Source organism: Cuneatibacter sp. NSJ-177 (assembly GCF_022867805.1).
GTDB lineage: Bacteria > Bacillota > Clostridia > Lachnospirales > Lachnospiraceae > Pseudolachnospira.
This window is the reverse complement of sequence record NZ_JALIFO010000015.1, coordinates 57672-115342: the sequence shown is the minus strand read 5'-3', so window position 1 is coordinate 115342 and position 57671 is coordinate 57672. Positions and strand designations below refer to the sequence as shown.

Sequence of the window (57671 nt, the reverse complement as noted above, 5' to 3'; positions counted from 1 at the left end):
ACGGATACGGAATGAAGGATACCGGCGTGACGCAGATTATGAAGATCGGAATTGCCTTCTATAAAAAACAGGTGGAACTGGTTTATCGAATGGATTCCGAGTAAAAAAATCTTTTCCAAAAAAGCCTTGACTCTCACGTATCGTGATAGTGTACAGTAATATCAGAGACAAGGAAGGCTTTCGTTCCCAGCCGGCAGGGACGGTGGCGGGCCGAGTCTCAATCCAGAAAGAAGGTGAACAGACATGATGACCGTAAAACAAGTCTCCTCGCTGACCGGTATCAGCGTGCGGACGCTCCAATTCTATGATGAAATCGGCTTATTAAAGCCGTCTGAGCTGACGGACAAAGGATACCGGCTGTATGATGAGCATGCTCTGGAGACCTTGCAACAGATTCTATTTTTCAAAGAGCTCGATTTTACCTTGAAGGAAATCAAAGCAATTATGGGAAACCCGGAATTTGATCAGGCAGCCGCCTTTCAAAAGCAAAGAGAGCTGATCCAGATGAAGCGTGACCGGCTGAACTCTCTGCTGGGGCTCCTAGACCGGCTGATAAAAGGAGAAAAGTGTATGGAATTTCAACCTTTTGATATGAAAGAATATTTTCGCGTACTGGCACAGTTTAAAGAAACCCACACGGATGAAATCCTCAGGCAGATGGGGAGCATGGACCGAAGATTTCACCGTCCGAGGTAAGCGGCCTGATGGAAAAGACCGAGGCATTGACCAGGCGGCTGACCGAGGATCTGTCCAGAGACCCCGCTTCCCCCAACGTGCAGGAGATCGTGGGCGAGCTGATCGCATTTACCGGCGAATGCAATCGGGGAACCGATATGGGGGAGAATTACTGGGCTGTGATGGCGGAGCTTTATCTATCCAATCCGGCATATGTGGAAGGAAATGACAAGAAATATGGAGCCGGGGCTTCTAAATTTATAGGCCTTGCCATTCAGGCATTTCTCGAACGGTAGAGAGAGTTCCTGTAAAACGAGAAACACTCCGCTCAGGACCCCCTCGCCTCGTTGGGGAGGATCTTGCGCACGCAAAAAAGGAAGGGAGGGGGATCCATTGCCCTCCCTTCCTTTTTTTTAGCATATTAAAAGAATAATCTCAATTTAATTTGAAAAACGCTGAATTTATCTCACGATTTGAAAAATGACAATTTACAGCGCTTCAAAGAACACCATGTTATCTTTCCGGGAAGCGGGATAAGGATAAAAATCCATACCGATCCCACTCTTTTTGTCTGTCACCTTAAGATTTATAATAGTTCCTAAAAATTTGCTAATATAAAAATGAAAAGACACGAAATCAAAAATATTTCCACTGCCTTTTTGTTAAGACTGCGTTAAGATGATTTCAGAAGGAAAAAGCAATCTTTCTAAAAGGAGGAGGAATATCATGAAACTGAAAAAGTTACTGGCAACCGGATTGGCACTCTGCATGGCCGGCTCTATGCTGGCTGGCTGCGGAAGCGGAAGCGGCACTACAACGGCTGCGGCTACGACGGCAGCTCCCGCCGGGACCACCGCGGAAGCTACGACAGCTGCGGACGGCACGACGGCGGCAGGAACGACGGCTGCGGCATCCGCCGGTGAGACGGATTTCCCGACCAAGAACGTCAGCGGAATTATCCAGTGGGGAGCAGGCGGCGGCACCGATAACCTGATGCGTCCTCTGGCCACTCTGGCAGAGAAAGAGCTTGGAAAGAGCATCGTTGTGGAGAACAAGGCCGGAGCAACCGGCACCATCGCTACCCAGTATGTATATGACAAGGATGCGGACGGCTACACGCTGCTGATGGGCGCTGAGAATCCTCAGCTCTACACCGCTCTGGATCTGCTGAATCTGACTTACGCAGATTTTGAACCGGTATTCCTGATCGGCGACGAGACAGTAGGTATCGTGGTCAGCAAGGATTCCCCTTACAAGAGCTTTACCGAGCTGATCAATGCGGCTCTGGAGAAACCCGGCGAACTGACCATCTCCACCACCGGTAAGGGCGGACTGCCTTGGGAAGTTGGCTCCTTTATCACTGCTGTGACCGGCGCCACCTTCAACCAGGTTCCTTACGACAGCGACGCTGCTGCCAAGACGGCTGTTATCGGCGGCGAGTGTGATTTCACGGTCTGCAAGATTCAGTCCGGCATTGAAGATTACAAGGCTGGCACGCTGAACTTCCTGTGCATGTTCTCGAAAGAGCCCGCTCCGGCGATGCCTGAGGTTCCGCTGATCACCGCGGAATATCCGGATTTTGAGCAGTATATGCCTTGGGGCCCGTTCTACGGCGTATTCGTGAAGAAGGGAACCGACCAGGCGATCATCGACAAACTGGGCGAAGCTTTCAAGAAGGCTTATGAGGATCCCGCTTATCAGGAGCAGCTGGCGAACACGAACGTGAACGCTCTGGGCCTGACCGGCAGCGAAGCAAAAGAATACATGAAGAATTGGCAGCTGAATACCATCAACGCCCTGAATAAGAGCGGAGCGATTGACAAGACCGCAGCTGATCTGGGCTTAGAGTAACAAAAAGCAGAGTCGATTCTGCTGGAGATCAGGTATGCCACCTCACGGCAAGTTGCCGCCGGGTGGCATATCTTATCCTGGAAACGCGTCCATGGGGATATCTGGATGAAGGGGTGTCGCCTGAGGGATGTCTTTTAAAAAGCCGAGGCATATCTGCCCGGTAAGGTGAGGTTGATAAGATGGAGGAGAAAAAAGAAAACTTATATAAACCGGGAGAAAAGGGCTTTTCTGTATTTTTGCTTTTGTTTGGCTGCTATTTCCTTTATGAATCGTGGAAATTGTACCAGCAGGAGCCGGGAGCTTCTTCCTATGGAGCCGTGCCGCTGTTTGTCAGTGCCATGATTGTAATTTTCTCTCTGGCGATTTTGATATCAGACCGGAAAAAGAAGACCGAAAATACCGGACTGTCTTTCGGAGAAGCCGCGAAAAAAACGGTTGGTTATATGTTTCCGCTGGATGTTTTGGTGGTCTTTATCTTGATTGTTCTGTACTGTGTCGGGATGCAGATCGGTATCGGTTTCGTCTGGATGACCCCGGTGTTCCTCTGGATCAGCATGAGTTACCTGATGAGAAAAGGTTACATAAAAAATATTCTCTGGACAGCGCTCTGCATGGCGTTCATTTTGCTGGTGTTCAGTTACCTGTTCAGTGTAGTGCTGCCATAAGGAGGAGAGATTCATGGAAGTTTTACAGTATCTGTTGGTTCCGTTTACGAATCCGATTCTGCTGGTCTTTGTGGCGGTCGGATGCTTTGCCGGTATTTACATCGGCGCAATTCCGGGACTTTCGGCGACAATGGCCGTGTCCCTCTTGGTATCGTTTACTTTTGGCTGGGAAACCCAGTCTGCGATCGCTTTGATGATCGGTATCTTTGTCGGCGCCGTATACGGCGGCTCCCGTTCCGCCATCCTGCTCAACATTCCGGGTGCTCCGGCCGCAGTTGCAACGGCTCTGGACGGTTATCCGATGGCTCAGAAGGGCGAGGCCGGAAGGGCAATGGGAATTGCCACGACACAGTCCGTTATCGGAACGCTGATCGGTGTTGTGGCACTGGCTTGCTTTGCTCCGCTGGTATCGAAGCTGGCGTTAAAGTTTTCCTCTGTTGACTACCTGCTTTTGGGCCTCATGGGTATGATGATGGTCGGAAGCCTGGGTACGAAATCCATCTTCCGCGGTCTGATTGCAGCCGCCATCGGCGTGCTATTGGGCACGGTCGGGATGGATACGATGACCTCCACTCCCCGGTTTACCTATGGCATTACTTATCTTCTGCCCGGCGTAAACTACGTGGTGGCGATGATCGGCCTGTTCGGTGTATCAGAAGCGTTGATCCAGATTACGATGAAAGACGCAAAACCGGTGAAACAGGATGTGAAAAAGATTATTCCGTCTCTGGATACGATTAAAAAGTATATTCCTCTGACCCTCCGCTCTTCCCTGGTCGGCGTAGTGGTTGGGGCTCTGCCGGGAGCCGGCGGAGATATCGCAGCGCTTTTGACCTATGACCAGGCAAAACGTACCGTGAAAAATCCGGAAGTGCCTTTCGGACAAGGCGCAGTGGAAGGCCTGGTCGCCCCGGAATCCGCCAACAATGCGGCCATCGGCGGCGCTTTCATCCCGATGCTGACTCTTGGAATTCCCGGCGATGCGGTTACTGCGGTTATGATCGGCGCTCTGACGATTCACGGCCTGAAGCCCGGCCCGAATCTGATGACCACGACTCCGGATCTGTTCTATCTGATCGTCAGCTGCCTGACGATCGCCAGCATCTTCCTGGTGATCTTCGGATTGACCGGTGTCAAGATTTTCACCAAGATCGTGGAGATTCCCCGCGGAATCCTGCTGCCTCTGATCATTATCCTTTCGGTGGTGGGCGCTTATGCGATCCAGAACAGCCTGTATGATATTTTCTGGATGCTCGGCTTCGGTGTGTTGGGATATTTCCTGAAACGGTATGACTATCCGGTCGCACCCTGCGTGCTGGGCATCATCCTGACCAAACTGCTGGAGGAAAACTACCGCCGCGGCGTTATGCTGAAGAAGGGCGTGTTCGGAATGCTGGGAAGCATCTTTACCAGCCCGATTTCCTTGATTTTGTTTCTGCTGATCGTGTTTATGTTTACCACTCAGACCCAGACCTATAAGAGATGGAAAGCAAAACGGGAAGCAGCGAAGGCGGCAAAAGCCAAATAAGGAAAGACAATGGAAAAAGAAAATCCCCCTGATGTCCGGAGACGTATGCGCTTTGGGCGTCAGGGGAATTTTGAGCTTCTGGTTGGACTTTTGTCATCATCTTTGATATAATACCTAATATCATTTCTAAATATAGAGGAGAGGACCAGATGAAAAAAATTCGTTTCCTTCTGCTCTTGCTTCTGATTTTGCTGTTATCTGGCTGCCACCGGGACACGGAAGAGGCGGGGTTTACGATCGGTGTGTCCATCAACGGCATGCGTTCCCCGTTTATGATTGGCCTTGCCCAGGGAATCCGGGACCGGGCCGAGGAGCGGGGAGTCCGCCTGATCGTGTCCGAGTGCAATGGGGACGGGCAGGTGCAGGTCAATCAGATTATGGATTTTTTGATTCAGGATGTGGATGCGGTGTTGGTGGAGCCGCTGGATACGGAAGCCTTCGTGCCGATTATCGAAGAGATCGACGGGAAAGGAATTCCGGTTTTTTGTATTGACACCAGCGCGGATACAGATGCGGTGAAATGCTGGATCGGATCGGACAGCGTGGAGATGGGCCGCCTGGCCGCCCGCTATATTGCGGAAGCCCTCAAGGAGCGGTACGGAGAATACCGGGGAAAGGTCGTGGATCTGATGGCCTCCCTGACGACAACCTCCGGCACCAACCGGACCCGCGGATTTACGGAAGAATTGGAAAAATACCCGGATATTGAGATCGTGGCGAGGCAGAACGGAAATCTTCAGTTGGACAAGGCGCAGGACGTGATGATTGACATTCTCCAGGCCAATCCGCTGATCGACGCGGTCTGGTGCTCCGGCGATACCAACGCCCAAGGGGCGCTCCAGGCTATGCGCCGGTCGGACCGCCTGTTTGCAGCCGGTGAGGAGGGGCACATCATACTGGTGTCGGCGGACGGCGCGCCGGAATCCTTAAAAGCGATCCGGGACGGCTATCTGGACGCCTGCATCTCCCAAAACCCGATCGGGATGGGAAGGGTGGCCGTGGATATGATTATAGAATACTGGGAGGATGGGACGCTCCCGGAAGAAAAGTTTTATCCGTATCCGCTGTTTACCATCACGGCGGACAATATTGACAGCGAGGAATTTCGGGAATACGGGATATGGGCGGAGGAAATTCGATGAAGACCAGAGAAGGGAAAAATTGGATGGAAAAAGTGTGGGAGCGCTTCCGGCCCCATTTGCCGGCCGGGCTGATGCTCTGTCTTTTGGGTCTTTTCTTTTCTTTGCAGGCAGAGCAGTTTTTTTCTCTGCGGAATTTTATCAACATTATGACGCAGACCGCCGCCATGTCGATCCTGGCGGTGGGACTGACTTTTGTGCTGATCGGCGGCCACTTTGATATTTCAGGCGGGTCCGTGCTGGCTCTGGTTGGAGTCTGCTGCGGAAAACTTTTGATTGGCGGAGTGCCTGTGCCGGTTGTCATGCTGGCCGGCATCGGTCTCGGTGCGTTGGTGGGCCTTTTCAATGGATTTTGTGTGGCCAAGCTGCGGCTGTCGTCATTTATCCTGACGTTAACCACCTCCATCATGGTGAAGGGCATTGCGGCGGCGGTATCGGGGGGCAGGACCTTAAGCGGGCTGCCGGATACCTTTAATTTTCTCGGAGCAGGGAAACTGGGAAACCTGCCGGTACCAGTGATTTTGACGGTTCTTTTGTTTCTGATCTTTCATTTTGTTCTGTCTGGCACCATCTACGGCCACCGAGTTTATGCGGTGGGAGAGCAGGCGGAGCATGCCAGAAAGGCGGGCATCCCTGTGGAGCGGATTGTCATCATGAATTTTGTGCTGGCCGGATGCCTGTATGCGCTGTCCGCCATTGTCCTGACCGGACGTCTCGGAGCGGCGGTGTCCACCAATGGTTTGGATCTGGAGATGATGGCTCTCTCCGCTCTGGCAATCGGCGGGATCTCCATGACAGGGGGGCGCGGCAATTTGATCGGCGCATTTTTGGGCTGCCTGATCATCGGCGTGCTGTCCAATGGATTAAATCTATTGAATTTGTCGCCCTATTACGCGGATTTCATCCGGGGCGTTGTGATATTCGGCACATTGGCGCTGGAAAGCGTCCGTGTCATGTGGAAGAGAAGGAGCTGAAAGACAAAGGGGAGGGAATGGATGTACCGAGCGATCATTGTGGATGACGAAAGAAAAATATGTAATTTGATTCTGGAATTGGGAGATTGGGAGCGGTTTGGCATCGAGGTGGCCGCAGTCTGCGCAGACGGGGAGGAAGGGCTCAATCAGATCCAGGCGCTGCGGCCGGATATCGTGCTGACGGATGTGCGGATGCCGGTCTACGATGGTCTGGAGCTGATCCGCCGGACCGCGGAACTGGGAATCTCGGCGGCTTTTGTGATCATTAGCGGTTATAAATATTTTGAGTATGCTTACAGCGCCCTGAAATACGGCGTAATCGACTACCTGTTAAAACCCATCGACGGGGAGCAGCTCAACAGTGTTTTGGAGAAGATCGTAGGGATGCTGAACCGGAAGCACCGGCAGGACGACACGGAAAACGAGCTGCGTCAGTTGAACGAAAAGATTGAACTGGGCCACCGGGCAAGGATGTTTGAAAACTTGTTTGACCAGGGAACGGATTTTCCGGATACCGAAGAAAAATTGGAGGCGGCATACCAGAAAAGCTTTCTCTACCCTTGTTTTCAAGTTTTATTTCTGCGCACAGACCGGGATTTGCAGCAGGAGATCAACCTGCTGCTGGCCCAGAAGTTTCAAGAGGCGGTGAAGCGGATTTTTCCGGAGGAGGATTCGTTTCATCTCTGCGTTGAGTCGGTATGCCAGGGCATCGGTGTTATTTTGAATTTTCCGGGAAATGAGCCGGAAGCGATCCGGAACCGTCTGAGGACTCTCCTCTATGATATGAAGGAGGCGGCGGAGCTGTTTGGCTGCGCCTGGGTCAGCATCGGAGCCGGACCGGCTGCCGGGTCCCTTGCCGGTCTGCAGGCTTCCGCCAGGGAGGCTTTCCGGGCCGAACAGTCCCGCCTGGTCCTGGGGGCCAATCAAATCTTTGATGCGCAGCGCCTAAGTTTTTCCAGCGTGCGATCAGACATGGTCTTGACGCCGACAAAGCAGAAGGAGTTCATGGCATTGCTGGAGGCGATGGATCCGGAGGGGCTATCGGCTTGGTTTAAAAGCCTGGATGATATTTTTCACAGAAAACCGCCGATGTCCCCGGACGTCCTCATGGATACCGGAGATTTGCTGGCGGAGTGGATGAAAGAGTATGCGGCTTCCTGCGAAGCAGAGAAATTTTTGCAGGAGTTTCAGACGGAGAAGAAACGCATCTTAGACCAGGAAGCAGGAACGGACGCGGTTTGGACCGGATTTCAGGAGGCAGCTTGTCATTTCCTGGATCAGATCCGTCAGGAGATGAGCAACCGGGAGAAGCTGCCGATCCGTCTGGCCAAAGCCTATATCAATGAGCATTATGCGGAGCCGATCACCCTGGAAAAGACCGCGGAGGTGGTGGGGCTCAGTCCAGCCTATTTCAGCACCAACTTTAAAAAATTCGAGAAGCGGACGTTTACCGACTATTTGACGGCGGTGCGTCTTGCCGCGGCCAAGGAGCTTCTGGTAACGACTCAGAAGACGAATTACGAGATCGCGGTCAGCGTGGGCTATGCGGAGGACAAGTATTTTTGTAAAGTGTTCAAAAAAGAAGTTGGCATTCGCCCTGGAGAATACAGGAAGCTCTATTACAAAGGGGGAAGGGAAGCTTGAAGAAAAGGCCGGATGATTGGTTTGACTGGTGTTCCTACGGTCTGTTGACGCTGGTGCTGACAATCTTTATCCTGTTTTTTGTCCAGCGCCGGGAGGATCTGCTGGCTCTTTTGAATCTGTTTTTGTTTTTGCTCTGCCTGGTCCTGGTGATGCGCTATCTGGATTTTCGGAAACAGAAAAAAGTGTACGACGCGTTCTTTCGCTGGCTGGAGCACCCGGAGGACGGGAAGGATGTTCCGAAGGAATTGACGGAGAGCGTGGAGCGGATGAGGCATTCCCTGAAAAAAGAGAATTCATACGAGGCGCTGCAGGCGAATATGGAATTCGCAGTGCTGCAAAACCAGATCAATCCGCATTTTCTCTACAACACACTGGACGCGATCCGCAGCCAGGCTTTGGAAATCCATGCGGATGAGATTGCGGATATGACGGGAAAGCTGTCGCGCTTTTTCCGTTACAGTATCCGGAATCAAGGAGATCTGGTGCCGGTGGCCCAGGAAATCGGAAATGTGCAAGATTATTTCTCGATTCAGCATTACCGGTTTGAGGATCGATTTTCCCTGGCGATCCACTGTGAGGACGATAGCCTGATGGGTTACTACCTCCCCAAAATGACATTTCAGCCGTTGGTGGAAAACGCCCTGTATCATGGTCTGGAAAAGAAAAAGGGAAAGGGGACCATCCGGATCCGGATCGAAAAAAACGGCGCGCTGCTTCACGTTGTGATTTCCGATGACGGCGTCGGAATCGAGGAGAATCAGTTGGCGGAACTGAACCGCCGCTTTTACAATGAGGCACCTCCGCCAATGCAAAACGAAAAGAAAACCGGGATCGCCCTGTACAATGTGAATCAGCGGCTGCGCCTGCTGTTCGGGGAGCCCTGCGGCCTGCACATCACCAGCACGCCGGGGATGGGAACGGACGTTGAGGTTTTGATTCCGTTGGTGGATGAGGAGAGCCGGGGACAGTACCGGGTGTGACATGCGATGGAAGAATATTTGAGAATGACGAATGTCCGGGTCCGCCCGGATGATCCGACGATGGCGGCTTTGGAAGGGTTTCATTTTAATCTACGCCATGGAGAGATGGTTTTCATGCTGGGAGGAGTCTGGTCCGGCATGATGGTGCTAAAAGATCTTTTGACTGGCAGATGTGAGATTTCCGGGGGAAAACTTTTTGTCGAAGGAAGGCCGGTCCCAGAAAAAAACTTTGGGATGGAGTCTGTGGTCTGCATTGACAATGGGGCAGGGTTTTGTAAAAGTTTGACGGTGGAAGAAAATCTCCAAAGTATTTTGGGAAAAATCTCCGGAGGAAAAAGAGCGTTTCGCCGCCGCCTGGAAGAACAGATGGCCTGGATCGGTCTCAGGTGCAAGGCGGACACGCTGGTGTCGCAGTTGTCCGGCCTGGATCAATGCCTTCTGTGGCTGGTATTGGCCCGGCTGCAAGAATCTTCCCTGGTACTTTTTGACTGTACCGAAAGTTCTTACAGTGAGCAGGATTTGGAACGTTACCGGCCTTCCTTGGAAAAAATTCGGGAGGCAGGGTGCAGCGTGCTGGTTTTCAGCCGCCTACCCAATCTGCTGATCCGTATGTCGGACCGGGCGGCGCTGCTGCGAAACGGCAGCGTGCGAAAGGTTTTTTATCGGGAAGAAATCGAGGAACAGGCGGTTCTTTCCTATTTAATGGGGCTGGAGGCAGTGCAGAGGGATCAGGCGGCCGGCCGCATGGCCGCCCCGGAGCTGGAAATAAACAGGGGAGGAACGCTTCCGGTTCAGCAAGGAGAGATCCTGGGGATCTGCGATGCCTCCTGGAGCCTGGAGGAACCGATGCCGGACTATATCGAAGGCCTTTTAAGGGAAAACGGCTGGAGCTGGCCCATGGATTTGGGCCCCCATGATCTGGTGTATATTTCGGAAAATAGCGAGGAATCGCTGCTCCATTCCCTATCAATCGGGGCCAACATTGCGCTGGTCGCAAGCCGGTTGGTGAAACCCCGTTTCGGCGTGCTGCCGGAGCGGATGAAGCAGTTTTATTTGCAGGAATTCAAAACTCGCTTTGAGCTGGAAGAAGAGGTCACGGAGGTGGAAGAACTGCGGCTGTTTGAGAGAAAGCTGCTTTCGATTTACCGCTGGGCGCTGACGCGGCCGCGGGTCCTGCTGCTGGAAAACCCGCTGCTCCGGATTCCGCTGGCGGAGCGGGCGACTCTGACAGAGTATTTCCGAAGCCTGGCGGAGGACGGGTTCTGCCTGGTGATATCGGCCAATGCGCTGGAAAACTTGAAGGGAATCTGCGACCGGGTTTTGTTGGCGAGGGATAAGAAAGTGAGCCAGGTACTGTGCGGGGAAGTTCTAAACGGAGTGCGCAAAAAAGAAGATACAGGCCGTTAGCATGAGGAAAGCGGCAGCCTGACAATGGAGGCCGGAGACAGATGACGATAAAGTGATCTGTCTCCGTTTTTTTGGTGCACTGCCTTTTCACTCAGGGCTGCATCAGGATTCCTCCGTTCATGTCCACACAGTCTCCGGTTAGATAATCGGACTCATCGCTGGACAGATAGACCAAGGCGTAGGCGATTTCCGTCAGGTCGGCCACGGGACGGTCCTTGATCACGGACTGGCCGACGTAAAGGAGCGGGCCGGTGTAGCCGGGCATACCGGGGATCCCTCCGGGAGGGAGTTTAAAACCGGTGGAGCCCTTCTCCGGAATCCGGGCAAACTCCTTGGTATCCAGGGTGCCCGGAGCAAAGGAGACCACATGGACGCCGTAAGGTGCCATCTCCATGGCCATGGCGCGGGTCAGGCCGATGCAGGCGGCTTTGGAGGCGGCGTAGGAGATGGCCACACTGCGGTTGCCCCGGCCGCCGAGGGATGCAAAGTTGACGATGTGGCCGCTTCCCTGCGCCTTCATATAGGGAAAAGCCGCTTTTGACGCGCGGTAAGCGCCGGAGCAGGTGACGTCCAGCGCCAGATTCCACTGGCGGGGTTCGATGTTGTGAATATGGCCGGAGCCGTGAAAACCTGCGATGTTGAGCAGGATATCGAGTCGGCCGAAGGCCTGAATGGCAAAAGCCATGGCCCGGTCCATCTCTCTTTGGTCCGTGCAGGCTCCAAGAATCGTCCGCACCCGCTCTTCTCCGTACTCCCGGCGAATTTCTTCGGTCCGCTCAAAATATTTCTCATCGATATCCACCAGGACCACCTTGGCCCCTTCCTCCAAAAAAGCCCGGAGAGCCACGGAGCCCACCGCGGACCCGCCTCCGACAAAGACAGCTACCTTGTTTTCCAATCGTTTCATGGATTCCTCCTCTTTCTATACCATGTACCGGCCCCCGTTTAAGTCCAGGGTTTCGCCGGTATTCCAGGCTGCGTGCTCATCGGTCAGGTACAAGACGGCGTTCGCCACGTCCTGGGCCGTGCCAATGGTTTTTTCTTTCAGGATGCCGGCAAGGCTTCCTTCGGCTCCCGGATCAATGGCCTGCCCTTCAATTTGTCCGGCCGCGATTCCATTGCAGGTGATGGAGTGTTTTCCGAAGACCGTAGCGATATTGCGCACCATCCCTCCCAGTCCGGCATGGGCGGCTGTATAGGCAAATTGGGAGCCGGGCACGCCGGTTCTTCCGGGGAGAGCCGAGACGATCACGATGCGTCCGGACTCTTTTTCAACCAGGGAAGGGACCAAATACTTGAGCGGAATCAGATTTCCGGTCAAAATCTGGGTGAAGGTTTCCCGCCAGCTTTCCTCCGGAATTTCGTTCCAGACGCCCTCCTCCGGGACGGCGGTAATGGAGTTTACGATCACGTCGAGGGAACCGAACGCTTCAACGGCTTCGGCTGCCTTTTCTTTTATTTCCTCTTCATCGGTAAAATCTTTGACCGGGAGGCCTAAAAAGGGCTGTTCCTTTTCCTGGAATTCGGAAAAATCGCTGGGATTCTTGCTCAGCAGGATTACCTTTGCGCCTTCTTTCAGCAAAGCCTGTGCGCAGGCTTTTCCGATCGAACCGCCGGAACTTGCCACGGCGGCCACCTTATGTTCTAATCGCATCTTTTTCTCCTCTATTCGTTTCAGATGTAACCACTGGTTTTTATTCGGTTAAGGCTGCATAAACTGGCCGCCGTTGATATCCAGGCAGTCTCCGGTCAAGAAGGCCGAGTCTTCGCTGCACAGAAAGATCAGTGCATGGGCGATTTCGTCCAGGGTGGCAAGAGGCCGGTCCGGGATAAAGGAGCCGCCCCGCGTGGCGCCGGGCCCGCCGGTCAAAGCGCCTTTCGGCGGCTCATGGGGAATGGAGCCATGCTCCGGAATCCGCTCAAATGCCGAGGTGTCGAGGGAGGCTGGAGCCATGCTGTTGACGGTGATTCCATAAGGGGCAAGTTCCAGGGCCAAAGACCGTGTCAGCCCGATGGCAGCCGCCTTGGAGGCGGCATAGGTGATGCTGACGCCCCGGTTGGCCCGGCCGCCGATGGAGGCAAAGTTCATGATCCGGCCGTAGTGGTTCTTTTTCAGATAAGGGAACGCCGCTTTTGTGGAACGGTAGATGCCAAGGCAGGTGACGTCCATGGCCAGGTCCCACTGACTTTTTAAAACAGATGTGACGTCCCCGGCGCCGTGGAAGCCGGCAAAATTACAGACGATGTCGATCCGGCCGAACTGCTCTTCGCAGGCCGCCATGGCTTGATCCATATCTTCCTGGCTGGTGCAGGCTCCAAGAAAGGTGTGGATCCGGTTTGGGAACTCTTCGCGGATATCTCTGGTCCGTTCAAAATATGGTTCCGCCACATCCACCTGCAAGACGCTCGCCCCTTCGGCGATAAAATATTTTAACGCGACAGACGCCACGGCGGAGCCTCCGCCGATAAAAACGGCCACTCGATTTTCTAATTTTTTCAATGTGTCTTCCTCCTCATTCCTTCCGCCATTTTTCAGGTCATGAACCGGCCGCCGTTTAAATCCAAGGTTTCCCCGGTGGTCCAGGAGGCCAGATCGGCCGCCAGATACTCCACGGCAGCGGCGACGTCCGAAAGCCGTCCTTTTTCCCGTCCGGAAATCCGGCCGTCGCAGGCGCCGGGAGCGCAGTCGTCGTAGGAACCATCTTCCAGGGCGCCCGCTGCGATGCAGTTGGCGGTGATGGTGTAAATCCCCATGGTACAGCCGATATTTCTCGCCATGCCGCCGAGTCCGGCATGGGCGGCGGCATAGGCCGGGCTTGCTCCGGGGACGTTGGTGCGGCCGGCCAGAGACGAAATCAGGACGATCCGGCCGTAACGGTTGTTGATCAGGGTGTCCATGTAAGGCTGGACCGAGTAGAGGGCGCCGTCCAAGATGGTGTGGAGGATCCGTTGGTATTCCTCTTCGTCCTCCTCCGGAGCGTTTTTGGGTTTTGTGGTGATGGCGGTGACCAGAATATCCGCGGTGCCGAATTCTTTTAAAGCCTTTCGGGCGGCTGCAGTCAATTCTTCCCGGTTCCGGTAGTCCCGAATCCGGATGGCAAGCAGACGGCCGGGATACGAGGCTTCCAGTTCGAGGGCTTCTTTTTGGAGTTCCTCGGTGTCCCCGTAGAGCGCGACGCGGGCGCCTTCCGACAGGAAGCGCCTGGCGCAGGCAAGACCCGCGCCGGTGCCGCCGCTTGCGATGACGGCCACTTTGTCTTGAAATCTCATGTGTTATCCTCCTGATTGATGATCGTAGGTTTGGCTCGTGGAAGAGCGGAGGACACGGTCGCTTTCAGGCAGGTGTTACGAGGGTTTTTGCTTGTAGAGATCCAGCAGATAATTCCAAAAATCAGAGGCGGCCGGTGAATTGGGATCTTGTTTTTTCCAGTAAATCACCTGGTCAAGATTTTGGAGAAAGTCATCCTGCAAAGGGATGGCCACCAGATCGGAATTTAAAAAATGAAGGTCAGAACTATAGACAAAGCCGACGGCATTCCCGCGGGCAATGACAAAATGTTTGGCGGCGTGCTGATCCACCAGGAAACGGACGTTGGGCACAAAACCGGCTTTCAGGCAGTTATAATAGGCGCGTTCCGGCTGGCCGTCTTTGTTCAGCAGGAAACAGAACAGCTCATTTTGGAGCTGGCTCAGCTGCAGGATATTGGCGCTGGCCAGCCGGTGCATCCGTGATACGACGGCGCAGAGGTTGGACGTTCCGAGAAAAATGTGTGGTTTTTCGAGGGTCTTTTGGTCCGGCAGAGATTCCACGACAAAGTCGGAATTCTTATCGGGAAGCTGTGGATGATAAGCGGCGGGGTAAGAAATGTCCGACGAATGTAATTTTTTTTTGGGGGGGGGGGTAACTTCTCTTGTAGTATGAAACTGAAACTGCGCGTTGTGATTGATCCGGCTGTAATTGTTGGCGGCCATGACGATGTCGTTCACATTGGCGTAGAGGCCGATATGGATGGTCCCGGCCGGCTGATAGCTGGAGCGCGGTTCGGCGAGGGTGCACTGATTCAGGTAGGAAAGAATGTTTTTCGCGATTTCCAGGAAACGCATTCCATTGTTGTTCAGGATAATCTGGCGGCCCACGCGGTTAAACAGGGGGTAGCCCAAATCCGTCTCCAAACGCCGGATTGAATTGCTCAGGGCAGGCTGGGACATGTGCAGCTCCTCCGCTGCTTTCGAAATACTTTGGTATGCGGCTACGCGCTCAAAATAGCGCAGTTGAATAAATTGCATGGCAGCCTCCTATAGAAACGACAAACTAAAATTCAAATTCATTACGTGGACAGTATAAAATACAATTCTGAAAAAGTCAATCTGAAAAAATAATAGTTGGCGAAAAGATGAAAAGATGAGAATATATCATAAAACATAGACAATATTTGCTTTTAAAAGTTGAAATACTGAAAATAAAACCAAGATATCGCTGAAAATAATAAATAAAACCAAAATTCGTTTCAAAACAAAACGGAAATGAGATAAATATCACAGATTTGAAATATGTAGTCAAGAAAAATGGAATTATACAATTTGGAAAAGCAATGCTATATTGACAGCACCAAGCTTGTGGAAGAGCGGAATTGACACGTAACTTTATATCAAAACGAGAAAGGAGAAGGAAGCATGATTCGATATATCGTCAAACGGCTGCTGCTGATGATCCCGGTTATCTTAGGGGTGACCTGGCTGATCTTTACCATCATGTATTTTACTCCCGGCGATCCGGCCCGCATCATATTGGGAACGGATGCTTCCGAGGCGGAGATCGCCGCGCTGCAGGAAGACCTGGGACTGAACGATGGATATGTGGTCCGCTTTGTCCGGTACGTAAAACAGGTCTTTATCGACTTTGACATGGGAGAATCCTATATCAACGGGAGAAACGTCGGGGAGGAGATCGGACTGCGGTTCCCTTACACCTTCCGCGTCGCGGCCATCAGCGTTGTGATTGCCGTCCTGATCGGGCTTCCCCTCGGCATCGTGGCCGCGGTCAACCAATTTACCTGGAAGGACAATGCGGCAATGATGGCAGCCCTGGTCGGTATCTCCATGCCGGGCTTTTGGGTCGGCCTGATGCTTTCCCTGGCCTTTGCCCTGCGTCTCGGCTGGCTTCCGGCCACAGGCATCGGAGGCCCTCAGTATTATATCCTGCCCTGCCTGTCCATCGGGCTCAGCGGCTGCGCTTCCATCGCCCGCCAGACAAGATCCGGCATGTTGGAGGTAATCCGTCAGGACTATGTGGTGACGGCCCGCGCCAAGGGGCAGGTGGAGTGGAAGGTGATTTACTGGCATGCCCTGATGAACGCCTTGATCCCGATCATCACCCAGGTGGGAACCATGTTTGGCATCCAGCTCGGCGGCGCAATGATCGCGGAAACCGTATTTTCGATTCCGGGAATCGGCACCTATATGGTGTCCGGCATCAAGAACCGGGATTACCCGGCCATCCAGGGAAGCGTCCTGTACGTGGCCGTGATTTTTGGAATTATTATGCTGGTCGTGGATCTGCTCTATGCTTTTGTGGATCCGAGAATCCGGGCGCAGTACCAGTCCAGGAAAGCCAGACCGAAAAAAGCCGCGGCGGAAGGAGGGAAATGACATGGCAAGAAAGACAGCGAAGAAAGGAAAGGGCGCTCCGGCCAATGCAGGCAAAAAGGAAAGCATGCTGGCCTTGACTTGGAAGCAGCTGATCCGGAATAAGATGGCTGTGGCCGGGCTGATTCTGATCGGCGTCATGGCGATCCTGGCGATTTTGGCGCCTGTCATTGCGCCCTACGCCTATGATAAGCAGGATCTCTACCATACATTTTTAGGGCCCTGCCGGGAACACTGGTTCGGCACAGACAATCTGGGACGGGATATTTTCAGCCGGATTCTCTACGGCGCTCGTTATTCGCTTTCCATCGGAATCGCAGCCGTGGCCATGAGTCTTGTGGCCGGCGTCAGCCTCGGTGCGCTCTGCGGCTTCTACGGCGGGAAACTGGACATGATTCTGATGCGTGTTCTGGACGTATTTCAGTCCATCCCCGGCATGCTGATGGCCATCGCCGTCTCCGCTACCCTGGGGCCGGGGCTTCGGAACTGCATCATTGCACTCAGCATTTCCTCCGTGCCCGGCTACGCCCGGATGATGCGGGCGTCCATGCTGAATATCCGGGACATGGAGTACGTGGAGGCGGCCCGGTCGGTCAATGCGCGGGACGGACGGATTATCTTCCGGCACATGATACCAAACGCCATGGCGCCGACCATTGTTCAGGCCACCATGGGCGTGGCGACGGCAATCCTGGTAGCGGCTTCCCTCAGTTTTATCGGACTCGGCGTTCAGCCACCGGCGCCGGAGTGGGGCGCTATGCTGGCCGACGGCCGGAATTATATCCGCGACTTTCCTCATCTGGTTATGTTTCCGGGCATTGCGATCATGCTGGCCGTTCTTTCCCTCAATATGCTGGGCGACGGTCTTCGGGATGCGCTGGATCCCAGGCTGAAAAATTGATCGGGAGGTGAGAAGATGAGCAAGAGCGAAAGCAAACGGCTGTTGGAAGTCAAGGACCTGACGGTCCAGTATCTGACCGGCGAAGAGGTGGTGGAAGCGGTAAACGGCGTCAGTTTTACGCTGGACCGGGGCGAGACCTTGGGCCTGGTGGGAGAGACCGGGGCCGGAAAGACGACCATCGCAAAGTCGATTTTAAGAATTCTGCCGGATCCGCCGGCAAAGGTGGCGGGCGGGGAGATCTTCCTGGACGGGGAGGACCTGCTCCATATGCCGGAGAGCAAGATGCGCACGATCCGGGGCAAAAAGATCTCCATGATTTTTCAGGACCCCATGACGGCGCTGAATCCGATTTTCAGCATTGGGGATCAGATCGCCGAGGTAATCCGTCTCCACGAAAAGAAACTGAGCAAAAAGGCGGCCTACGAGAAGGCGGTGGCCATGCTGGAAATGGTGGGAATTCCCGGTGAACGGTATTCGGATTTCCCCCATCAATTTTCCGGCGGCATGAAGCAGCGGGTGATCATCGCCATTGCGCTGGCCTGCAATCCGGAACTGCTTTTGGCCGATGAGCCGACCACCGCCCTGGATGTGACGATTCAAGCCCAGGTGCTGGATATGATGCGGAAATTAAAGGAAGAGCTCGGCACCTCCATGATCCTGATCACCCATGACCTGGGGATTGTGGCCGAGGTCTGCGACAAGGTGGCCGTGGTCTACGCCGGGGAAATCGTAGAATCCGGGAACCTAGAGGCCATCTATGACCATGGGAGCCATCCCTACACCAAGGGGCTGTTTGGTTCGATTCCGGATATCGAGGGAGAAGAAAAGCGGCTGAGCCCGATCAACGGAATGCCGCCGAATCCGGCGGATCTGCCGGAGGGCTGCAATTTTCATCCCCGGTGTCCCTATGCCACGGATGCGTGCCGGAAGGGAAAGATTCCTTTCACGGAGGTGGCTGCCGGTCATCTGGTCCGGTGTGTGCAGGCGCAAAAGGGGGAATTTTAAATGGTGGATATTTTGGAAGTGAAAAATTTAAAGAAATATTTTAAGATCAACAGCGGCCAGCTGCACGCTGTGGACGATGTGACCTTTTCCATTCAAAAGGGCAAAACCTTGGGAGTGGTCGGAGAGTCCGGCTGCGGGAAATCCACCCTGGGCCGCACAGTCCTCCATCTGCTGGAGAGCACCGACGGGCAGATCTTTTTTGACGGGGAGGACGTGACCCATGTGGACGCAAAAAAGCTGCGGAAACTCAGAGAAAAAATGCAGATCATTTTTCAGGATCCCTTCTCGTCGCTGAATCCTCGCATGTCGGTCAGCACGACCATTGCGGAGCCGCTGGAGCTGTCGGGCCGGTTCGGCAAGGCGGAGATCGGAAGCCTGACCGACCAGCTGATGGATACGGTGGGACTGGCGCCGCGGCTTCGGAATTCCTATCCCCATGAGCTGGACGGCGGACGCCGCCAACGCATCGGCATCGCCAGAGCACTGGCCCTGGAACCGGACTTCATCGTTTGCGATGAGCCGGTCTCGGCTTTGGATGTCTCGATCCAGGCGCAGATCTTAAACTTGATGCAGGATCTTCAAGAGAAGAGGCAGCTGACTTATATTTTTATCACCCATGACCTGTCGGTGGTGCGCCATATCTCCGACGATATCTGTGTGATGTACATGGGGCAGATGGTGGAGAAGAGCCCTTCCAAGGAGCTGTTTAAAAATCCTCTGCATCCTTACACGAAGGCGCTGCTCTCCGCGGTCCCGGTTCCCAATATCCATAAGAAGCAGGAACGGATCATCCTGAAAGGGGAGGTGACCTCCCCGGTGAACCCGCCGCCGGGCTGCCGCTTTGCCAAGCGCTGCCGGTATGCGGCGGAAGGCTGTCAAGCGCCCCAAAACCTGACCGAGGTGTCGCCGGGCCACTTTCTGGCCTGCCACCGGTATCAGGAAATCGATTGATTGGCTAGAAACGGAAGCCGCCGAAACAGGCGGTTCGCAAAAAGAAGATAGGAAAGGAGCAAAAGTATGAAAAAAGCAATGGCACTCTTTTTGGCAGCGGCAATGACAGTTTCCGCCCTGGCCGGATGCGGCGGCGGAGGAGGGGGGACAACCGCGGCAGCATCCGAAAGCGCAGGAGGGACCGCCGCCGCAAATGCGGTCTCCGGTTCCAAGGAAAACGCGGTGGTCATCGGCATGGACGCAGATCCGGGAACCTTTAATCCCTGGGGCTCCACCTCCACGGCCCTGCTCCGTCTAAAATGGAATGTGTTTCAGCCCTTGTTTTATCTGAACACGGAAAAGGAGCTGATCCCGATTCTGGCGGAAAGTTACGAACAGGTGGACGCTACCCACTATACGGTCCGGCTGAAACAAAACATCAAAGACAGCGCCGGAAATCCCATCAAAGCCTCCGACGTGGTGTTCTCCATGCAGCAGGCTGCGGACGGTCCCATGGCCAACACTTTCAAGTACGCGGACCCCTCCACCTTCCAGGCGGTGGATGACTACACGGTTTCCCTGGAATTCCTCCAGGAGACGGAATACGCTTTCACCAGTGTGGTGAAGCAGATCCCGATCGTCAGCGAAGCCGCCTATAAGGCTGATCCCAACGAGATGGTCAACATGCCGGTGGGTACGGGACCGTATGTGCTCTCCGACTGGACGGTGGGAAGTTCTCTGACATTCACGAAAAATGCGGACTACTGGGATACGGCTCCGACGCCGATGTTCTCCCAGAACATGGATGAGATCACTTACCGGATCATCTCGGAGGGAGCCCAGCGCGCCATCGAGCTGGAAACCGGGGCCATCGACATTATGTACGACTGCCAGGCCACGGATCTGTCCCGATTCCAGAACAACGACGCTTATGTGGCGGATATTCAGGACGGCTCCAAGGTTTTGAACTGCTATTTTAACTGCAGCGACAATTCCCCCTGCGCGGATGTCCGCATCCGCCAGGCCATTGCCTACGCCATCGACAGCCAGGCGGTAGCCGTGGCTGCCTGCGAAGGGTTGGGAAATGCTTCCTTCTCCATCGCCCACCCGGTCACCATGGAGTGGCGGGAGGCTTACCGGTCTGAGGTTCTCTATCCCCAGAATATCGAAAAGGCCAAGTCCCTGCTAAGTGAGGCGGGTTATCAGCCCGGCGAGTTAACCATTTCCATTATGGCGGACGAGACCGCAATCAAGAGGGCATCGGCCCAGATCATCCAGGCAGCCTGCTCCGAGATCGGGATCAATGTGGAAATCCAGCAGCTGGAAAGCGCGGTTTTCCAGGCCAATATCGGCGACCGCACGGCCTGGGACGCCTACATGGGGGTAAACCAGTCGGAAATCTACGCGGGTGCTTTGATGACGACCCAGATTGAGAAGACCGGCTATACCGGAAAAGAGCTCCTCGATGCCATTGATAAAGCGTTCACCGTCTACGACGAGGCTACCTCCGACGCGGCGGTCCAGCTGTGGGATCAGGAGATCCCGATCCTTCCGCTGGTCAATGTCCAGCAGGTCTATGTATATAAAGCCGGTTTGAAGAATGTAAACGTTCAGATTGATACCACGTTCTGGCCCGGAGAGATGACCTGGGAGTAAACAAGCGGTAGCAGACGGCGGATGGCGCCGGGAAGATTTCTTTCTTCCCGGCGCTCTCAAAAAGGAGGGAGCATATGCTGGAAGACGTAAAGATCGGCGTCAATGGGCCGCTGTTTAAGGATTCCGTGGCACAAGCCGGTATCTATGAGACCATGCGGAGACTGTTTCTCATGGGCGTTCACTATATTGAATTGTCTCAGATTGACCTGTATCCGGATACGGTGAAAGAGCTGCATCGTGGCATGGAGGATTTTGGAATTGAGATTTTGGCCATGACAGCCGGGCTTCTGCCGAACCGTTTTTTTCCAGGGAGGATCCTATCCCTAGAAGAAGATTTCGAGGAGCTGATGGGTTATATGAAGGAACTTCACTGTGAGGAGCTCCGGATCGTGTCGGCCCCTCCTTTGGATTTCAGCAGCAGGGAGCACGTGATTTCCTACGCCGAAGCTTGTGAAGCGGCTGCCCTGCGTCTTTTGGACCGGGGGGTGAATTTTTCCTATCACAGCCACTGCCCGGAGTTCTGCCGGTTTGACGGGATGCTTGCCATTGACCTTTATCTGGAACAGGCGCCTCATATGGGGATGGAGATCTGTTCCTACTGGATGCAGGCCGGAGGGGCGGATACCGAGGAGCTGATCCGGCGATACCAGGGAAGGGGACGGCTGCTCCACCTGAAAGATTATCGGATCGGGAAACCGAAGGAGCGGATTCTCCTTCCAGAGGAGAAAGGAGCGCCGCCCCGCTTCGAACTGTGCCAGACCGCGGAGATCGGAGAAGGAAATCTGGACATGGCTGGTATTATCCGGGCCGGGGCTTTGTGCGGGAGGCCGTACATGTTTATTGAGCAGGACCAGCACTATGGCCGTACGGAATTTGAGTGCATTGAAAAATCCTATGAAAATTTAAGGCGGATGGGCTTCGGGGAAAATCTGTAGTCGGGAGGAAAAGAATGAAGGATACATGGAAGATCGGGGCAGGGGCGTCTTTGACCGCCCGCATGTTCCGGGAGACAGGCGTGGAAGAGACTTTTTGCAGACTGAAGGAGATGGGAATTTCCACTTTGGAACTTCCTCTTTCCCTCTGGGAGGAGGCGAAAGCGGAGGAGATTTTGGAGGTAAAGGATATCTATGACATGGAAATCTGCTCCATGGTGACGGCAGTCCAAGAAGAGAATGGAACGGATGAGCCAAACGCCGGCGGGACTTGCGGCTGGGCTCGTTTTTTGACCTTGGCAGAGCTGATGGGGTGCGCGCATTTTCGCAGCGTCCGTCCGAAGCCGGAGGTGTGGGAGAGCCGGGAGAGCGCTCTTTCCTATATCCGGGACAGCGAGTCCGCTGCCTGTGATCTTGCCAAACACGGCGTCGCCTACAGCCACCAGACCTGGATTTTTGAGTGCACCAGATATGGAATGGTCAATGGGATTGAACTTCTGATGGGGAACAGTTCCTTTTTAAAATTGGCGGTTCAGCCTTACTGGATTCAGTACGGCGGCCTAAAGCCCCAGGACATCATCGAGAGATATCAAGGGCGCGAGGAAATCCTGTATTTGGAGGATTACCAGGTGGAAGCGCGGGATCCGTCGGTGCCGATGAAGCGGCCGGAGCCGGGAGAGCCCTCCCCGAATGCTAAGCTTTTAAAGACCGCGGACATCGGAGAGGGAAACTTTGCGATTCCGGCCTTACTTTCGGCGGCGGAGGCCGCCGGGATCCGCCGTGTCTTGATTGAAAAAGAATATCTGTACGGCGGGGACGTCTGGGACAGCCTTCGGGTTTCCTGCGAAAATCTGAGGCGGATGGGATTCTCCGGCCATTTTTGACGGAACCTTGCTGGGTTCTGCCGGAACACTTGCTTGTGGAAGAGAGGAAAGACAATGAGCCAGAAAACGTTAGAAGGGACGGCTGAGGGGGAAACCAAAACCATATGGAATGCGTTGTTCCTCAACATTTTTATTATCAACTTCTGCCAGAGCATGGGGCAGCAGATGATGAATACCCTGATTCCGAAATACGCCGACTCCCTTGGAGCCTCTGCCTCGGTGGTGGGGATGGTCTCCAGCATGTTCGCGGTGACGGCCCTGGCGATCCGCCCGATCGCCGGACCAGCCTTTGATTGTTTTCAGAAAAAGAAGCTTTTGCTGGCGGCGCTGATCGTCATGGACGCCGCCTATTTTATTTACAGTATTTCCACGTCGATTCCCGTCATCGTTGCGGCGCGGCTGATTCACGGCTGCGGGATCGGCTGTGTGGCCCCGCTTTGCTTGGCCATGGCCAGCGACGCGCTGCCGGACCATCTGCTGAGCTCTGGAATCGGCATGTTCTCCCTGGGGCAGGCCGTGTCCCAGGCCATTGGTCCCTCGGTGGGCCTGTCTCTGAGCCGGAACATCGGCTATAACAATACGTTCCGGATCGGGGCCGCCGTGATCAGCCTGGCCTGCGTGCTGGCTTTCTTTATGAAGACGCCAGAGTTTCACCGGACCTCAAAGTATGAAATTAAGCTTCACAAGATCGTGGTGAAAGAGGCAGTTCTTCCGGCTGTGCTGATGTTTTTTCTCTCCATGTCTTATTCCTGCGTCAACTCGTTTATCGCCATCTACGGCGGCCTGCGGGGCGTGGAAAATATCGGCCTCTACTTTACCGTGTATGCAGTCTGTCTTTTGGTCACAAGGCCGTTCAGCGGGAGGATTGCGGACAAGTACGGGATTGACAAGGTATTGATTCCGGGAATCATCGGATTCGCCTTTTCCTTCTTCCTGGTCAGCCGGGCGGAGAGCTTGGCCGGTTTTCTGGTCTCAGCCGTCTTTTCTTCCTGCGGCTACGGGATCTGTCAGCCCATGGTCCAGTCTCTCTGCATGAAATGCGTGCCGAAGGAGCGCAGGGGCGCAGCCGGAAACACCAACTATATCGGGACGGACCTTGGCATGCTCCTGGGGCCTACGATCGGCGGCATGGTCATTGAGAGAGCCGCGGCCCCTGCGGCATCGGCGTACTCTTCCATGTACTGCGTGATGATCCTGCCGATGGCGGCGGCGTTCGTCTTTTTCCTGTTCAACCGGAAACGGCTGCTTCAAAAAAGCGGAAGGGGGAAAGAGAGTTTGTCTCGTTAAAAAAATACGGATTCTGTTAAGGAAAAGACTTGCACTTTTTATGGATTATGTTATACTATCCTTATATTTTTGCAAAATAGGATCTCATGCGTGAAGTGTTCTATGGATGGGGAGTTGCCATGGAAACGAAAAGCTCGTCTTGCGATATGAGGTCCGCACCCGTTGCAGTCATAAAGCTTGGTTTATCCACCTTGGAATTCCCCGTCTTCATAACTGAAACGGGGGATTTTGCCTTCTGTTGGGAGAAAGCAAAACGCCAAGGCGCAGAAAAGAGGCATTACTATGGTAGACAAAAAGAAAATCGAAGAAGCGGTCCGTCTGTATCTGGAAGGAATCGGGGAGGATGTGAGCCGCGAAGGACTGTTGGAAACGCCGTCCCGAATCGCCCGCATGTGCGAGGAGGTCTACGGAGGATTGGATGAGGACGCCGATGTGCATCTGGCAAAGCAGTTTACCGTTGAAAATAATGAGATGGTGCTGGAAAAGGACATCACGTTTTATTCCATGTGCGAGCATCATCTGCTGCCGTTTTACGGAAAGGCTCATATCGCCTACATTCCGAACGGCAAGGTAGTGGGCTTAAGCAAACTGGCGCGGACCGTGGACGTGTTTGCCCGCCGGCCTCAGATTCAAGAGAAGATGTCGGTACAGATCGCCGACGCGCTGGAACGGAATTTAAAGCCCCAGGGCGTGATGGTGATGGTGGAGGCCGAGCACACCTGTATGACGATGCGCGGGATCAAAAAGCCGGGGAGCAAGACCGTCAGCACCGTGGCCCGCGGCGCGTTTCGGGATAATTTTGAACTGCAGAAAATGTTTATGGATATGGTCCGGGGCTGAGACCAGGAGGATATATGGAACGGGTGAATCGAATCTGGAACCATCCGCTGTATCAGGAAAATTTCCGGCTGCTTCTTTTGATGGAGGCGGACCGGAAATTTTGCTGTCATGGCCTTTCCCACTGCCTGGACGTGGCAAGGCTGGCCTGCCTTTTGGAGTGGGAAGCAGGCAGAAGACCAGATAAAGAATTGATCTACGGCGCGGCCCTGCTCCATGATCTTGGCCGGGCCGGGGAGTATCAGGGCGGAGCTTCCCATGAAGAGGGGAGCCTCATTCTGGCAAAGCAGATCCTGCCGGATTGCGGCTACTCCGAGGAGGAACAAAAAGAAATCTTGAAACTGATCGGCTCCCATCGGGGCGTCCGGGAGCGGGAGGGGCTTGCCGCCTCTTTCTTCCGGGCGGACAAGGAATCCCGGTGCTGCTTTGCCTGCCCGGCGGAGCCGGAATGCCATTGGGCGGAAGAAAAGAAAAACAAGAGCATACTTTTATAGGAGGTAACAGATGAAAATCGGGAATCGGGAATTTGACACCAAACGCGGCGCGTATATCATGGGGATTTTGAACGTGACCCCGGACTCTTTTTCCGACGGGGGAAAGTGGAACCAGCTGGACGCCGCATTAAAACATACGGAAGAAATGATCGCGGAAGGTGCGGACATCATCGACGTGGGCGGAGAATCCACACGTCCGGGACACCAGCAGATCACTGAGGAGGAGGAGATCCAGCGGGTGACGCCGGTGATCGAGGCCATCCACAGCCGGTTTGACGTGCCGGTCTCCATCGACACCTATAAAGGAAGCGTGGCGGAGGCTGCCCTCAAGGCCGGAGCCGGCCTGGTCAATGACATCTGGGGATTAAAGTACGATGAGACGATTGCCGGGGTGATTGCCCGGCACGGTGCGGCCTGCTGTCTGATGCACAACCGCGACGAGGCCAACTACCGGGAGTTCATGCCGGATCTTTTGGATGATCTGAGGGAGACCATCGCTCTGGCGAAAAAGGCGGGGATTGCCGATGAGAAAATCATGCTGGATCCGGGCGTTGGTTTCGGAAAAACCAGGGAGAACAACCTGGAAGTGATCCGGGAGGTGGATCAGCTTTTGACCCTCGGCTATCCGGTGCTTCTCGGCACGTCGAGGAAATCCGTGATCGGCCTGACCTTGGATCTTCCGGCGGATCAGCGGGTGGAGGGCACCATCGCCACCTCGGTGGTCGGCGTGATGAAGGGCTGTTCCTTCTTCCGGGTTCACGACGTGAAAGAAAATCTCCGGGCGATCCGGATGACCAGAGCGATCTTAGGGTTGGAGTGAAATTTTCCGGGATAAAGTCTTTCATGGCGATTGAGGAGGAATCAGTATGGATCAGATACATATCAAGAATCTGGAGGTCTACGCCCACCATGGGGTGTTTCCGGAGGAAAACGCGCTGGGACAGCGTTTTGTGATTTCCGCTTCCCTTTTCACCGATACCTGGGCGGCGGGACAGACCGATGAGCTTTCCCATTCGATTCACTATGGGGAGGTCAGCCAGCGCATGAAGCGCTATATGGAAACCCACACCCATAAGCTGTTGGAGCGGGTGGCCCAGGGACTGGCGGAAGATTTGCTGGAAACCTATCCGCTTCTTCAGAAGGTGCGTCTGGAACTGAAAAAGCCCTGGGCTCCGGTGGGCCTTCCGCTGGAAACCGTGTCGGTGGAGATCGAGCGGGGGTGGCATACCGCCTATATTGCCCTGGGCTCCAACCTGGGGGATAAGGAAGGCTATCTGAATCTGGCGGTCCAGGAGCTGCGGGAGACGAGGGGGTGTCAGGTGGAGGCAGTTTCCTCTTATCTTCGGACCGAGCCCTACGGCTATGTGGAGCAGGACGAGTTTTTGAACGGGTGCCTGCGGCTTCGGACCTGGCTGCCGCCATTGCAGCTTCTTTCCCGCCTCCATGAGATCGAGCAGAAAGCAAATCGGGTCCGGGAGATTCACTGGGGGCCCCGGACGCTGGATCTGGATATCATCTTTTATGACAAGGAGATCATCGACCTGCCGGAGCTGACCGTGCCTCACCGGGATATGCAGCGCCGGGATTTTGTGCTGTTTCCTCTGGAAGAGATTGCGCCCTGGGCGCGCCATCCGGTGTTCGGCAAGACCGTCTCGGAACTGGCCGGGGAGCTGCGGGAGGCGAAGAAAATGGAACGGGTGGAAAGTGAGTGAATCCGATCAAGTAAATTGGATTCAGAACGAATGAGAAAGAGGAAGGGGCCGAAGCAGGTCACAGCAGAAAAGGAGCGGTGGATATGAGGGAGATTTTGACTTTTCAGCCGGAGTACGCCGAATATCTCCGGGACGAGTCCCGGAAAACCGGGCGGGCCGACAGCATCTCCTTTCCGGAGACGGAGGAGGAAGTCCGCGGAATTCTGCGGCAAGTGTGCGCCGCAGGCGTTCCGGTGACGATTCAGGGCGGGAGGACCGGCCTGGCGGCTGCGGCCGTGCCGTTTGGCGGCCATATCTTAAACCTGAGCCGGATGAACCGGGTGCTTGGAATCCGGCAGGAGGATGGGAGCTTTTTTGTCCGGGTCCAGCCGGGCCTTGCCCTCTTGGAGCTGCGAAAAGGGCTGGAAAAGAAAAACTTTGACACAGAGGGCTGGCGGGAAGAGGAACGGCAGGCTTTTGTGGAATTTTGCCGCGCGCCGGAGCAGTTTTTTCCGACGGATCCCACGGAGACCTCCGCGACGCTCGGCGGCATGGCGGCCTGTAATGCCTCCGGAGCGAGAAGTTTCCGCTATGGGGCGGCCAGAAATTATATTCAGGCGCTGCGTTTGGTTTTGACCGACGGGGATGTGCTTTCCCTTCGCCGCGGACAATGCCTTGCCGAGGGGAGACGGTTTTCGTTGGTCACCGAGGGCGGGCGGCGGATTTATGTGGAGCTTCCCACCTACCAGATGCCGGAGACGAAAAATGCGTCCGGCTATTACGCGGCGGAGGCCATGGATGCGGTGGACTTTATCGTGGGATCCGACGGCACCCTGGGCGTTATGACTGAGTTGGAGCTAAAGCTTTTGCCGCTGCCGCCGGTGATCTGGGGCGTCAGCTGCTTTTTTGAGACGGAGAATCAGGCGGTCGCCTTTGTGAAACGTCTGAGAAAAAGCGGCGCGGAGCCTGCCGCCATCGAGTACTTTGACGGCGGCGCCTTGGAGATCCTGCGCCTTCAAAAAAAGAGAAGCACGGCTTTTTCCGCGCTGCCGGATGTGGAGGACTGGGCTGCCGCCTGCGTGTATGCGGAGATTCACTGCGGCGAAGAGGAGGAAGCTCTGAAACACCTCTATGAAATCGGCCGGGAGCTTACCGCGTCGGGGGGCCGGGAAGAAGCCACCTGGGTGGCCCGGAACGACCGGGACCGGGAGCAGCTTCAATTCTTCCGCCATGCCGTGCCGGAGAGCGTGAATATGCAGATCGACGAGCGCCGGAAGGTGGACCCGGTGATCACGAAACTGGCCGCCGACATGTCGGTGCCGGATTCCTGTCTCTCCCAGGTGGTTGCCCTGTACCGGGAGGGGCTTACCCGCTGCGGCCTCGAAAGCGCGACCTGGGGGCACATCGGCAACAATCACCTGCATGTGAACATTCTTCCCAGGGACGGGGAGGACTACCGGAAGGGGAAGGAACTTTACCGGGAGTGGGCCAAAAAGGTGACGGCCATGGGCGGCGCGGTCTCAGCAGAGCATGGAGTCGGGAAGCTGAAAGCCGACTATTTGACTGTCATGTACGGCAAAGAGCACATCCGGGAGATGGCCATGGCAAAGAAAGCCTTTGATCCTGCCTTCCTGCTGGGCCGCGGAAATCTGTTTGCGCCGGACGTGCTGGGAGAGGAGGAGGGCTGAGATGAAGATCATCGTATGTATCAAACAGGTTCCCTCCAGCAATGAAGTGCGCCTGGACCCGGTGACCAAGACGATTGTAAGAGACGGAAAGCAGTCGGTGATCAATCCCTTTGACGCTTACGCCATCGAGGAGGCGGTCCGGCTCAAGGAAACCTGCGGGGGCGCGGTGACGGCCCTCAGTATGGGGATTCCGGCCACCGAACGCCTGCTGCGGGACGCCATGAGCCGGGGGGTGGATGAGGCGGTGCTTTTGAGCGACCGGGTGTTTGCCGGATCCGACACATTGGCGACGTCCTATGCGCTGTCTCTTGGCGTGCGGAAGCTGGGTCCGTTTTCTTTGATCCTCTGTGGAAAAATGGCCGTGGACGGCGATACGGCTCAGATCGGGCCGGAGCTGGCGGAGATGCTGGGAATCCCCCATGTGACGGAAGTGAACCGGATTCTTTCGGTGACCGAGGAGGAGGCTGTGGTGGAAAAGCAGGCCGACGGTTTTCTGGAAACCTTGTCGGTGAAACTTCCTGCGCTTTTGACGGTCAGCAAGGACATCAATATGCCGCGGCTTCCTTCCATCGCGGGAATCCGCTACAGTGAAAAAGGGCCGTTCCGGCTTTTGGGAGCGGCGGATGTGGGGGCGGATCCGGAGCGGGCGGGCCTTTCCGGGTCGCCGACTCAGGTGGTAAAGACCGAGACGCCAAGAAGGGAGCAGGAATGTACCTATCTTGAGGGAACGCAGGCCGAACAGGCGGCTGCCGTGCTGGACTTACTCCGGGAGGTGAGACGATGACGGGACTGCGGATTGACCGGAATCAATGCGTCGGGTGCGGGATCTGTGCAAAGACCTGCGCCTTTGGGGCGTTGGAAATCAAGGAGAAAAAGGCAGAGGCCAATGACAACTGTGCGCTTTGCGGCATGTGCGTGGATGTGTGTCCCTTCCAGGCGATTTCCATTGAGAAGGAAGAACAGCAAGCCGACAGGACTTACCGGGATGTCTGGGTATTTGCCGAGTTGACCGGGGACCGTCTGGCTCCGGTGGTGAGGGAACTGCTGGGCGCAGGGCGAAAGCTGGCGGATCAAAAGGGCTGCCGGCTGGCCGCGGCTTTGATCGGCGGGGGCAATGCGTTCCGGGAGGCGGAGCTGATCTCGTTGGGAGCGGACGTGGTTTATTTTTGCCGGGATGAAAAGCTGGCGGACAAACGGGAAGAGCCCTATACGGCTGTTCTAAAGCAGATGGTGGAGCGTTACCGGCCGGAGATTTTTTTGTTCGGAGCCACTGCGTTCGGCCGATCTCTGGCCCCGCGCCTGGCCGCGCGGCTTCAGACCGGGCTGACGGCGGACTGCACCGGACTTTCCGTGGAGGAAGAAAACGGATTGCTGCGCCAGACCCGCCCTGCTTTCGGCGGAAATCTGATGGCCACGATTCTCTGCCCTGCCAGGCGTCCTCAGATGGCCACGGTCCGGCCCGGCGTGATGCCTCCGGCCCAGGCGGATACCGGGCGCTCCGGGATTGTGAGGGAAGTGCCGCTGCCGGAGTTTCCGGAGCGGATAAAGGGCATCAAACGGGTTCCCCTGCCTCCGGCAAAATCCATTGCGGACGCGGAGATTCTGGTGGTGGCGGGCCGCGGGATCGGGAGCCGGAAGAATCTTTCTCTGGTCACGGAATTTGCCTCCCTGATCGGCGCAGAGTATGGCTGCTCCCGCCCGCTGGTGGATGGAGGCTGGTGCGAATATCCGCACCAGGTGGGGCAGACCGGGTGCAGCGTAGCGCCCAAGCTTTTGATCAGTCTGGGCGTGTCCGGCGCCATCCAGCATCTGGCCGGGATTTCCCGTGCGGAGACTATCGTGGCCGTCAACACGGACCCCCACGCGCCGATTTTTTCGGTCAGCCGCTATGCGGTGGTGGGAGACTGCGTGGAAATTTTAAAGGAATGGATTCGGATGCTGAAATGCCGCTGACGCGACGCATTTGCGGCGCAGACTTTTGCAACGCGAAAGTCCTTTTCGAATTCTAAAGAAATCTTTAGGTTCTCCTGACCGGATTTTTAGTTTTGGCTGTTATGCTGATATCAGTCAACGAAATCTAGGAGGGAAGCAGATGAATTTTTTTGTGGAATACTTGAAACATCCCCGAATCATAGGAGCCGTTCTGCCGAGCGGGAAAAATCTTGCCAGGCAGATGGTAGCGCCGATTCACTTTGATACCTGCCGCTGCATTGTGGAATATGGTCCGGGCACCGGAGTTTTTACGGCTGAACTCGCAAGGAGAAAGAAGGAGAGCACCCGATTGCTTGTGATTGAGCAAAATGCAAGCTTTTGCGCGGAGCTTAGAAAGAAGTTTGAGAACGTCCCAAACGTGTTTATCCTTCACGGGGATGCCGGGCGGGTGGAAGACTACCTGAAACGGTATGGGATTGATCATGCGGATTATATTGTTTCCGGACTGCCTTTTGCATCGCTGCCGAAGGAGGTTGCGAAAGATATTTTAAACGCAACCAGGCGCGCTATGGGACGATCGGGCTCCTTTATCACCTTTCAGTACACCCTGTTGAAAAAAAGACTGTTTACGGAGTATTTTCGCATTGCGCATACGTCCTATGAAGTGAAAAATTTTCCGCCGGCGTATGTGCTGACCATGCAGAATGACGGAAAGAAGAGGAGCGGAAGAGAACGTGGATGGATATATCCTGATTGTGGATGACGATGAAGATATCAGAAATATGTTGGGGATATACCTGGAAAACGAAGGTTTTCACTTTATCAAATGCCGGAATGCGGACGAAGCCATTCAAACTTTGGAAGATCATAAAATCGATTTGATTCTGCTGGATATCATGATGCCGGGAATCAATGGCCTGGAGGCCTGTATGAAGATTCGGGAAACCTCGAAAATCCCCATTATCTTCATGTCCGCTAAGTCTGAGGAGATGGACAAGATCCAGGGGTTGACTGTGGGCGCGGACGATTATATCGGAAAGCCCTTCCACGCGCTGGAACTGATCGCCAGGGTGAAGGCTCAGCTCAGGAGATACCGGCAGTACAACGATGGAAATCGGACCGATGTGATCCAATATAAAGATCTGCTGTTAAACCGGGAGTCCAGGCAGGTCTGGCTTAACGGCCGGGAAGTCCGTCTGACCCCCAAAGAATTTGACATTCTGGAACTGCTGCTTTTGAACAAGGGGATCACGCTGAGCGCAAAGAGAATATATGAAAAAGTATGGCGTGAGGAATTTATCGCCAATGACAAAACCGTCCTGACGCATATATCAAACCTCCGGGAAAAAATTGAAAAAGATCCGGAGGAGAATCGTTATATCAAGACCGTGTGGGGGACCGGATATAAAATATGAAGAGAAAAATCACGTCGAATCAAATCCTCGGAGGACTGGTCGGAATCTGTGCGGTCATTTTCCTCTTTGCCGAAAAGAACATCCTGTTTCACACTCAGATTCTTTCCGGGCAGGTGAATTCCGGAGTACTGGATCTGGTTACGGGACTTCTTTCACTGCTGTTTTTTTTCCTGATTGTACGGCGGTTTACAAAGAACAAAAACCATGGATTGGTCCGGTATTTTCTATCATCGCTCGTCCTTTCCTTTTCTGCTTCGCTGGGTTTCATCATGGTGATCACTCAGATAACCGGAACGCCGGCTGTCGGCCATGCCATTATGAACGGGTTGGAAAATGAAGGAACGCGAATTTTATTAAACAATTTGGTCCTGCTGTTTCTGATTGCCATACTGTCGGTTTTTGTGGCTTGCCTTGTCCTGGTTTTAAAGCCGAAAGTCAATTATATCAAAGAGATTTCCGGTGAATTGGAAAAAATGGAGAAGGAAGGCTTTGGAAGGGAAATCCGGGTGAGAGGGGACGACGAACTGGCGCATCTGAGCAAGCGGATCAACAGTATGTCCGCTACGATTAAAGAAAAGCAGGAACGGGAAAAAGAAGAGGAGCAGCAAAAAAACAGGCTGATTGCGGATATCTCTCATGACCTCAGGACTCCGCTCACCTCGATCTTAGGCTATGTGGACCTCTTGAAGGAAGAGGGGTTTTCCAATCCGGAAAAATCAAAACAGTACCTGGAAGTGGTAGACCGGAGGCTGAATAATTTAAAATTGATGATCGACCAATTATTTGAATTTACCAAGTTGAATCAAAGCGATTTCCGCCTGGAACGACAGGATACGGATCTCGCCTTGCTGCTGCAATATATCGATTTCGAGTACGGAACCATATTCCGGAGAACCGGACGGAGGTGGTGCCTAAAGGTGGATCAGAAAGAATTGCCGGTGAATTTGGACGTGGGGAAATTCATGCAGGCAATGGAAAATCTGTTGGAGAATGCAAGAAAATACAGCAATCCGGATTCCGAGATTGTCTTAAGCGCCAAAAGGGAAGGGGCCTTGATCCATCTTTGCCTGTCAAATGAAACCACAAAGATCCAGGAAGAAGACCTCGAAAGATTATTTGAACGTTTTTACAAGACGGATGAAGCGAGGACCAGCAGCGCCAGCACTGGTTTGGGACTTCCCATCGTCAAAAAAATCATGGAACTGCACGGCGGAAAGGTGTCCGCCAGGCTTTCTGGAAATCGGATATTCTTCGATGTTCTATTGGAAGCAGCGGAGGAAAACCATGCAGCAAAAATATAAAAAGGGCTCTCTGACCGGCGGCAAAAGACGGAAGAACCCCCAAAGTTAGAAACAAAATCTAACTTTGGGGGTTTGGTTTCGATACGCCTTTAAAAGGGCTTTTTTAGAAATCCGCCGCGTGCCGGATTACGACTGTTCTTCTAAAGGCAGGGTGAAGGAAAACTCGGCGCCGTGCTCATGGTTTCGGGCTTCGATGGTTCCGCCGTGGGCGGTCACGATCGTTTTGCAGATGGAAAGTCCGATCCCCATGCCTTTGGTGGAATCGCCGCTGTTGTTTTCATCGGAGCTGTATCCGTCAAAGATGTTCGCCAGGCGGTCGGGGTCGATCCCAATTCCATAATCATAGACGGAAAAACGGACAAAGCCGTCTTCCGTGGTGATCCGGCAGTCGATGGGCTTTTCGCTGTGAGAGTGCCGGATGGCGTTTTCCATCAGGTTGATCAGGACCTGTTCGATCAGGGTAGGATCCATCGGGGCCAGGATCAGGTCATCCGGCATAGAAACGGAGATGCTGGCGGAAGGGATCCTCTTTTTCAGCCGGGTGATGGCCTCGGCGATCACTTCCTCCACGGCTTCCAGGGATTTGTTGACCTTGGCGGTGTTTTTATCGCTGATCCGGGTGATCGAAAGCAGATTTTCCACCATGTTCAACAGCCATTCCCCATCTTCGTGGACATTGCCGATCAGCTGGCGTTTTTCTTCCTCGCTGAGAGAAGCGCCGCTTTCCAGATAGGTGGCGCTGGCGCCGATGATACTGGTCAGGGGCGTGCGCAGGTCATGGGAAATGGCGCGGAGCAGATTGGCCCGCATCTTTTCCTTTTCCGCTTCCATCAAAATCTTTTCCCGCTCCAAGTTCAGCCGGGTCTGCTCCGCCAGATGGGTGGTGGTGGTGCTGGTGATCAACGTGATGGTCAGCATTCCGATAAAGGTGATCGGGTACCCCTCCAGCGAAAAATTCAGCTCAAAAAACGGCGCTGTAAAAAAGAAATTGATGGCGATGACTCCGACCACCGAAGCCGCTACACCCCATAAATAGCCGGTGGTATTCCGGGCGACAATGACGATGACCAGCATATAGAGAATCGCAATATTGACGGTGTTGTTGGCCAGCGTATGGTAGAGGAAGGAGAGCAGGGAAGCAATCCCCAAAAGGCCGACCGTGACGATGAAATTCCTTAAAAGCGTTCCTTTTTCTGTATTTGCCCTGGGCAGAATCATTCCATCGCCTCCTTACAGGCGGGAGGCGGCTAAAGCCAGCAGCATGTTTTGCTTGGTGATCCGGTAGAACTCGTCTTCCCCATTGACGCGGACGATCTCTTCCAGCGCTTTCTCGTAGGCCGGGACTGCATTTTCATATTGGCGCGCCCGGTAAAAAAGATCGGCCAGTTCGGCTAAGGCTGCTCCGTAGCGGATATCCTGAGGATCTTCTCTGTGCCGGATTTCCAGAATATCCAGCGCTTTTTGCTGATGGCCGAGAGCGGTTTCATATTGCTCCTGCGCCTGGGCTACCCGGCTGATAGCCTCGTGGATCCCGGCTGCCTCAAAGCTTGCGCCCATATTTTTCTTCGTGTAAAAATCCAAAGCATCCTGATAGCGGGCCAGCGCATGTTCGTAATCCTTTGCGTCCTGGTAGGCGGATGCGGCATTATTCAGCAGAGTGGCGTAGAGCCCGGCTTCGGCGTACCCCATTCTCCGGGCCATTAAGAGCGCTTCCTCTGCGGTAGGGATGGCGGCGTCCGGTTTTCCGGACCGGCGGTAGAGCTCGGTCAGCTCATTGGTCAGGGTCAGTTTCGCCTGACTGTCCGGTTCCGCTTCTTCCAGGTTCTTTTTTAGAAATTCTTCTGCCTCCCCCCAGGCTTTCCGGGCCAGCAGCTCATCCAAATGTTGAAATACGGCGGATAAATTCATGTTCATCATTCCTTTCTTAAAAAATCTTGAGAGGTTTTACGCAAGATCTTTTGGTTTTTTCTCTTACCGGCAGCGGATTTTCGCTGCGTTATCAGTGTAGCATGGAAAAAGAGGAAAATCAAACAAAAAGCCGTTAAAATATAGTGGGTCTGGTAAAAAGGGATGGGTTTGTGGTAAGATAAAAAATAGCTGCGGAAGAGCATAATAAAAAGAATGTCAATATCCGGAGGATTTAGAATGGAAAATTGGGAGACGGATCAGATTCGGAAGGGCGCCGGGAAAATTGCGATCGGCTTTTCCTTGATGATGATTTTAACCGTAATCTTTCAGCTTGGGTTCAGCCTGCTTTTGCAGCGGTTCTGGCCCGACGCTCTGTATGAAGAATGGGTGACTTGGCTTCTTTTGCTGATTCAATATCTGGTGGGGATTCCGGCCGTGCTGCTCTGCGTGCGGCGGATGCCTTCGGTTCCGCCGAAAAAGCAGCGGTTTCGTCCCGGTTTGCTGGCGGAATATTTTGTCGTGGGCTATGCCCTGATGTATCTGGGAAATCTGATCGGCCAGGGAATAAATTTTGTGATGTCCCGTTTTCTGGAAAAAGGGATTGCCAACGGGGTGGAGAATATCGTCACAGACTCCTCCTTGTGGCTGAATCTGATCCTGGTTTCCGTGGCGGCGCCCATCATTGAAGAATTTCTTTTCCGAAAGCTGATCATTGACCGGCTTTGGGTCTGCGGAGAGCGTGTGGCTGTGTTGACTTCGGCGCTGATGTTCGGGCTGTTTCATGGAAACCTGTATCAGTTTTTCTATGCGTTTTTTGTCGGTATCATCTTTGGTCTGATCTATGCCAGGAGCGGGCGTCTCCGGTATACCATAGGGCTGCACATCATTTTAAACAGCATGGGAAGCCTGGTTTCCACTTTTGTGCTGGAAGCGGATCTTTTGTGGCTGACAGCGGTTTATGGGATTTTACTGCTGGCCGTGGTGGCAGTAGGCATTGTGTTTTTGATCGCAGACCGGAAATATTTCCGGTTCCGGCCTTCTGCTTTCGGTTATCCGGAAGAGGGTTGGAAGAGAAATATTTTAGGAAGCGGAGGCATGATTTTCTTTTATCTTTGCTGTTTGGGGTTGTTTTTGTTTAACCTGTTGATTTAGGGCTTCGCAATGGGGACGATGCGACTCTGATTTAAGGCTTTACAACGGAAAAAAGTGGCTCCGCTTCGGCGGGCGCAAAAAAAGAAAGCGGTTCCAGGCTGGTTGGTTGGCCAGGACGGCTTCCTTTTTTGTTCGGCGCTTGCCTGCCTGTTGTCAGCCAAGGGGGAAGAGGTTTTCTTCATAGTCCTTGACATAGTAACGGATATTGGTCCGGCCGCGTGCGGCGATGGTAAGCCCCTCGGCTTCCAGTTTCATTTTCTGCGCTTCCACTCCGCCGGGGTATTTGGGGTTCAGCTCCCCGTTTGCCTTTAAGGTTCTCCAATAGGGGGTTTTGTCTTCCTGGCGCTGCTCGCTTGCCCAGGCCGCGATCGAGACAAAGATACCGGCCGTGATCGGGTCCGTGAAGTCCGCGTCGTTTTTCTCCGCAAAGTACCGGCGGATTTCCCCGACGGTTGTCAGCTTCCCGGCCGGAATCCGTTTCATGACCTGATCGTAGGCGGCGGGAGGAGCAAAAAACATTCGTTCTCCCCCATACTTTTCTATGGTTTTCGCATCCGTTACGATCTGGATTTTCGGCATTCCGTTCTCTCTGCGCAGCATTTCATTGAAATCTTTTTTGTCTTCATTGGCCATTTCAGCATCCTCCTTTGTCCCAGCATAATCGAAAACGGTACCGAATGCAATGAGACGGTTTGAAAAAATCAGGATCGGATTTCTAACATTTTATGCTTTCTTGTCCTTCTCCCCTTCATAATCCGCGGCCTGCTGGCTGTATTCCCGAAAAGCTTCGCAGATGGGGGACAACGGCTTGTTTTTTCTCCAGACCAGTTTGGTGGAGATTTGATACTGCCGTCCCTCAATTGGGATCAGGGAGACCTTTTTCTGTGACCCGCTCCACTGATACCGGCTGGTGAGACCGATCCCCATATTTTCTTCAATCAACCCGCACATGCTTTGGGAATCGGTGCATTCCAGCATGACTGTCGGATGGAACTGGACGGAATTAAAGTAATCCGTCATGTTTTTCTGGGAGGCCGGGTCCATGGACAGTACGATAAACGTGTTCTCGGACAAATCGGAAAGCCGCACACTGGACGCCTGGGCAAGCGGATGGGAGGAAGAGACCGCCACCGCCAGTTCTTCTTTTCTCAGTGTGATCGAATGGAATTTGATATCTTCCGGGAGATTGATGCCAAGCTCAAAATCAAATTGATCCTCAAAGATGGTGGCGTTTTCCACGTAGGTGCTGATTTTGAAATGAGCTTCGGGCCAGATCTCCCGAAACTCCTGCATCATCTGGCTGAGAGAGGGAGGAATGCTCCGAAGCAGGATCCGGATGGTATCCCGGTCGTGGGCGTTCTTTTCCGCCACCGCCTGGTGCATTTCATTCAGGCAGCTGTCAATTTCCCTGGCGTAGCGAAAGAGGATTTTTCCATTCTCGTTTAGTTTGACTTTTTTGTTTTCCCGGTCAAAAAGGAGGAGATCCAGTTCCTTTTCCAGACCCTTGATGGTCCGGCTGAGGGCTGGCTGCGCGATATGCAGTTCATTGGCTGCCTGGGTGATATGTTCCAGCTCGGCGACTTTTTGAAATTGCCGGATTTGTGATAGTTCCATGGGACTCCTTTCTCTGCGCGCCTGAAAGCGGAAGCAGATTCCTGCTTCAAACCCCGCGGAAAGCGGAGTTCTGAGCGGCATGTCACCGGGCCTCGGTCAGCCGGGCGAAAAATTCCTGGGTGTAGGTGATGAAGGCCCTGGCGTTTTTCGACAAGTACTGATCCGGTTCCCAGGAAATATTGATGTACCGGACGATGTTTAACTCCGGCACCCGGATCAATGCGATCTGCGGGTCATTGTAGTGAAACCAGGTCAGCCAGGGGAGGAACGCGATCCCCATATCCTGGGCGATCATCTCATTCAGGGTAATCGAATGGTCGCAGCAGTCATAGGAGACCGGATGAAAATGGGCCTTTTCCAGCTTCCGATTGAGGAACGCATTGAAATCCACGGACAGGCTGGAACGCTGGATGAAAGGAACCTGGGCTAAATCCGCCAGGCGGACCTCTTTTTGGGAAGCCAGAGGGTTTTTGGCCGAGACGCCGATCAGGCACTCTTCTTCAAAGAGCGTAATGTTATTAGGGAGATCTAACTTCTCGTCGCTGGCATAAAGGAGCAGATTGCAGGAGCTGTCCTTGCCATTGAATTGCTTGAGATTTTGAATCAGGTTCCAGGATACATGCGGATACAGCTCTTTGAAGCCTTTGATGATTTTCGGGAAAGTCAGCGGGCAGGTCTCCACGTAGAGGTTGATGGTTTCCAGCGCATTGTTCTGATCTTTCAGCTCATTGACGGCGCTGTTGACCAACGAGAGCACCCGGCAGGCATACCGGTAGACCAGTTCGCCGCTCTCGGTTAAGATCATGGTGTTGGGGCCGCGGTAAAATAAGGAGGTTTCCAATTCCTCCTCCATACATTTGATCTGATTGCTGATGGTAGACGGGACAACATGATACTCTTTCGACACTTTTGTAATGCTTTTCCTAGCCGCCACTCTTGTAAAATATTCCAGGCCCAGTAAATCCATAAATGTTATCCTCGATGGTAAATTGATAGAGAAAGTATAATATAAGCAGGAAGGAAAATCAATTCTTTTGCATGGAAAGTCCGAACTCTGCCTAGCTTTGATTAAACAAAACAGCCGTTTTCTTCTGCTTTGCGGCAAATGAATCATCCGTATGGATTTTTTCCGCTTCCTATTGTATACTATCGGTAACGCCTGGGAAACCAGGTGAATCGCAAAGCGGGCATTGCGGGGAGATCCTGTGGCAATCGCCCTGAGGGAAAGGAGGATTCAGGGATGGGAATTTGGATGTTAGGATAACAGCAAGGCGTGAACTTCTGTTATTCTCGCCTTGCTAATCGGATCAAAAAAATCAGATTAGGAGGCAAGGAATATGTCGTATTTCATGTATGAAACAAAGAAAATTTTTTATCAAATCACAGGGAATGGGAAACCGGTCCTTTTCCTTCATGGGAATGCGGTTTCTTCCAAATTGTTTGAACCGCTGCGGCCCTTGTATCAAGAACATTTCAAAGTGATTTTGATCGATTTTTTAGGACACGGACAGTCAGACCGGATCGGAAAATTTCCGGCTGATCTATGGTTCTCGGAAGCAAGGCAGACCGTCGCGCTTCTGGAATTCCTCGGCTTGGGAAAAGTCAGTTTAGTCGGTACGAGCGGCGGAGCATGGGTGGCCGTCAACGCCGCATTGGAGCGTCCGGAGCTGGTGGATAAAGTCGTCGCGGACAGTTTCGACGGGAGAACGCTGGCGGAAGATTTTTCGGAGAATTTGCTAAAAGAACGTTCGGAGGCAAAAAAAGATCCTTGGAGCAGGCAGTTCTATCAATGGTGTCTGGGGGAAGATTGGGAAACCACGGTGGATTTTGACACACAAGCGCTTTTGGAATGCGCACACCGAAAGCTCCCGCTGTTTCTGAAACCGCTGGAGGAGCTGAACGTCCCCGTCTTACTGATGGGAAGCTTGGAAGATTCTATGTGCCGGAAAGACTTGAAAGAGGAATATGCCCAGATGAACAGGCAGATTCCGGATAACAAAGTACATATTTTTCCGACCGGCGGACATCCCGCCATCGCTACGAATGCAGAACTCGCTGCAAAAATTATTTGTGATTTTATAGAAGAATAGATGTAGTCAGCGGCTGATCCATTTCAGGGTCAGCCGTTCTTTCCTGTTTCTGCCTGCGCGGACTACAAAAAAGAACGGGCCGCCTTTTGGGTGTGAAAGGCAGTCCGTTCTTTTCTTTGGTTACTTTTTTTCACCGATGTAGCTGTACAGCGTGTACTTGGAGATCCCGAAATACTGTGATACTTTGTCTCCGGACTTTGTGATCAGAAAAGCGCCTGCATTGTTTAGAAACTGAATCGCCTGCACTTTGTCGTCCTTGGTCATCAAAGGGACCGGCTTTCCGACCAACGCCACCGACTGCTCGATCAGGGAATCCAAGAGGTCGTTGACATTGTGGGTAATTTTGGTCGGTTCCGTCCGGGGAGCCAGAGGCTCCGAGCCCGTCAGAGAGTGAAGGGCGGATTCTACGGCCATCAGTCCGGTAATATCATAGTTGATGGAAAGGATATAATCCACGTTCCCATCGTCGCCCCGGATATACATGGTGCTGGATTTCAGCACTTTTCCCTCGGCTGTTCGGGTCAAATAGCCAAGGTGATCCTCCAGGGTTTCGGGCGTCTTCAATTTGGAAGCCAGGACCACCGGGGAAGGGCCGTCGCCGATTTCCCGATGTGTGACGTGGCCGTTTTCGATATAGACCACCGAGGATTCCAAATCCTGTTTGGTGAGGTCGTGAATCACGATCTCGCAGTCCCGGCCGAATTGGGCGGCCAGGCCATGGGCCAGCTGTTTCAGCAGTTCCAAAGAATAACTCATGTGAGATTCCTTTCGCGAAATTTTCCTGCCGGTTTCCGGAATGATGCACCAGACCGGCGCGCCAGGCTGAGTAAATGAAGTTCCATGGGGTGATATGCGGCGCTCCGGCGGGAAAAATGAATCCTTACGCCTAGTATCATACCACAAAAAAAAATAATTGCAATCCATTTCCTAAAAATTTTTTAGGCAATCTAAAAATTTTTCATTTCTCTATTGCAATGAGGAAAAAAACATGGTATGCTAAGAGTAAATATAGATATACAATAAGGAAATGATTTCCATAATAGTGCGAAAAAAGAAAGGGGTTTGGAGCAAATGCTGATGATTGGAAACGGAAGAATGGTGACCCGAAACGATGAACAGCCCTTTTTGGAGAACGGCGCGGTTGTTCTCGACGGCACGGTGATCCGCGAGGTCGGAACCACCGAAGAGATGAAAAAGAAATATCCGGAAGCGGAATTTCTTGATGCAAAGGGCGGCGTCATTATGCCCGCGTTTATCAACACCCACGAGCATATCTACAGCGCCATGGCCAGAGGGCTTTCGGTCAAAGGGTATGACCCCAAAGGCTTTTTGGACATTCTGGACGGCATGTGGTGGACCATCGACCGCCATCTGAACAATGAGCGGACCTATCACAGCGCCATTGCCACCTACATGGATTCGATCAAAAACGGCGTGACCACCGTGTTCGATCATCACGCCAGCTTCGGTGAGATCCCAGATTCCCTTTCCGCCATCGAGCAGGCCGCGAAGGAGCTGGGGGTCCGCACCTGCCTTTGCTATGAGGTGTCCGATCGGGACGGCAAGGAGAAGGCCAGACAGTCGGTGATGGAAAACGCCCGTTTCCTGCGCCATGCAAGGGAGGATAAAAGCGGGATGCTGGCCGGTATGATGGGACTTCACGCCTCCTTCACCCTTTCCGATGAGACCCTGGAGCTCTGCGCTGCGGAGAAGACTGAGGAGAGCGGTTACCACATCCATGTGGCCGAAGGGATCGAAGACCTGCACCACTGCTTAAAGCATTACAGCAAGCGGATTTTAGACCGTCTGATGGACTGCAATATTCTTGGGCCGAAGACCATCACCGCCCACTGTATCTATGTGAACAAGCATGAGATCGAGCTGTTAAAAGAGACCGATACCATGGTGGTTCACAATCCGGAATCCAACATGGGGAACGCCTGCGGCTGCCCGCCCACCATGGAGATCGTCCATCAAGGCGTTCTGACCGGCCTGGGAACCGACGGCTATACCCACGATATGACGGAGTCCTACAAGGTGGCAAATATCCTCCACAAGCACCATCTCTGCGACGCTACGGCAGCTTGGGCTGAAGTCCCGGAAATGCTGTTTCACGGAAACGCTCAGATTGCGGGCCGGTATTTTGAGCGCCCCCTGGGCGTGCTGAAAGAGGGGGCTGCCGCTGACGTGATCGTTACGGACTACGTGCCCCTGACGCCGATGGACGCCTCCAACTGCAACGGCCATATCCTGTTCGGCATGACCGGCCGCAGCGTGGTGACCACGGTCTGCAATGGAAAGGTTCTGATGAAAGACCGGGTTCTGACCGGAATCGACGAGGAAAAAGCGTGGGCGGACTGCCGCCAATCTGCCGCCGGCCTTTGGAACGATATCAACGGATGACGAGGAGGAAAAATCATGAGTGATCGCATGACCCCGATCCCCTTTGCGGGACTGTTAGATTGGATTTTAACGGAGAAGGAAACGAAAGGCACAGTCTTCGGCGTGCACCGCCCCTACCAGGCGGGAAACGGCACGGTCCGCCGGATCTTTGGGCGGAAGTTGGAGACGCCGGTAGGTCCCGCCGCCGGTCCCCACACCCAGCTGACCCAGAACATCGTGGCCGCCTACTATGCCGGAAGCCGGTTTTTTGAATTAAAAACGGTTCAGATTCTCGACGGGGAGGATCTTCCGGTGAATAAGCCCTGCATCAAGGCCGACGATGAATGCTACAACTGCGAATGGTCCACGGAGCTTCGGGTTCCCCAGGCTATGGAAGAATATATCAAGGCATGGTTTCTGCTCCACGTGCTGGCGAAAGAATATGAGCTGGGCTCTGCCGATGGATTCCAGTTTAATATGAGCGTCGGCTACGATCTGGAAGGGATCAAGCAGGAGAAGGTAAACACCTTTATCGACAGCATGATGGATGCTTCCGGTACCGCCATCTTTGCGGAATGCCGAAAGGTTCTTCTCGATAACCTGCACCGGTTTACCCGCGTGACCAGGGAAGACATCGAGGCGATCCCGGCTGCGATCTGCAACTCGGCGACGCTCTCAACGCTGCACGGCTGCCCACCCCAGGAGATCGAGCGGATTGCCACCTACTTGATTGAAGAGAAGGGGCTAAATACCTTTATCAAATGCAATCCGACCCTCCTCGGCTACGAGTTTGCCAGAGAAACCCTGGATTCCATGGGTTATGATTATATCGCCTTCGGAGATTTTCATTTTAAGGATGATTTACAATATGAAGACGCAGTGCCGATGCTTCACCGTCTGATGGGGCTGTGTGAGAAAAAAGGGCTGGAATTCGGCGTCAAGATCACCAATACGTTCCCGGTGGACGTGAAGGAGAACGAGCTTCCCAGCGAGGAAATGTACATGTCCGGAAAATCCCTGTACCCGCTCTCCATCGCTCTGGCGGCAAAGCTTGCGAAAGAGTTTGACGGAAAACTGCGGATTTCCTATTCCGGCGGCGCGGATGCTTTTAATATCGAAGGAATCGTCGCGGCGGGCATCTGGCCGGTGACCGTGGCGACGACCCTGTTAAAACCCGGCGGCTACCAGCGGTGCGAACAGCTGGCAAAGCTTTTGGAGCAAGCAGGAGACGGAGAGTTCTCCGGCGTTGACCCGGAGGCGGCCGGGAAGCTTGCGGAAAATGCCAAGACCGACGTCCACCATGTGAAGGCGGTCAAACCGTTGGAAAACCGGAAGCGTCCGGAGGCCGTGCCGCTGATCGATTGTTTCGAGGCCCCCTGCGAAGAGGGATGCCCGATTCATCAGGACGTTACGACTTATATGAAATTGGCCGCGGAGGGGCGTCATCTGGAAGCCCTGCGGGTGATTACGGAGAAGAATCCCCTTCCCTTTATCACCGGCACGCTCTGCGCCCACTACTGCATGGGGAAATGTACGAGAAACTTTTATGAGGAGCCGGTCAACATCCGCGGCGTCAAGCTGGAATGTGCTTACCAGGCGTACCACGACTTGATGCAGGAAATCAAGCCTTCGCCGGTCACCAGTCCGAAGAAGATCGCCGTGATCGGAGGCGGACCGGCTGGGCTTGCCGCTGCTTATTTCCTGCGGCGGGGCGGCGCGGCGGTCACGATCTTTGAAAAGACTGGAAAGCTGGGCGGCGTGGTGCGCCACGTGATCCCCCGCTTCCGGATCTCCGAGGAAACCATCGAGAAAGATGCGGCTCTGGTCGCAGCCATGGGCGTGGAAATCCGGCTGAATGAAGAAGTAAAGGAGATCCGTTCCTTAAAGGATCAGGGATTTACTGAGATTGTGGTGGCGGTCGGCGCCTCCAAGCCCGGCGTGCTGAAGCTTGCCGAGGGCGATGCGATGAACGCCTTGGATTTCCTGAACTATTTTAACCGCAGCGGCGGAACGCTGACGCCCGGCAAAAACGTGGTGGTGATCGGCGGCGGAAATACGGCCATGGATACGGCGCGGGCGGCGAAACGGGCCAGCGGTGTTACCCATGTGGCCCTGGTCTACCGGAGAACCAAGAGGCAGATGCCGGCGGAGGAAGAGGAACTCAATCTGGCCCTGGCGGACGGTGTGGAATTCCGGGAACTGCTGGCTCCCGTATCCTGGAAGAATGGGATTTTAATCTGCGACAAGATGAAACTGGGCGAGATGGATGCCAGCGGACGGAGAAGCGTGGTGCCTGCGGGCGGACAGGTGCAGCTTTTGGCGGATCTGGTCATCGGAGCAACCGGAGAGCAGGTGGACACGGAATTCTTTGAGCAGAACGGGGTTCCGGTGGACCGGCGGGGCCGGGCTTTGACCGAGGATCAGACCTACCGCACCGGCGCGGAAGGCGTCTACGTAGTCGGAGACGCATGGCAGGGGCCTTCCACGGTGGTGAAGGCCATCCGGGACGCCAAGGCGGCGGCCGAAGCGATCCTTGGAAAAACGCTGGCGAAGGATTTCGCAGATCCGCTGCCGGAGGAAGAGATTATTAGCCGCCGGGGTATTTTGAAGACTGTGGATGAGATCCATGAGGCCCACCGCTGTCTGAACTGCCAGGCGATCTGTGAAAACTGCGTGGAGGTGTGCCCCAACCGGGCAAATGTTTCGATTCGCGTGCCGGGGATGGCGAAGCATCAGATCATCCATGTGGACTATATGTGCAACGAGTGCGGAAACTGTAAGAGCTTCTGTCCTTACAGCAGCGCGCCGTACCAGGATAAGTTTACCTTGTTCGCAAACCGCGAGGATTTGGAAAACAGCGAAAATCAGGGCTTTGCGGTGTTGGATGCGGAGAGCGGGGAATGTCTGATCCGGTATCTGGGAGAAGTATTTCCGCTTCGTCTCTCCGAGACGGAGGGACGGATTCCGGAAGAACTGGCGCGCCTGATGGATGCGGTGCGGACAGATTACCGGTATTTACTACTATGAAAGTCCCGGCAAACGGCGGTGTGAATGGGCAAGCTTGCTTGCAGCTTCGCACCGACATTTGATGGGCAAGCGGGAGTTTGAACGGTCAGGAGGGTTTGGGATGGTTAGCCTGCTTATTAATGGAAGACAGGTGGAGGCCGACGGAGAAAAGAAGTTGATCCGTGTGCTGCGGGAGGACTGCGGCCTGATCTCTGTCAAGGATGGATGCAGCGAGGGCGCCTGCGGCACCTGCACGATTCTTGTGGACGGAAAACCTGTGAAAGCCTGTGTACAGAAAGCGGCTCGGTTCGAGGGAAAGGAAATCTTAACCGTCGAAGGGCTGTCGGAGCGGGAAAAAGAGGTCTACGTCTATGCGTTTGGGGAAGCAGGAGCCGTCCAGTGTGGTTTCTGCATTCCCGGCATGGTGATCTGTGCAAAGGCTCTGCTGGACCGGAATTTGAATCCGACCCGGACGGAGATTGCCGGGGCAATCAAAAATAATATCTGCCGGTGTACCGGTTACAAAAAGATCGAAGATGCCATTGCGCTGGCCGCAAAAATGTTTCGGGAAGAGCTCCCGATCCCAGCAGAGCCGGAGCGGGCCGGAATCGGCAAGCGGATTCCACGGCTGGACGTGCCAGAGAAGGTGCTGGGAAGCGGAAAATATGTGGACGATATGACGGCGGAAGGAATGCTGTACGGGAGCGCGGTCCGCTCCGCCTATCCCCGCGCCCGCGTGCTTTCCATCGATCCCACAGCTGCATTGGCCCTGCCCGGTGTTCATGCGGTGCTGACCGCCGCGGACGTTCCGGGAAGCAATAAGGTCGGCCATGTGAAACAAGATTGGGATACCATGATCGCGGTGGGCGATGTGACGCGGTATCTTGGCGACGCAGTGGCCCTGGTGGCGGCGGAGACGCCGGAGATTCTGGAGAAGGCCAAAGGGCTGGTGAAGGTGGAGTATCAGGAACTGCCCGGTGTGTTTTCTCCGGATGAGGCCCTCGCGGATGAGGCCCCTCTGCTCCACGAAAAAGGAAATATTCTGGCCTATGAGCGGCTGGTGCGTGGGGACGCTGATGCGGCGATCGCTGCTTCGAAATATGTGGTGACCCGGCATTACTCCACGCCGTTTACGGAGCATGCCTTTTTAGAGCCGGAATGCGCCCTGGCGGCGGCGGACCGGGAGGCCGGTGAGGTTTTGATTTATTCGTCGGACCAGGGAACCTATGACACCCAGCGGGAATGCGCGCTGGTGCTGGGGCTTCCCAGAGAAAAGGTCCACGTGATCAACGCGCTGGTCGGCGGTGGGTTCGGCGGGAAAGAAGATATGTCGGTGCAGCACCATGCGGCGCTTCTGTCCTGGCATACCGGGCGGCCGGTGAAGGTAAAGCTGAGCCGCCAGGAAAGTATCTTAGTCCACCCGAAACGCCATGCCATGGAGATGGATTTCACCACGGCATGCGATGAAAATGGGATCCTGACCGGCATGAAGGCGACCATCGTCTCGGACACAGGGGCGTATGCGTCCCTGGGCGGCCCGGTTTTGCAGCGCGCCTGCACCCATGCCGCCGGACCGTACAATTATCAAAATGTAGAGATTGACGGCAAGGCTGTCTACACCAACAACCCTCCGGCAGGCGCCTTCCGCGGCTTCGGAGTGACCCAGAGCTGCTTTGCAACCGAGTGTAATTTGAATCTGCTGGCGGATCTGGTTGGGATTTCCCCGTGGGAGATCCGATACCGGAATGCGATTCATCCGGGCGAAGAGCTTCCCAACGGCCAGATCGCCTGTCCGGGAACCGCCTTAGCGGAAACGCTGGAGGCCGTGAAAGAGGTATTTGACAGCAGTCCTTATGCAGGCATTGCCTGTGCGATGAAGAACGCGGGGGTCGGCGTCGGCCTTCCCGACTTTGGGCGTTGCCGTCTGACGGTGGAGGATGGGAAATTGGTAATCCGCTCCGGCGCTTCCTGTATCGGACAGGGACTTGGGACCGTGCTTTTACAGATGGCCTGCGAGTGCACGGGGCTGCCGTTATCGCAGATCGAATATGTGGCGGCAGAGACGAATCTGGCGCCGGATTCCGGCACGACCTCCGGATCCCGTCAGACGCTGGTGACCGGGGAAGCCCTGCGCCGGGCATGTCAGGATCTGATGAAGGAATTGGCCGGACGGCCGCTTTCCGCTTTAAACGGGAGAGAGTTTTACGGCGAGTATTTGGCCGCCACCGACCCGATGGGGAGCAAGAAGAAAAATCCGGTTTCCCATGTGGCCTATGGGTATGCCACCCAGGTCGTGATCTTAAATGAGGATGGAACCCTTCAGCAGGTGGTGGCTGCCCACGATGTGGGAAGAGCGGTCAATCCCCTGTCCGTAGAAGGCCAGATCGAAGGCGGCGTGGTGATGTCGCTGGGGTACGCCCTGACTGAGCAGTTCCCTCTGGATCACGGAAAACCGCTGGCCAAGTTCGGCACGCTGGGCCTGTTCCGCGCAGATAAGACGCCGGATGTAAAGAGCATCATCGTTGAGAAAAACCACGATGAGCTGGCCTGCGGAGCAGTGGGAATCGGGGAGATCACCTCCATCCCGACGGCGCCCGCGGTTCAGGGAGCCTATTACCGGTGGGACAAAAAATTCCGGACGTCGCTGCCCCTGGCGGATACGCCGTATGAGAAGAAAAAGAAAGCTTGAGAAGTAAAACGAAGGATGCTGCGGAATTGCCCGATAAGGGGAATTCCGCAGTGGCTTAATTTTGGAGGCGGGAAAGATAACGCGGGGAGAAGGAAAAGAGGAAATAAGTTTTTTGGAGTGGTGATTGCATTGTTGAGAGGAAAGAATTATAATTGGAAGGGAATAGAGCAAAAGGCGAGTGAGAATACGCGGGGGATTATGCAGGAGAAAAGTAGTGTGAATGTTTTCTGAAATTTTGAAAGGGTAAATGTTTGGCTTGGTGCGAATGGGAAGTAAACAGGGAAAGCCGGGAGGTTCGCACTGGGATGATTGAAGGAAGTGGTTGGAAAGATTGAGAATTGTTTGGATGACGGGTGATGGAGAGGGGAATGTTGAAAAAATTGATAGATGGTGGGGAAAGATCATGGGGAGTTGTTGGTGTTTTTGCGGTTGCCATCCTGGCTGGGATGTGGATTGAAACGTGTCTATATGGTTGATCACGATATGATGATGCCGTTGCCATCCTGGCTGGGATGTGGATTGAAACCCCGCTGTGTCTTGGATTTGCAGCGTTGCACCGGCCGTTGCCATCCTGGCTGGGATGTGGATTAAACTGTCAACAATCGACATTGCAATATACTCATTATCGTCGTCTCCGCTTGGGAACGTGGATTGAAATAAATGACCTGGACGGTGTTGGTATGCCGCGGCTCCCCTACATCGTTATCTTGGCCGGAGCAGGGATTCAAACAGAATGTAGATTCTATGGCCTTCTTTAATTGATATTGCCATTCCAGCCAGAATCAGACACACACAGCTCCCACGCAATCTTCAACCGCATTCCACCCGCCCTTTCCCCCAGAAGCCAAATCCCCACCCGCCCCTCATAATCCCATTAAATAGGAGGAACAAAATGCAAATTCTCTTAAAAGGCGGCACCGTTGTTTCCGGCGATGGCTGCCGGGAAACAGATATTTTGATACAAGACGAAAAAATTCAAGCGATTGGCCAGGATCTGGCTGTGGACGCCGATGAGATCATCGACGTGACGGGCCGTTTTTTGTTCCCTGGCTTCATCGATGCTCATACTCACTTTGACCTGCATGTGGCCGGGACGGTTACAGCCGACGATTTTGCCAGTGGCACACAGGCGGCTTTGGCCGGCGGGACCACGGCAATCGTGGATTTCGCCACCCAATACCAGGGGGAGACTCTGGAAGAAGGAATTGCCAACTGGCACAAAAAGGCGGATGGGAAGGCGTCCTGCGACTATGGTTTCCACCTGGCGATCACCGATTGGAATTCCCAGGCTTCTGCGGATGTGCCGAAGATCATGGAGGACGGCGTCACTTCCTTTAAACTTTATCTGACCTACGATACGATGGTTAACGACGAGGAGCTCTATGAGATCCTGGTACGCCTCCGGGAGACCGGCGGAATCGTCGGGGTTCACTGCGAAAACGACGGGGTGATCAAAGCCTTGGTGAAGGCGGAAAAGGCTGCCGGGCACAATGCGGTTTCCTGTCATCCGAAGACCAGGCCGGCTGCGATGGAGGCCGAGGCGGTGGCGCGCCTTTTAAAAATTGCGCGGGTGGCTGAGGCTCCGGTGATTGTGGTGCATCTGAGCACGAAAGAAGGGCTTACCGAAATTTTACGCGCCCGGAAGGACTGGAACCAAGAGGTCTATGTGGAGACTTGTCCGCAGTATCTTTTGATGGACGACAGCCGGTATCAGCTGCCTGGTTTTGAGGGCGCGCGCTATGTGATCGCTCCTCCGCTGCGGAAACCAGCGGATCAGGAGGCGCTTTGGAAAGCGTTGTCGGACGGTGAGATCCAGACGGTTTCGACGGACCATTGCAGCTTTACGCTGAAACAAAAAGAGCTGGGGCTTTCGGACTTCACCAAAATCCCCGGCGGGATGCCTGGCGTGGAAACGCGGCCCCTTTTAATGTATACCTATGGGGTCTGCGAAGGCCGGATCACGCTCCCGCAGATGTGCCGACAGCTGGCGGAGAATCCGGCGAAGCTTTATGGCATGTTTCCCCAAAAAGGAGTCTTGGCGCCTGGGAGCGACGCGGATATCACCGTGCTGAATCCGAATGCCGAGACGGTGTTAACCGCTGCCGGACAGGTGCAGCATGTGGATTATGCTCCTTTTGAGGGGCGGAAGATGAAGGCGAAAGTAGAAAAGGTGTTCCTCCGCGGGACACTGGCTGCGGAAAATGGGAAAGTGACCAGGGAAGGTCTTGGCAGATATATAAAGAGAGGAAGATATCAGAAAACGGAAGGGTAAGGAAAATTCCGGATTCATGGAACTTTCCAGCGGAGAAACCCAGAGAGCCGGGATGCAAAAGTTACTATTCATGGCTCCGTAAAAAACACGGTTCCATGAATAGTAACACGCTACGCGATGCACAGAAACGATAAAAAACATCGTTTCGCACCCTCTAACTTGGGATTTTCGTGCAAAATACGCACGAAAACACCTCGCGGAATTGTGGCTGTGAATGGTAACAAGAAAAATTATTATTTCTGAGATTATTGCGGCCAACGCTTGCTTTTTCTCTTACATTCTTCTATAATAATGAAAAGAAGTGAAAACAAAGAACTTATATAGACCCGCGATTGGGCGGGCGTTTCTACCGGCTGCCGGAAATAGCCGACTATAAGTTCCCGATCTGAGCGGGAATTTGTGTCGGAACGGCAGCCGTTTTTATTACACAGAAAAGCCAAAACGATCCGGAGCAGAATTCCCGCTGGAATGGATGCCGGATCCAGGAAAAAAGAGGTGACCTCAATGCAGAATTTTGTTTTAAAAGGCCATATTTGTTACAACCAGACTCCCACGGAGCTGGCCGTACAGGAAGATGGCTATCTTATTTGTGAAAATGGCCGGTCCTCCGGCGTCTTTCCGGTTCTTCCGGAACGTTATCAAAACCTGCCGCTTGTCGACTGCGGCGACCGCCTGATCCTTCCGGGAATGACGGATCTCCATGTGCATGCTTCCCAATATGCCTTCCGGGCGTTGGGAATGGATATGGAATTATTGGATTGGCTGAACACCAACGCGTTTCCGGAGGAGGCGAAATTTCAGGATCCAGAATATGCCCGGAAAGCCTATGGGATCTTTACGGAGAACTTAAAGAAGAGTACGACCACCCGCGCCTGTATCTTTGCCACGGTTCACGGGGAGGCCACGGAAATCCTGATGGATCAGATGGAAGCTTCCGGCCTGATTACTTATGTGGGTAAGGTCAACATGGACCGGAACGCTCCGGATTATCTTCGGGAGGAGAGTGCAGAAGCCTCTGCCCAGGCAACCGTGAAGTGGTTGGAGCGCACCATTGGAAAATATGAACACACCAGGCCGATCTTGACGCCGCGCTTTATTCCGAGCTGTACCGATGAACTGATGGAGGCTTTGGCAGGCATTCAGAAACAGTACCATCTGCCGCTCCAGTCCCACTTGTCGGAAAATCAGGGGGAGATTGCCTGGGTGCGGGAGCTTTGTCCGGATGCGGATTCCTATGGGGAGGCATACGACCGGAGAGAGTTGTTGGGAACCGGCGGCCCGACGATTATGGCTCACTGTGTCTGGTCGGACGAGAAAGAGAGGGCGCTTTTAAAGAAGCGGAATGTATTTGCAGTCCATTGCCCCCAGTCCAATATGAATATCGCTTCCGGCATTGCTCCGGTCCGCGCCTTCCTAAAAGAGGGCGTCCCGACTGGCCTGGGGAGCGATGTGGCGGGCGGCAGCAGTGAATCGCTGCTTCGGGCCATGACGGATGCGATTCAGGCATCCAAGCTTCGCTGGCGGCTGGTGGATGAATCCCAGAAACCTTTAATTTTAGAGGAGGCGCTTTATCTGGCCACCAAGGGAGGCGGTTCTTTCTTTGGAAAGGTCGGAAGTTTTGAACCAGGCTATGAGTTGGATGCAGTGGTTCTGGATGATATGAGACTGGCCCATCCCCAGACGCTTACCGTGAAGCAGCGGCTGGAACGCCTGGTCTATCTGGGGGACGACCGGGATATCTGGAAAAAATATGTGGCCGGGAGAGAAATCCGATAAAAATAATGGACGTTTCAAGATCCTTTTGATTCCTCCGGCTCCGTGATCTTTTCCTTCAGTTTTCCATTGATAGCTTCCCGCGTCAGGCAGTAGAGCACGGAACAAAGGGGAACGCCTAAGAGCATCCCCAAGATCCCTCCTACGCTTCCGCCGATGGTGATGGCGGCCAGGACCCAGAGACTGGGGAGCCCGATGGATTTCCCGACGACTTTGGGATAGATCCAATCCCCTTCAAACTGTTGAAGGATCATGATAAAAATGACAAACCAGAAAGCCTTTGACGGGCTATCCATAAAGATTAAAAGAACGCCAACGGCGGTGCCGAGAAAGGCTCCGATCACCGGGATCAAAGCGGTGAAGCCAACCAGAGCCGCAATCATCGGAGCATAGGGGAACGAAAACAGAAGCATTCCCAGATAGCAGAGACCGCCGATGATGACCGCTTCAATACATTGGCCGGATACAAAGCGGGAAAAGACCTCGTAGGACAGGGAGGACAGAGAAAAAATCCGTTCCACCACATTTTCCGGCAGCACGGCCAGCAAAATTTTTTTCGTCTGATAGCTGAGGGTTTCCTTGCTGAAGAGCATATACATAGCAAAGGTAAAGCCAAACACAATATTGACAAAGGTGTGGATCACTGCGGTCGCCAGGTTTACGGCGCCGCCGACCGCGCCGAGAAAGGAAGAGTCCCCGCGGGAAAAGAAGGCGGTGACGATTTCTTCCAGTTTACCGGCATCCAAAGTCAGCCGGTTCAGCGAGTCCAGGGAGATGCCCCATTTTCCGAGAAAGGAGATGGCAAAATCCTTGAAATCATTGAGGTAACCGGGAAGGACCTGGGCCAGGGAAAGGGCTGAGGACTTGAGCTGAGGAAGGATGAGCAGCAGGAGCAGTAGGATCAGTCCAAAGATCAAGACAACGCTCAGCACAATGGCCAGGGGACGGCGGATTTTCTGGAACAGCGGCCGGTTGTTCCAGGGAAGAATCGGGAAGATCCGTTCTTCAAAAGCGATGAGGGGGACATTTAGTACGAATGCGATGGCAAAGCCGATCAAAAGCGGCGAAAATACCCCCAGGAGCCAGGAAAAGCCGCGGGCCACGGCGCCGAGGTTTAGCAGGCCCACAGTAAGAACAATGGCAAAGCTGATTAAGCGCATGAGAACGCGGATATTTTTACGATTGAATTCCAAAAAGATTTCCCCTTATACGTTGTTGGAAGTAACATAACAAAGAAAACGAAGCCTGTCAACGGGGCATCGTTCGCCCGTTTCGTCAGAAGGCGACGGGGTAGAACCGTATCTGACAGGAAACGATCAAAATTGTGCGGATTGCCAGGAAATTCGGCTTGGTTCTTTTATGGGCGGGAATAAAAATGCCGCCGGATCAAGCGGAGCGGCATGGAAAGAAGGAGGCGTAAAAATGGGTGTGGGAGAATCCAGGAAGCGGGTAGACGCTTTCGCAAAGGTGACCGGGGAGGCCCGCTATACAGCGGATCTGATGCCGGAAGGGCTTTTGGTGGCAAAAGTGGTTCACAGCACGATCGCCAACGGCTGGGTGAAAAGTTTTGACCTGAGCGAGGCTTTGGCGGTGCCGGGAGTGGTGAAGATTGTGACCTGCATGGATGTGCCGGATCTTCCGTTTCCGACGCCGGGGCATCCCTGGTCGGTGGAACCGGCCCATCAGGATGTCCGGGACCGGAAGCTGCTGAACCGCCGGGTGCGGGTTTACGGAGATGATATTGCCGCGGTGATAGCAGAGAACGAGCTGGCCGCCGTGCGGGCCGCCCGCCTGGTCAAGGCAGAATACGAGGAGTATGCGCCTTTGCTCACCGTGGAACAGGCTATGGCTCCGGAGGCCACGGCCGTCCATGAGGAAAAGCCGGGAAATGTGCTGGCCCACTCGGAATTTACCGTAGGAGAGATCCCTTATGAAGAGGCAGTCCGGGAAGATGGCTTGACCTTTGTGGACCGGGTTTATGAGACTCATCCCGTTCAGCACTGCCATCTGGAAGTGCCGGTTTCCTATGCTTATGAGGCGGAGGGAAAGATTGTCGTGACGACGTCCACCCAGATCCCTCATATCGTCCGCCGGGTAATCAGCCAGGCGCTGGGAATTCCGGTGGGCAAGATCCGGGTGATCAAGCCTTATATCGGTGGAGGCTTCGGAAATAAACAAGATGTGCTCTATGAGCCGCTAAACGCATATCTCTGCCAGCAGGTGGGCGGCCGCGGGGTGAAGCTGGAACTGACCAGGGAGGAAACGCTGGCCTGCACCAGAGTGCGCCACGGCCTGAAATTCCACTTGCAGGGCGCGGCCAGGAAGGATGGGACCCTGGTGGCCAGGAAGCTTACGGTTTGGTCCAATCAGGGCGGCTATGCTTCCCACGGGCATGCGATTGCCGCCAATGCGGCCAACATGTTTAAACAGCTTTATCAGGATGAAAAGGCGCTGGAATGCGAGTGCTATACGGTATACACCAATCTCACTACAGCCGGGGCCATGAGGGGCTACGGGATTCCCCAGTCCTGTTTTGCCACTGAATGTCTGACCGAAGATATGGCATACGCCATTGGCATGGACCCGCTGGAATACCGGCTGAAAAATTGCAGCAAGGCCGGGTATACGGATCCGCATCTGGGGATCGGGTTCCACTCTTATGGTTTGGAAGAGGCCATGAAGAAGGGGGCCCAATGGATCGGCTGGGAGCAGAAACGAAAGGACTATGAAAATCAGACCGGCCCGGTGCGCCGCGGCGTGGGCATGGCGATTTTCTGTTACAAGACCGGCGTGTATCCCATTTCCCTGGAAACAGCGTCCTGCCGGATGATCTTAAACCAGGACGGATCCATGCAGCTCCAGATGGGGGCCACGGAGATCGGCCAGGGGGCGGACACCGTGTTTACCCAGATGGCCGCCGAGGTCACCGGAATCACCGAGGACAATATCTACATTCAGTCCACCCAGGACACGGATGTGACGCCTTTTGATACCGGAGCCTATGCGTCCCGACAGACCTATGTCAGCGGCATGGCGCTGAAAAAGACCGGGGAGCTGTTCCGGGAAAAAATCCTGGATTATGCCGCCTACTCGACCAAACGGGCGGCGGAAGATCTGACAATCCGGGAAAATCAGGTGGTGGAGAAAGAGACCGGCGCGCCGGTGGCCGCTTTGGCGAAGCTGGCGGAGGAAGCTTTTTACAGCCTTGACCGCTCCGTACATCTGACCGCTGAGGCCACGGCCCACTGCAAGGTAAATACCTTTGCCAGCGGAGCCTGTTTTGCCGAGGTAGAAGTGGATATCCCTCTGGCAAAAGTGAGGGTTTTGAAACTGGTGAATGTCCACGACAGCGGGACGCTGATCAACCCGAAGTTAGCGGAGGCGCAGGTTCACGGCGGTATGAGCATGGGGCTCGGCTATGCGCTCAGCGAAGAGATGCTTTACGACCAGAAAGGCCGTCCTCTGACGGATAATCTGCTGGATTATAAACTACCGACTGCCATGGATTCGCCGGATCTTCACGTGGAGTTTGTGGAACTGGAAGATCCGACCGGGCCGTTCGGCAATAAGGCGCTGGGCGAGCCTCCAGCGATCCCGGTGGCTCCTGCGGTTCGGAACGCCGTGCTGCACGCGACCGGCGTGGCGGTGGATGAACTGCCGCTGTCTCCGGGACGCCTGTCCGAGGCTTTCCGCAAAGCCGGATTGATGTAGAAGGGAGGAACGGCCATGTACGATATTTCAAAATGTTACCAGGCAAAGGATGCGGCGGACGCAGTCCGGGCCCTGATGGAGGATGAGACGGCGATCGTGATCTCCGGCGGCACCGATGTATTGATCCAGGTGAGGGAGGGGAAACTTGCCGGGGCCTCCCTCATCAGCGTCCACGGTCTGCCGGAGCTGACGGGCATCCGGATGGATGAAGACGGAACGCTGGTGATCGGCGCGGCGGAGACCTTTTCCCATATCACGAATCATCCGCTGATTCAGACCTACGCGCCGGTGCTGGGAGAAGCGGTGGACACCGTGGGCGGCCCGCAGATCCGGAATATGGGCACCATTGGCGGAAATGTCTGCAATGGCGTGACCAGCGCGGACAGCGCGTCTACTCTAATGACGTTTGACGCGGTATTGGAACTGTTCGGGCCGGAGGGCGTGCGCCTGGTGCCGGTCAGAGATTTTTATCTCAGCGCCAAAAAGACCGTCCGGAGGCAGAACGAGATTCTTCTCTCCGTGCAGATTCCAAAGAGCGAATACGAAGGCTATACCGGGAAATACATCAAATACGGAAAACGAAACGCCATGGAAATTGCCACTCTCGGCTGTGCGGTGCGGGTGAAGCTTTCCCCGGATCATACCGCTTTGGAAGACCTTCGGATTGGCTTCGGGGTGGCCGGACCGGTGCCGATGCGGTGCACTGAGACGGAAGCGGCGGCAAAGGGCAGAAAACTGGACGAATCCCTGATCAATGAGATTGGGAAAGGCGTCCTGGCGGAGGTCCATCCCCGGTCCAGCTGGCGGGCTACGAAGGAATTCCGTCTTCAACTGGTGGAAGAACTGGTAAAGCGGGCGTTCCGGGAGGCGGTGGAAAAGGGAGGAGGTAGTTTCGATGCTTGAGATTCTGCATATGAATGTGAACGGCAAGGATGTGGAAATCCCGGTGGAACCGGGGGAATCCCTGGTGGATACCCTGCGGAACCGGCTGCATCTGACCAGCGTGAAAAAAGGGTGTGAGGTCGGCGAGTGCGGCGCCTGTACTGTTTTAATAGACGGAGAGGCTGTGGATTCCTGCCTGTATCTTTCCACCTGGGCCGAGGGAAAGCGGATTCTGACGGTGGAAGGCTTAAAAGCGCCGAACGGCGAGCTGAGCAGGATCCAGCAGGCTTTTGTCGACGAGGCGGCAGTCCAGTGCGGTTTCTGTACGCCGGGGCTGATCTTATCGGCGGTGGAGATCGTGGGAACGGGAAAAAAATACAGCCGGGAAGAATTGCGGAAGCTGATCTCCGGGCATCTCTGCCGCTGTACCGGGTATGAAAATATTCTGAATGCGATGGAACGTATCGTGGAGGAAACTTACAAGGTGGCAGGCCATGAGTGAAGAGCTCTGTCATACGGTCTACATCCTCCGGTGTGGGGACGGAAGTCTCTATACCGGATGGACGACTCATCTGGAAGCAAGGATCCGGGCGCACAACGCAGGGACCGGAGCCAAGTATACGAAGAGCAGAAGGCCGGTGGAGCTGGTGTACTTTGAGACTTATGCAACAAAATCGGAAGCTTTGAAGCGGGAGTGCGCGATTAAGAAGCTGAAAAGGAAAGAAAAACT

At 54.3% G+C, this 57671-nt stretch carries 52 protein-coding genes and 2 riboswitches (2 of these 54 cut by a window edge); of the genes, 40 read left to right on the top strand and 12 right to left on the bottom strand.

Annotation, left to right across the window (positions count from 1 at the left end):
- The 11 genes from MUB23_RS18285 to MUB23_RS18240 form a co-directional block, all read left to right on the top strand.
- Window positions 1–104: the 3' portion of a hypothetical protein gene (locus MUB23_RS18285; RefSeq protein WP_244802198.1), read on the top strand. 49 nt of this gene lie to the left of the window's left edge; the window shows 104 of its 153 coding nt (coding positions 50–153); its start codon lies beyond the left edge, outside the window; it ends in the stop codon at window positions 102–104.
- 139 nt (window positions 105–243) lie between these two features.
- Window positions 244–696 carry a MerR family transcriptional regulator gene (locus MUB23_RS19935; protein ID WP_330641941.1) on the top strand — a complete coding sequence of 151 codons (453 nt, stop codon included), beginning with the start codon at window positions 244–246 and terminating at the stop codon, window positions 694–696.
- 8 nt (window positions 697–704) lie between these two features.
- Window positions 705–971, top strand: coding sequence for a TipAS antibiotic-recognition domain-containing protein (locus MUB23_RS19930; RefSeq protein WP_330641940.1), 267 nt, complete (start codon window positions 705–707; stop codon window positions 969–971).
- Window positions 972–1401: 430 nt separating this feature from the next.
- A complete protein-coding gene (locus MUB23_RS18275) occupies window positions 1402–2526 on the top strand; it encodes a tripartite tricarboxylate transporter substrate binding protein (RefSeq protein WP_244802197.1) in 1125 nt (374 codons plus the stop codon).
- A 179-nt stretch (window positions 2527–2705) separates the two neighbouring features.
- Window positions 2706–3191: a tripartite tricarboxylate transporter TctB family protein gene (locus tag MUB23_RS18270; protein WP_244802196.1), complete on the top strand. Its 486-nt coding sequence runs from the start codon at window positions 2706–2708 to the stop codon at window positions 3189–3191.
- A 13-nt stretch (window positions 3192–3204) separates the two neighbouring features.
- The gene (locus MUB23_RS18265; protein ID WP_244802195.1) at window positions 3205–4719 is read left to right on the top strand and encodes a tripartite tricarboxylate transporter permease; all 1515 of its coding nucleotides are present in this window, start codon (window positions 3205–3207) and stop codon (window positions 4717–4719) included.
- A gap of 149 nt (window positions 4720–4868) precedes the next feature.
- Window positions 4869–5861, top strand: a complete 993-nt coding sequence (locus MUB23_RS18260) for a sugar ABC transporter substrate-binding protein (protein ID WP_244802194.1) — start codon at window positions 4869–4871, stop codon at window positions 5859–5861.
- Entirely contained in the window at window positions 5858–6832 is a 975-nt protein-coding gene (locus tag MUB23_RS18255; RefSeq protein WP_244802193.1) for an ABC transporter permease, read from the top strand. Before MUB23_RS18260 ends, MUB23_RS18255 begins: the two co-directional genes overlap by 4 nt.
- 21 nt (window positions 6833–6853) lie before the next feature.
- Complete coding sequence (locus MUB23_RS18250) at window positions 6854–8476, top strand: response regulator transcription factor (RefSeq protein ID WP_244802192.1); 1623 nt, start codon at window positions 6854–6856, stop codon at window positions 8474–8476.
- Window positions 8473–9456 carry a sensor histidine kinase gene (locus tag MUB23_RS18245; RefSeq protein ID WP_244802191.1) on the top strand — a complete coding sequence of 328 codons (984 nt, stop codon included), beginning with the start codon at window positions 8473–8475 and terminating at the stop codon, window positions 9454–9456. Before MUB23_RS18250 ends, MUB23_RS18245 begins: the two co-directional genes overlap by 4 nt.
- 24 nt (window positions 9457–9480) lie before the next feature.
- Entirely contained in the window at window positions 9481–10863 is a 1383-nt protein-coding gene (locus tag MUB23_RS18240) for an ATP-binding cassette domain-containing protein (protein WP_244802307.1), read from the top strand.
- A gap of 91 nt (window positions 10864–10954) precedes the next feature.
- On the opposite strand, the gene MUB23_RS18235 is transcribed toward MUB23_RS18240, so the two are convergent.
- From MUB23_RS18235 to MUB23_RS18215, 5 genes are all read right to left on the bottom strand, one after another.
- Window positions 10955–11770, bottom strand: a complete 816-nt coding sequence (locus MUB23_RS18235) for an SDR family NAD(P)-dependent oxidoreductase (protein WP_244802190.1) — start codon at window positions 11768–11770, stop codon at window positions 10955–10957.
- Between the two features lie 15 nt (window positions 11771–11785).
- Window positions 11786–12517 carry an SDR family NAD(P)-dependent oxidoreductase gene (locus MUB23_RS18230; RefSeq protein ID WP_244802189.1) on the bottom strand — a complete coding sequence of 244 codons (732 nt, stop codon included), beginning with the start codon at window positions 12515–12517 and terminating at the stop codon, window positions 11786–11788.
- A gap of 48 nt (window positions 12518–12565) precedes the next feature.
- Complete coding sequence (locus MUB23_RS18225; protein ID WP_244802188.1) at window positions 12566–13363, bottom strand: SDR family NAD(P)-dependent oxidoreductase; 798 nt, start codon at window positions 13361–13363, stop codon at window positions 12566–12568.
- Between the two features lie 32 nt (window positions 13364–13395).
- The gene (locus MUB23_RS18220; protein ID WP_244802187.1) at window positions 13396–14133 is read right to left on the bottom strand and encodes an SDR family NAD(P)-dependent oxidoreductase; all 738 of its coding nucleotides are present in this window, start codon (window positions 14131–14133) and stop codon (window positions 13396–13398) included.
- 75 nt (window positions 14134–14208) lie between these two features.
- Window positions 14209–15150 (bottom strand): LysR family transcriptional regulator, encoded by a 942-nt coding sequence (locus MUB23_RS18215; RefSeq protein ID WP_244802186.1) that lies wholly within the window; start codon window positions 15148–15150, stop codon window positions 14209–14211.
- A 387-nt stretch (window positions 15151–15537) separates the two neighbouring features.
- Between MUB23_RS18215 and MUB23_RS18210 the strand changes: the two genes are divergently transcribed.
- The 18 genes from MUB23_RS18210 (at window position 15538) to MUB23_RS18125 (ending at window position 33462) form a co-directional block, all read left to right on the top strand.
- Window positions 15538–16512 (top strand): ABC transporter permease, encoded by a 975-nt coding sequence (locus tag MUB23_RS18210; RefSeq protein WP_244802185.1) that lies wholly within the window; start codon window positions 15538–15540, stop codon window positions 16510–16512.
- A gap of 1 nt (window position 16513) precedes the next feature.
- Entirely contained in the window at window positions 16514–17410 is an 897-nt protein-coding gene (locus tag MUB23_RS18205) for an ABC transporter permease (protein WP_244802184.1), read from the top strand.
- A gap of 15 nt (window positions 17411–17425) precedes the next feature.
- Window positions 17426–18415, top strand: a complete 990-nt coding sequence (locus MUB23_RS18200) for an ABC transporter ATP-binding protein (RefSeq protein WP_244802183.1) — start codon at window positions 17426–17428, stop codon at window positions 18413–18415.
- The gene (locus MUB23_RS18195; protein WP_244802182.1) at window positions 18416–19366 is read left to right on the top strand and encodes an ABC transporter ATP-binding protein; all 951 of its coding nucleotides are present in this window, start codon (window positions 18416–18418) and stop codon (window positions 19364–19366) included.
- 66 nt (window positions 19367–19432) lie between these two features.
- Window positions 19433–21001, top strand: a complete 1569-nt coding sequence (locus MUB23_RS18190; RefSeq protein WP_244802181.1) for an ABC transporter substrate-binding protein — start codon at window positions 19433–19435, stop codon at window positions 20999–21001.
- A gap of 74 nt (window positions 21002–21075) precedes the next feature.
- Window positions 21076–21936 carry a sugar phosphate isomerase/epimerase family protein gene (locus MUB23_RS18185; RefSeq protein WP_244802180.1) on the top strand — a complete coding sequence of 287 codons (861 nt, stop codon included), beginning with the start codon at window positions 21076–21078 and terminating at the stop codon, window positions 21934–21936.
- 14 nt (window positions 21937–21950) lie between these two features.
- Window positions 21951–22817 (top strand): sugar phosphate isomerase/epimerase family protein, encoded by an 867-nt coding sequence (locus MUB23_RS18180; RefSeq protein WP_244802179.1) that lies wholly within the window; start codon window positions 21951–21953, stop codon window positions 22815–22817.
- 54 nt (window positions 22818–22871) lie between these two features.
- Entirely contained in the window at window positions 22872–24104 is a 1233-nt protein-coding gene (locus MUB23_RS18175; protein ID WP_244802178.1) for an MFS transporter, read from the top strand.
- Window positions 24105–24174: 70 nt separating this feature from the next.
- A riboswitch (THF riboswitch) is annotated at window positions 24175–24271 on the top strand.
- 115 nt (window positions 24272–24386) lie between these two features.
- Window positions 24387–24944 carry a GTP cyclohydrolase I FolE gene (folE, locus tag MUB23_RS18170; RefSeq protein ID WP_244802177.1) on the top strand — a complete coding sequence of 186 codons (558 nt, stop codon included), beginning with the start codon at window positions 24387–24389 and terminating at the stop codon, window positions 24942–24944.
- Window positions 24945–24958: 14 nt separating this feature from the next.
- Entirely contained in the window at window positions 24959–25435 is a 477-nt protein-coding gene (locus MUB23_RS18165) for an HD domain-containing protein (RefSeq protein ID WP_244802176.1), read from the top strand.
- A gap of 10 nt (window positions 25436–25445) precedes the next feature.
- Window positions 25446–26255: a dihydropteroate synthase gene (folP, locus tag MUB23_RS18160; protein WP_244802175.1), complete on the top strand. Its 810-nt coding sequence runs from the start codon at window positions 25446–25448 to the stop codon at window positions 26253–26255.
- Window positions 26256–26301: 46 nt separating this feature from the next.
- On the top strand, window positions 26302–27147 hold the full coding sequence (gene folK, locus MUB23_RS18155) for a 2-amino-4-hydroxy-6-hydroxymethyldihydropteridine diphosphokinase (RefSeq protein ID WP_244802174.1): 846 nt from the start codon (window positions 26302–26304) through the stop codon (window positions 27145–27147).
- A gap of 83 nt (window positions 27148–27230) precedes the next feature.
- Window positions 27231–28814: an FAD-binding oxidoreductase gene (locus MUB23_RS18150; RefSeq protein WP_244802173.1), complete on the top strand. Its 1584-nt coding sequence runs from the start codon at window positions 27231–27233 to the stop codon at window positions 28812–28814.
- A gap of 1 nt (window position 28815) precedes the next feature.
- Window positions 28816–29598 (top strand): electron transfer flavoprotein subunit beta/FixA family protein, encoded by a 783-nt coding sequence (locus MUB23_RS18145; RefSeq protein ID WP_244802172.1) that lies wholly within the window; start codon window positions 28816–28818, stop codon window positions 29596–29598.
- A complete protein-coding gene (locus MUB23_RS18140) occupies window positions 29595–30767 on the top strand; it encodes an electron transfer flavoprotein subunit alpha (protein WP_244802171.1) in 1173 nt (390 codons plus the stop codon). The genes MUB23_RS18145 and MUB23_RS18140 overlap by 4 nt, the downstream gene beginning before the upstream one ends.
- 139 nt (window positions 30768–30906) lie before the next feature.
- Window positions 30907–31509 carry a class I SAM-dependent methyltransferase gene (locus tag MUB23_RS18135; protein WP_244802170.1) on the top strand — a complete coding sequence of 201 codons (603 nt, stop codon included), beginning with the start codon at window positions 30907–30909 and terminating at the stop codon, window positions 31507–31509.
- A complete protein-coding gene (locus tag MUB23_RS18130) occupies window positions 31481–32161 on the top strand; it encodes a response regulator transcription factor (protein WP_244802169.1) in 681 nt (226 codons plus the stop codon). Before MUB23_RS18135 ends, MUB23_RS18130 begins: the two co-directional genes overlap by 29 nt.
- A complete protein-coding gene (locus tag MUB23_RS18125; RefSeq protein ID WP_244802168.1) occupies window positions 32158–33462 on the top strand; it encodes a HAMP domain-containing sensor histidine kinase in 1305 nt (434 codons plus the stop codon). The genes MUB23_RS18130 and MUB23_RS18125 overlap by 4 nt, the downstream gene beginning before the upstream one ends.
- Before the next feature lie 126 nt (window positions 33463–33588).
- Here the strand turns inward: MUB23_RS18125 and MUB23_RS18120 are convergent, their stop codons facing one another.
- Entirely contained in the window at window positions 33589–34680 is a 1092-nt protein-coding gene (locus MUB23_RS18120) for a sensor histidine kinase (RefSeq protein ID WP_244802167.1), read from the bottom strand.
- 12 nt (window positions 34681–34692) lie between these two features.
- On the bottom strand, window positions 34693–35370 hold the full coding sequence (locus MUB23_RS18115; protein WP_244802166.1) for a tetratricopeptide repeat protein: 678 nt from the start codon (window positions 35368–35370) through the stop codon (window positions 34693–34695).
- 237 nt (window positions 35371–35607) lie between these two features.
- Between MUB23_RS18115 and MUB23_RS18110 the strand changes: the two genes are divergently transcribed.
- A complete protein-coding gene (locus MUB23_RS18110; RefSeq protein WP_244802165.1) occupies window positions 35608–36522 on the top strand; it encodes a CPBP family intramembrane glutamic endopeptidase in 915 nt (304 codons plus the stop codon).
- 153 nt (window positions 36523–36675) lie between these two features.
- On the opposite strand, the gene MUB23_RS18105 is transcribed toward MUB23_RS18110, so the two are convergent.
- From MUB23_RS18105 to MUB23_RS18095, 3 genes are all read right to left on the bottom strand, one after another.
- Window positions 36676–37155 (bottom strand): MGMT family protein, encoded by a 480-nt coding sequence (locus MUB23_RS18105; protein ID WP_244802164.1) that lies wholly within the window; start codon window positions 37153–37155, stop codon window positions 36676–36678.
- A 90-nt stretch (window positions 37156–37245) separates the two neighbouring features.
- Window positions 37246–38136, bottom strand: a complete 891-nt coding sequence (locus MUB23_RS18100; protein ID WP_244802163.1) for a LysR family transcriptional regulator — start codon at window positions 38134–38136, stop codon at window positions 37246–37248.
- An 82-nt stretch (window positions 38137–38218) separates the two neighbouring features.
- Window positions 38219–39103: a LysR family transcriptional regulator gene (locus MUB23_RS18095; protein WP_244802162.1), complete on the bottom strand. Its 885-nt coding sequence runs from the start codon at window positions 39101–39103 to the stop codon at window positions 38219–38221.
- Window positions 39104–39473: 370 nt separating this feature from the next.
- Here MUB23_RS18095 and MUB23_RS18090 point away from each other — a divergent pair, with 370 nt between their 5' ends.
- Window positions 39474–40226, top strand: coding sequence for an alpha/beta fold hydrolase (locus MUB23_RS18090; RefSeq protein WP_244802161.1), 753 nt, complete (start codon window positions 39474–39476; stop codon window positions 40224–40226).
- Between the two features lie 120 nt (window positions 40227–40346).
- Here the strand turns inward: MUB23_RS18090 and MUB23_RS18085 are convergent, their stop codons facing one another.
- Window positions 40347–40982 carry a helix-turn-helix transcriptional regulator gene (locus MUB23_RS18085; RefSeq protein ID WP_244802160.1) on the bottom strand — a complete coding sequence of 212 codons (636 nt, stop codon included), beginning with the start codon at window positions 40980–40982 and terminating at the stop codon, window positions 40347–40349.
- A gap of 315 nt (window positions 40983–41297) precedes the next feature.
- Between MUB23_RS18085 and ssnA the strand changes: the two genes are divergently transcribed.
- The 5 genes from ssnA (at window position 41298) to MUB23_RS18060 (ending at window position 52351) form a co-directional block, all read left to right on the top strand.
- Window positions 41298–42629 carry a putative aminohydrolase SsnA gene (gene ssnA / locus MUB23_RS18080; RefSeq protein ID WP_244802159.1) on the top strand — a complete coding sequence of 444 codons (1332 nt, stop codon included), beginning with the start codon at window positions 41298–41300 and terminating at the stop codon, window positions 42627–42629.
- 15 nt (window positions 42630–42644) lie between these two features.
- Window positions 42645–45635 (top strand): putative selenate reductase subunit YgfK, encoded by a 2991-nt coding sequence (gene ygfK / locus MUB23_RS18075; RefSeq protein ID WP_244802158.1) that lies wholly within the window; start codon window positions 42645–42647, stop codon window positions 45633–45635.
- A gap of 100 nt (window positions 45636–45735) precedes the next feature.
- Entirely contained in the window at window positions 45736–48303 is a 2568-nt protein-coding gene (gene xdh, locus MUB23_RS18070) for a selenium-dependent xanthine dehydrogenase (RefSeq protein WP_244802157.1), read from the top strand.
- Between the two features lie 892 nt (window positions 48304–49195).
- The gene (gene hydA, locus MUB23_RS18065; protein ID WP_244802156.1) at window positions 49196–50575 is read left to right on the top strand and encodes a dihydropyrimidinase; all 1380 of its coding nucleotides are present in this window, start codon (window positions 49196–49198) and stop codon (window positions 50573–50575) included.
- 296 nt (window positions 50576–50871) lie between these two features.
- Window positions 50872–50968: riboswitch (purine riboswitch) on the top strand.
- Window positions 50969–51079: 111 nt separating this feature from the next.
- A complete protein-coding gene (locus tag MUB23_RS18060; protein WP_244802155.1) occupies window positions 51080–52351 on the top strand; it encodes an amidohydrolase family protein in 1272 nt (423 codons plus the stop codon).
- Between the two features lie 14 nt (window positions 52352–52365).
- On the opposite strand, the gene MUB23_RS18055 is transcribed toward MUB23_RS18060, so the two are convergent.
- Window positions 52366–53541, bottom strand: coding sequence for an AI-2E family transporter (locus tag MUB23_RS18055; RefSeq protein ID WP_244802154.1), 1176 nt, complete (start codon window positions 53539–53541; stop codon window positions 52366–52368).
- A gap of 229 nt (window positions 53542–53770) precedes the next feature.
- Here MUB23_RS18055 and xdhA point away from each other — a divergent pair, with 229 nt between their 5' ends.
- The 4 genes in view from xdhA to MUB23_RS18035 are tightly spaced (at most 15 nt apart) and all read left to right on the top strand, a layout consistent with a single transcriptional unit that may run on beyond the window.
- A complete protein-coding gene (gene xdhA / locus MUB23_RS18050; protein ID WP_244802153.1) occupies window positions 53771–56059 on the top strand; it encodes a xanthine dehydrogenase subunit XdhA in 2289 nt (762 codons plus the stop codon).
- A gap of 15 nt (window positions 56060–56074) precedes the next feature.
- On the top strand, window positions 56075–56962 hold the full coding sequence (gene xdhB, locus MUB23_RS18045; protein ID WP_244802152.1) for a xanthine dehydrogenase subunit XdhB: 888 nt from the start codon (window positions 56075–56077) through the stop codon (window positions 56960–56962).
- On the top strand, window positions 56955–57443 hold the full coding sequence (xdhC, locus tag MUB23_RS18040; protein ID WP_244802151.1) for a xanthine dehydrogenase subunit XdhC: 489 nt from the start codon (window positions 56955–56957) through the stop codon (window positions 57441–57443). The genes xdhB and xdhC overlap by 8 nt, the downstream gene beginning before the upstream one ends.
- On the top strand, window positions 57436–57671 hold the 5' portion of the coding sequence (locus tag MUB23_RS18035) for a GIY-YIG nuclease family protein (RefSeq protein ID WP_244802150.1). 34 nt of this gene lie beyond the right edge of the window; 236 of the gene's 270 nt are visible here — the first part of the coding sequence; it begins with the start codon at window positions 57436–57438; its stop codon lies off the right edge, out of view. Before xdhC ends, MUB23_RS18035 begins: the two co-directional genes overlap by 8 nt.

Bases quoted from the DNA above. Each gene is read 5' to 3' on its own strand.
- MUB23_RS19935 (WP_330641941.1), top strand. From the start codon at position 244: ATGATGACCGTAAAACAAGTCTCCTCGCTGACCGGTATCAGCGTGCGG.
- MUB23_RS19930 (WP_330641940.1), top strand. From the start codon at position 705: ATGGAAAAGACCGAGGCATTGACCAGGCGGCTGACCGAGGATCTGTCC.
- MUB23_RS18275 (WP_244802197.1), top strand. From the start codon at position 1,402: ATGAAACTGAAAAAGTTACTGGCAACCGGATTGGCACTCTGCATGGCC.
- MUB23_RS18270 (WP_244802196.1), top strand. From the start codon at position 2,706: ATGGAGGAGAAAAAAGAAAACTTATATAAACCGGGAGAAAAGGGCTTT.
- MUB23_RS18265 (WP_244802195.1), top strand. From the start codon at position 3,205: ATGGAAGTTTTACAGTATCTGTTGGTTCCGTTTACGAATCCGATTCTG.
- MUB23_RS18260 (WP_244802194.1), top strand. From the start codon at position 4,869: ATGAAAAAAATTCGTTTCCTTCTGCTCTTGCTTCTGATTTTGCTGTTA.
- MUB23_RS18255 (WP_244802193.1), top strand. From the start codon at position 5,858: ATGAAGACCAGAGAAGGGAAAAATTGGATGGAAAAAGTGTGGGAGCGC.
- MUB23_RS18250 (WP_244802192.1), top strand. From the start codon at position 6,854: ATGTACCGAGCGATCATTGTGGATGACGAAAGAAAAATATGTAATTTG.
- MUB23_RS18240 (WP_244802307.1), top strand. From the start codon at position 9,481: ATGACGAATGTCCGGGTCCGCCCGGATGATCCGACGATGGCGGCTTTG.
- MUB23_RS18235 (WP_244802190.1), bottom strand. From the start codon at position 11,770: ATGAAACGATTGGAAAACAAGGTAGCTGTCTTTGTCGGAGGCGGGTCC.
- MUB23_RS18230 (WP_244802189.1), bottom strand. From the start codon at position 12,517: ATGCGATTAGAACATAAGGTGGCCGCCGTGGCAAGTTCCGGCGGTTCG.
- MUB23_RS18220 (WP_244802187.1), bottom strand. From the start codon at position 14,133: ATGAGATTTCAAGACAAAGTGGCCGTCATCGCAAGCGGCGGCACCGGC.
- MUB23_RS18215 (WP_244802186.1), bottom strand. From the start codon at position 15,150: ATGCAATTTATTCAACTGCGCTATTTTGAGCGCGTAGCCGCATACCAA.
- MUB23_RS18210 (WP_244802185.1), top strand. From the start codon at position 15,538: ATGATTCGATATATCGTCAAACGGCTGCTGCTGATGATCCCGGTTATC.
- MUB23_RS18205 (WP_244802184.1), top strand. From the start codon at position 16,514: ATGGCAAGAAAGACAGCGAAGAAAGGAAAGGGCGCTCCGGCCAATGCA.
- MUB23_RS18200 (WP_244802183.1), top strand. From the start codon at position 17,426: ATGAGCAAGAGCGAAAGCAAACGGCTGTTGGAAGTCAAGGACCTGACG.
- MUB23_RS18195 (WP_244802182.1), top strand. From the start codon at position 18,416: ATGGTGGATATTTTGGAAGTGAAAAATTTAAAGAAATATTTTAAGATC.
- MUB23_RS18190 (WP_244802181.1), top strand. From the start codon at position 19,433: ATGAAAAAAGCAATGGCACTCTTTTTGGCAGCGGCAATGACAGTTTCC.
- MUB23_RS18185 (WP_244802180.1), top strand. From the start codon at position 21,076: ATGCTGGAAGACGTAAAGATCGGCGTCAATGGGCCGCTGTTTAAGGAT.
- MUB23_RS18180 (WP_244802179.1), top strand. From the start codon at position 21,951: ATGAAGGATACATGGAAGATCGGGGCAGGGGCGTCTTTGACCGCCCGC.
- MUB23_RS18175 (WP_244802178.1), top strand. From the start codon at position 22,872: ATGAGCCAGAAAACGTTAGAAGGGACGGCTGAGGGGGAAACCAAAACC.
- folE (WP_244802177.1), top strand. From the start codon at position 24,387: ATGGTAGACAAAAAGAAAATCGAAGAAGCGGTCCGTCTGTATCTGGAA.
- MUB23_RS18165 (WP_244802176.1), top strand. From the start codon at position 24,959: ATGGAACGGGTGAATCGAATCTGGAACCATCCGCTGTATCAGGAAAAT.
- folP (WP_244802175.1), top strand. From the start codon at position 25,446: ATGAAAATCGGGAATCGGGAATTTGACACCAAACGCGGCGCGTATATC.
- folK (WP_244802174.1), top strand. From the start codon at position 26,302: ATGGATCAGATACATATCAAGAATCTGGAGGTCTACGCCCACCATGGG.
- MUB23_RS18150 (WP_244802173.1), top strand. From the start codon at position 27,231: ATGAGGGAGATTTTGACTTTTCAGCCGGAGTACGCCGAATATCTCCGG.
- MUB23_RS18145 (WP_244802172.1), top strand. From the start codon at position 28,816: ATGAAGATCATCGTATGTATCAAACAGGTTCCCTCCAGCAATGAAGTG.
- MUB23_RS18140 (WP_244802171.1), top strand. From the start codon at position 29,595: ATGACGGGACTGCGGATTGACCGGAATCAATGCGTCGGGTGCGGGATC.
- MUB23_RS18135 (WP_244802170.1), top strand. From the start codon at position 30,907: ATGAATTTTTTTGTGGAATACTTGAAACATCCCCGAATCATAGGAGCC.
- MUB23_RS18125 (WP_244802168.1), top strand. From the start codon at position 32,158: ATGAAGAGAAAAATCACGTCGAATCAAATCCTCGGAGGACTGGTCGGA.
- MUB23_RS18120 (WP_244802167.1), bottom strand. From the start codon at position 34,680: ATGATTCTGCCCAGGGCAAATACAGAAAAAGGAACGCTTTTAAGGAAT.
- MUB23_RS18115 (WP_244802166.1), bottom strand. From the start codon at position 35,370: ATGAATTTATCCGCCGTATTTCAACATTTGGATGAGCTGCTGGCCCGG.
- MUB23_RS18110 (WP_244802165.1), top strand. From the start codon at position 35,608: ATGGAAAATTGGGAGACGGATCAGATTCGGAAGGGCGCCGGGAAAATT.
- MUB23_RS18105 (WP_244802164.1), bottom strand. From the start codon at position 37,155: ATGGCCAATGAAGACAAAAAAGATTTCAATGAAATGCTGCGCAGAGAG.
- MUB23_RS18100 (WP_244802163.1), bottom strand. From the start codon at position 38,136: ATGGAACTATCACAAATCCGGCAATTTCAAAAAGTCGCCGAGCTGGAA.
- MUB23_RS18095 (WP_244802162.1), bottom strand. From the start codon at position 39,103: ATGGATTTACTGGGCCTGGAATATTTTACAAGAGTGGCGGCTAGGAAA.
- MUB23_RS18090 (WP_244802161.1), top strand. From the start codon at position 39,474: ATGTCGTATTTCATGTATGAAACAAAGAAAATTTTTTATCAAATCACA.
- MUB23_RS18085 (WP_244802160.1), bottom strand. From the start codon at position 40,982: ATGAGTTATTCTTTGGAACTGCTGAAACAGCTGGCCCATGGCCTGGCC.
- ssnA (WP_244802159.1), top strand. From the start codon at position 41,298: ATGCTGATGATTGGAAACGGAAGAATGGTGACCCGAAACGATGAACAG.
- ygfK (WP_244802158.1), top strand. From the start codon at position 42,645: ATGAGTGATCGCATGACCCCGATCCCCTTTGCGGGACTGTTAGATTGG.
- xdh (WP_244802157.1), top strand. From the start codon at position 45,736: ATGGTTAGCCTGCTTATTAATGGAAGACAGGTGGAGGCCGACGGAGAA.
- hydA (WP_244802156.1), top strand. From the start codon at position 49,196: ATGCAAATTCTCTTAAAAGGCGGCACCGTTGTTTCCGGCGATGGCTGC.
- MUB23_RS18060 (WP_244802155.1), top strand. From the start codon at position 51,080: ATGCAGAATTTTGTTTTAAAAGGCCATATTTGTTACAACCAGACTCCC.
- xdhA (WP_244802153.1), top strand. From the start codon at position 53,771: ATGGGTGTGGGAGAATCCAGGAAGCGGGTAGACGCTTTCGCAAAGGTG.
- xdhB (WP_244802152.1), top strand. From the start codon at position 56,075: ATGTACGATATTTCAAAATGTTACCAGGCAAAGGATGCGGCGGACGCA.
- xdhC (WP_244802151.1), top strand. From the start codon at position 56,955: ATGCTTGAGATTCTGCATATGAATGTGAACGGCAAGGATGTGGAAATC.